The 57,671-nt window shown below is 37.7% G+C and carries 45 protein-coding genes and 2 pseudogenes (2 of these 47 only partly in view); 26 read left to right on the forward strand and 21 right to left on the reverse strand.

Annotation, left to right across the window (positions count from 1 at the left end):
- Together PHU20_RS16685 and PHU20_RS16690 are read left to right on the forward strand one after the other, a co-directional pair.
- Positions 1-366: the 3' end of a glycosyltransferase family protein gene (locus tag PHU20_RS16685; RefSeq protein ID WP_274826543.1), read on the forward strand. 789 nt of this gene lie to the left of the window's left edge; 366 of the gene's 1,155 nt are visible here — the last part of the coding sequence; its start codon lies beyond the left edge, outside the window; the stop codon is at positions 364-366.
- Between the two features lie 185 nt (positions 367-551).
- A pseudogene (locus PHU20_RS16690) lies at positions 552-1,520 on the forward strand (IS3 family transposase); the annotation flags it as partial.
- Positions 1,521-1,530: 10 nt separating this feature from the next.
- Here PHU20_RS16690 and PHU20_RS20185 read toward each other — a convergent pair.
- From PHU20_RS20185 to PHU20_RS16715, 6 genes and pseudogenes are all read right to left on the reverse strand, one after another.
- Positions 1,531-1,681 (reverse strand): annotated as a pseudogene (locus PHU20_RS20185) (IS256 family transposase); the annotation flags it as partial.
- 148 nt (positions 1,682-1,829) lie between these two features.
- The gene (locus tag PHU20_RS16695; RefSeq protein WP_274826544.1) at positions 1,830-3,512 is read right to left on the reverse strand and encodes an Ig-like domain-containing protein; all 1,683 of its coding nucleotides are present in this window, start codon (positions 3,510-3,512) and stop codon (positions 1,830-1,832) included.
- A 1,100-nt stretch (positions 3,513-4,612) separates the two neighbouring features.
- Positions 4,613-6,043 carry a hypothetical protein gene (locus tag PHU20_RS16700; RefSeq protein ID WP_274826545.1) on the reverse strand — a complete coding sequence of 477 codons (1,431 nt, stop codon included), beginning with the start codon at positions 6,041-6,043 and terminating at the stop codon, positions 4,613-4,615.
- Positions 6,044-6,115: 72 nt separating this feature from the next.
- Complete coding sequence (locus PHU20_RS16705; RefSeq protein WP_274826546.1) at positions 6,116-8,506, reverse strand: GumC family protein; 2,391 nt, start codon at positions 8,504-8,506, stop codon at positions 6,116-6,118.
- A gap of 26 nt (positions 8,507-8,532) precedes the next feature.
- Positions 8,533-9,309 (reverse strand): polysaccharide biosynthesis/export family protein, encoded by a 777-nt coding sequence (locus PHU20_RS16710; protein ID WP_274826547.1) that lies wholly within the window; start codon positions 9,307-9,309, stop codon positions 8,533-8,535.
- 35 nt (positions 9,310-9,344) lie between these two features.
- Positions 9,345-11,279, reverse strand: a complete 1,935-nt coding sequence (locus PHU20_RS16715; RefSeq protein ID WP_274826548.1) for a polysaccharide biosynthesis protein — start codon at positions 11,277-11,279, stop codon at positions 9,345-9,347.
- An 866-nt stretch (positions 11,280-12,145) separates the two neighbouring features.
- Between PHU20_RS16715 and PHU20_RS16720 the strand changes: the two genes are divergently transcribed.
- From PHU20_RS16720 to PHU20_RS16825, 22 genes are all read left to right on the forward strand, one after another.
- Positions 12,146-13,543, forward strand: coding sequence for a nucleotide sugar dehydrogenase (locus tag PHU20_RS16720; RefSeq protein ID WP_274826549.1), 1,398 nt, complete (start codon positions 12,146-12,148; stop codon positions 13,541-13,543).
- The gene (locus tag PHU20_RS16725) at positions 13,540-14,568 is read left to right on the forward strand and encodes an NAD-dependent epimerase (RefSeq protein WP_274826550.1); all 1,029 of its coding nucleotides are present in this window, start codon (positions 13,540-13,542) and stop codon (positions 14,566-14,568) included. The genes PHU20_RS16720 and PHU20_RS16725 overlap by 4 nt, the downstream gene beginning before the upstream one ends.
- Positions 14,569-14,689: 121 nt before the next feature.
- Positions 14,690-15,688 (forward strand): SDR family oxidoreductase, encoded by a 999-nt coding sequence (locus PHU20_RS16730; RefSeq protein ID WP_274826551.1) that lies wholly within the window; start codon positions 14,690-14,692, stop codon positions 15,686-15,688.
- Between the two features lie 41 nt (positions 15,689-15,729).
- Positions 15,730-17,010, forward strand: coding sequence for a nucleotide sugar dehydrogenase (locus tag PHU20_RS16735; RefSeq protein WP_274826552.1), 1,281 nt, complete (start codon positions 15,730-15,732; stop codon positions 17,008-17,010).
- Between the two features lie 336 nt (positions 17,011-17,346).
- Positions 17,347-18,468: a non-hydrolyzing UDP-N-acetylglucosamine 2-epimerase gene (gene wecB, locus PHU20_RS16740; protein WP_274826553.1), complete on the forward strand. Its 1,122-nt coding sequence runs from the start codon at positions 17,347-17,349 to the stop codon at positions 18,466-18,468.
- Complete coding sequence (gene wecC, locus PHU20_RS16745; protein ID WP_274826554.1) at positions 18,468-19,679, forward strand: UDP-N-acetyl-D-mannosamine dehydrogenase; 1,212 nt, start codon at positions 18,468-18,470, stop codon at positions 19,677-19,679. Before wecB (PHU20_RS16740) ends, wecC (PHU20_RS16745) begins: the two co-directional genes overlap by 1 nt.
- 17 nt (positions 19,680-19,696) lie before the next feature.
- Entirely contained in the window at positions 19,697-20,767 is a 1,071-nt protein-coding gene (locus tag PHU20_RS16750; RefSeq protein WP_274826555.1) for a glycosyltransferase family protein, read from the forward strand.
- Positions 20,768-20,829: 62 nt separating this feature from the next.
- Positions 20,830-21,945, forward strand: a complete 1,116-nt coding sequence (gene gmd / locus PHU20_RS16755) for a GDP-mannose 4,6-dehydratase (RefSeq protein WP_274826556.1) — start codon at positions 20,830-20,832, stop codon at positions 21,943-21,945.
- Between the two features lie 215 nt (positions 21,946-22,160).
- Entirely contained in the window at positions 22,161-22,913 is a 753-nt protein-coding gene (locus PHU20_RS16760; RefSeq protein WP_274826557.1) for a glycosyltransferase family 2 protein, read from the forward strand.
- Positions 22,914-23,144: 231 nt separating this feature from the next.
- Positions 23,145-24,053 carry an NAD-dependent epimerase/dehydratase family protein gene (locus PHU20_RS16765; protein WP_274826558.1) on the forward strand — a complete coding sequence of 303 codons (909 nt, stop codon included), beginning with the start codon at positions 23,145-23,147 and terminating at the stop codon, positions 24,051-24,053.
- A gap of 47 nt (positions 24,054-24,100) precedes the next feature.
- Positions 24,101-25,057: an MraY family glycosyltransferase gene (locus PHU20_RS16770; protein WP_274826559.1), complete on the forward strand. Its 957-nt coding sequence runs from the start codon at positions 24,101-24,103 to the stop codon at positions 25,055-25,057.
- Between the two features lie 320 nt (positions 25,058-25,377).
- Positions 25,378-26,499, forward strand: coding sequence for a non-hydrolyzing UDP-N-acetylglucosamine 2-epimerase (gene wecB / locus PHU20_RS16775; protein ID WP_274826553.1), 1,122 nt, complete (start codon positions 25,378-25,380; stop codon positions 26,497-26,499).
- Positions 26,499-27,710: a UDP-N-acetyl-D-mannosamine dehydrogenase gene (gene wecC / locus PHU20_RS16780; RefSeq protein ID WP_274826560.1), complete on the forward strand. Its 1,212-nt coding sequence runs from the start codon at positions 26,499-26,501 to the stop codon at positions 27,708-27,710. The genes wecB (PHU20_RS16775) and wecC (PHU20_RS16780) overlap by 1 nt, the downstream gene beginning before the upstream one ends.
- 208 nt (positions 27,711-27,918) lie before the next feature.
- Complete coding sequence (locus tag PHU20_RS16785; protein ID WP_274826561.1) at positions 27,919-28,398, forward strand: hypothetical protein; 480 nt, start codon at positions 27,919-27,921, stop codon at positions 28,396-28,398.
- A 171-nt stretch (positions 28,399-28,569) separates the two neighbouring features.
- Complete coding sequence (locus tag PHU20_RS16790; protein WP_274826562.1) at positions 28,570-29,055, forward strand: hypothetical protein; 486 nt, start codon at positions 28,570-28,572, stop codon at positions 29,053-29,055.
- Positions 29,056-29,484: 429 nt separating this feature from the next.
- Complete coding sequence (locus tag PHU20_RS16795; RefSeq protein WP_274826563.1) at positions 29,485-31,005, forward strand: amino acid adenylation domain-containing protein; 1,521 nt, start codon at positions 29,485-29,487, stop codon at positions 31,003-31,005.
- Positions 31,006-31,044: 39 nt separating this feature from the next.
- Positions 31,045-31,278 (forward strand): acyl carrier protein, encoded by a 234-nt coding sequence (locus PHU20_RS16800; RefSeq protein ID WP_274826564.1) that lies wholly within the window; start codon positions 31,045-31,047, stop codon positions 31,276-31,278.
- Positions 31,275-32,345 carry a 3-oxoacyl-ACP synthase III family protein gene (locus PHU20_RS16805; RefSeq protein ID WP_274826565.1) on the forward strand — a complete coding sequence of 357 codons (1,071 nt, stop codon included), beginning with the start codon at positions 31,275-31,277 and terminating at the stop codon, positions 32,343-32,345. Before PHU20_RS16800 ends, PHU20_RS16805 begins: the two co-directional genes overlap by 4 nt.
- A gap of 3 nt (positions 32,346-32,348) precedes the next feature.
- A complete protein-coding gene (locus tag PHU20_RS16810) occupies positions 32,349-32,564 on the forward strand; it encodes an acyl carrier protein (protein WP_274826566.1) in 216 nt (71 codons plus the stop codon).
- Positions 32,565-32,932: 368 nt separating this feature from the next.
- Positions 32,933-33,598 (forward strand): LbetaH domain-containing protein, encoded by a 666-nt coding sequence (locus tag PHU20_RS16815; RefSeq protein ID WP_274826567.1) that lies wholly within the window; start codon positions 32,933-32,935, stop codon positions 33,596-33,598.
- 477 nt (positions 33,599-34,075) lie between these two features.
- Positions 34,076-34,765 (forward strand): acetyltransferase, encoded by a 690-nt coding sequence (locus PHU20_RS16820; RefSeq protein ID WP_274826568.1) that lies wholly within the window; start codon positions 34,076-34,078, stop codon positions 34,763-34,765.
- Positions 34,766-34,782: 17 nt separating this feature from the next.
- Positions 34,783-35,922 carry a GNAT family N-acetyltransferase gene (locus PHU20_RS16825; protein ID WP_274826569.1) on the forward strand — a complete coding sequence of 380 codons (1,140 nt, stop codon included), beginning with the start codon at positions 34,783-34,785 and terminating at the stop codon, positions 35,920-35,922.
- A gap of 66 nt (positions 35,923-35,988) precedes the next feature.
- Here PHU20_RS16825 and PHU20_RS16830 read toward each other — a convergent pair whose 3' ends face one another.
- The 11 genes from PHU20_RS16830 to PHU20_RS16880 form a co-directional block, all read right to left on the reverse strand.
- Positions 35,989-36,666: a metallophosphoesterase family protein gene (locus PHU20_RS16830; protein ID WP_274826570.1), complete on the reverse strand. Its 678-nt coding sequence runs from the start codon at positions 36,664-36,666 to the stop codon at positions 35,989-35,991.
- Positions 36,663-37,625 carry an ATP-grasp domain-containing protein gene (locus tag PHU20_RS16835; protein ID WP_274826571.1) on the reverse strand — a complete coding sequence of 321 codons (963 nt, stop codon included), beginning with the start codon at positions 37,623-37,625 and terminating at the stop codon, positions 36,663-36,665. Before PHU20_RS16835 ends, PHU20_RS16830 begins: the two co-directional genes overlap by 4 nt.
- A gap of 164 nt (positions 37,626-37,789) precedes the next feature.
- Positions 37,790-38,959 (reverse strand): OmpA family protein, encoded by a 1,170-nt coding sequence (locus tag PHU20_RS16840; protein ID WP_274826572.1) that lies wholly within the window; start codon positions 38,957-38,959, stop codon positions 37,790-37,792.
- A gap of 108 nt (positions 38,960-39,067) precedes the next feature.
- Positions 39,068-39,541, reverse strand: coding sequence for a hypothetical protein (locus PHU20_RS16845; RefSeq protein ID WP_274826573.1), 474 nt, complete (start codon positions 39,539-39,541; stop codon positions 39,068-39,070).
- A 1-nt stretch (position 39,542) separates the two neighbouring features.
- The gene (gene bshA / locus PHU20_RS16850; RefSeq protein ID WP_274826574.1) at positions 39,543-40,691 is read right to left on the reverse strand and encodes an N-acetyl-alpha-D-glucosaminyl L-malate synthase BshA; all 1,149 of its coding nucleotides are present in this window, start codon (positions 40,689-40,691) and stop codon (positions 39,543-39,545) included.
- 150 nt (positions 40,692-40,841) lie between these two features.
- Positions 40,842-43,754, reverse strand: coding sequence for a serine hydrolase domain-containing protein (locus tag PHU20_RS16855; protein ID WP_274826575.1), 2,913 nt, complete (start codon positions 43,752-43,754; stop codon positions 40,842-40,844).
- Positions 43,755-43,855: 101 nt separating this feature from the next.
- A complete protein-coding gene (locus PHU20_RS16860; protein ID WP_274826576.1) occupies positions 43,856-44,338 on the reverse strand; it encodes an ABC transporter ATPase in 483 nt (160 codons plus the stop codon).
- 34 nt (positions 44,339-44,372) lie between these two features.
- On the reverse strand, positions 44,373-45,164 hold the full coding sequence (locus tag PHU20_RS16865) for a (Fe-S)-binding protein (RefSeq protein ID WP_274826577.1): 792 nt from the start codon (positions 45,162-45,164) through the stop codon (positions 44,373-44,375).
- An 18-nt stretch (positions 45,165-45,182) separates the two neighbouring features.
- Positions 45,183-46,508, reverse strand: coding sequence for a 4Fe-4S dicluster domain-containing protein (locus PHU20_RS16870; RefSeq protein WP_274826578.1), 1,326 nt, complete (start codon positions 46,506-46,508; stop codon positions 45,183-45,185).
- The gene (locus PHU20_RS16875; protein ID WP_274826579.1) at positions 46,509-47,477 is read right to left on the reverse strand and encodes an MlaD family protein; all 969 of its coding nucleotides are present in this window, start codon (positions 47,475-47,477) and stop codon (positions 46,509-46,511) included.
- Between the two features lie 55 nt (positions 47,478-47,532).
- Complete coding sequence (locus tag PHU20_RS16880) at positions 47,533-48,840, reverse strand: N-acetylmuramoyl-L-alanine amidase (RefSeq protein ID WP_274826580.1); 1,308 nt, start codon at positions 48,838-48,840, stop codon at positions 47,533-47,535.
- Positions 48,841-48,897: 57 nt separating this feature from the next.
- Here PHU20_RS16880 and PHU20_RS16885 point away from each other — a divergent pair, with 57 nt between their 5' ends.
- Both PHU20_RS16885 and PHU20_RS16890 read left to right on the forward strand, forming a co-directional pair.
- Complete coding sequence (locus PHU20_RS16885; RefSeq protein ID WP_274826581.1) at positions 48,898-51,666, forward strand: putative LPS assembly protein LptD; 2,769 nt, start codon at positions 48,898-48,900, stop codon at positions 51,664-51,666.
- Positions 51,667-51,753: 87 nt separating this feature from the next.
- Positions 51,754-52,134 carry a RidA family protein gene (locus tag PHU20_RS16890; protein ID WP_274826582.1) on the forward strand — a complete coding sequence of 127 codons (381 nt, stop codon included), beginning with the start codon at positions 51,754-51,756 and terminating at the stop codon, positions 52,132-52,134.
- Positions 52,135-52,144: 10 nt separating this feature from the next.
- Here the strand turns inward: PHU20_RS16890 and PHU20_RS16895 are convergent, their stop codons facing one another.
- From PHU20_RS16895 to PHU20_RS16910, 4 genes are all read right to left on the reverse strand, one after another.
- The gene (locus tag PHU20_RS16895; RefSeq protein ID WP_274826583.1) at positions 52,145-52,996 is read right to left on the reverse strand and encodes an N-acetylglucosamine kinase; all 852 of its coding nucleotides are present in this window, start codon (positions 52,994-52,996) and stop codon (positions 52,145-52,147) included.
- Between the two features lie 83 nt (positions 52,997-53,079).
- Positions 53,080-54,081, reverse strand: coding sequence for a type I glyceraldehyde-3-phosphate dehydrogenase (gene gap, locus PHU20_RS16900; RefSeq protein WP_274826584.1), 1,002 nt, complete (start codon positions 54,079-54,081; stop codon positions 53,080-53,082).
- Positions 54,082-54,103: 22 nt separating this feature from the next.
- Positions 54,104-55,087, reverse strand: coding sequence for a 6-phosphofructokinase (gene pfkA / locus PHU20_RS16905; RefSeq protein ID WP_274826585.1), 984 nt, complete (start codon positions 55,085-55,087; stop codon positions 54,104-54,106).
- 160 nt (positions 55,088-55,247) lie between these two features.
- Positions 55,248-57,671: the 3' portion of a translocation/assembly module TamB domain-containing protein gene (locus PHU20_RS16910; RefSeq protein WP_476703474.1), read on the reverse strand. It continues 2,031 nt past the right edge of the window; 2,424 of the gene's 4,455 nt are visible here — the last part of the coding sequence; the start codon falls outside the window, past its right edge; it ends in the stop codon at positions 55,248-55,250.

Genomic DNA, 57,671 nt, shown 5'->3' on the forward strand with positions numbered 1-57,671 from the left:
GGGAAAGTAAATTATGAAGTGTTGCCTTTATTTTGGAAAAAGGGATGTGCTAGTATCGTGATGTATTTGCCTACGTATACCAATAATAGGCTTTGTGCACCAAATAGAATGTATCTATCCTATTTTATGGGGCTACCCATTATTGTAAATAAGAACAACCCGGTCTTACACGCTTTTGTAGAAAGTAATAAGTCAGGAGGGTTTATAGAAGACTTTTTGGAGCATCCGAAAGTTGAATTTTTTAACCATTTGAATGATCTTAAAATTGACGTTTCAGCAAAAAAAAGCCTTTTGGCCAAGGAAAAAAACAAATTAAAAGATTTATATTCCAGTATAATTGATAAAGCACCTATAGCCGGGCAATAAAATTTGTAAACTACGCACAGCTAACAGCTGTTTTACAGCAATGGCCAAAATAAAGGATTAAACTAAAACTAACGAAATTATTCCTCGAATACATTTAAATGTATTTATAAAAGAAAACCTTTAAGCTCCCCTAAAAACCAAACTGTTTAAAAGTAGAATAATACTCTTTAAGTTTAAACAGTATTATGATAATAAGTAAATTTTCACCCGTGCAGATTGCAAAGATCTTAAAGGAGTTCAACGACAGTAAAAGTGTCGAACAAATCAGTCATTAGCATGGCGTTAGTTCCGCGTCGTTTTACAAATGGCGTTCCAATTATGCCAGGATGAACTCCAGGGAATTGAAGCGTATAAAGGAACTCCAGGAGGAGAACCCTAAGCTCAAACAGATGTACGCGAATTTTGCGCTAGGCCATCAAATGGCCAAGGAGATTATTGTAAAAAAGCTCTGAAGCCTTGCCGTAATCGCAGTAGTGCCAAAGAACTTTTCCATTACAGTATTAGCAGGGAGTGCCGTATCCTAAATATGAGCAAGAGCGTCTATTATTACAAACCTCTGCCGAAGGACGAATCCGAGAAAGAAGATGCTTTGCAACAAAAGGCCAAAGAACACCTTGAGGAAGGTTTTTGGAAGGCTTACGAACGTTTGAGCAATGAAGGGAGGCCATAGAACCATTAACAGGCACAACGTGTTTACAAAGCCCTTGGGTTGCCTTTGAGAAGAAAAGTCAAGAAACGTTTGCCGGTAGGGGTGAAAAAACTTTTGAAGGTTCCGAATGAATTCAACAATACATAGATTATGGATTTCGCAACCGATGTGCAGGAGAACAAAAGAAGTTTTAGGTAGTTTAACGTCATCGATAATTTCAATCGGGAAGCACTTCAAATCGAAGCCGACTTCTCCTTGACCAGTAACCGCATTGTCTAGGTATTTAACCATCTTATCAATAAAAAAGGAAAAACAAGGAAGAACAGGATGGACAACGGCTCAGAGTTCATTGCCTTATAACGAACGATTGGAGCGAGATGCATGGGATAGATTAAAGTACATCCAACCTGGCAAACCAACTCAAAATGCTTTTATAGAACGTTTTAACGGAAGCTATCGAAGAGGGTTTCTTAACAAATGCTTATTCGTGGATATCAACCAATTAAGTGTTACCTCCTCCCATAATCCAGATAGCCCTTGAGCTCCCCTTCGAGCATCTTCCCGATACCCCGTTTTGTGAGTTCCTTTAAAAAAACCGTCGAGCTCATCTCCGGTCTTGAACTGTTTTAGAAATTCATCGTTGAATATTTCCTCATTCTTTAGAATATGTTAATATTGAAAATTAAACAAAAAATAGCGGGGACATGCCCCGCTATATTCTATTTACACACTTTATGAGATAGTGCTTTATAGTACCATACCCTCTGTATTCTTCGTTCTACAGTTGCCACCCATATAAGACCTGTAATTTCATTTAATCATCAATGCTTGGACAAACTGGACAATCACCAGATAAGTCAACAACTTCATATTTTGAAGCATTAAGACCCGCTAATGCCGCAGTTTGCCCTATGTCATAGGTGTTGTTTTTTGAATCTATCTGAAGTGGACCACCTACCAAGGTAAATCCACCATAATCAGTAAACTTATTACCCCTTTCTGCCGATGCTCCAAGGGTGAAATCACAATCACATATTTTGAAATCCCCAATTTCCTTATAAAACGTTATTCCATTAAATCCAATATCATATCTATTATTAGGACTGTCACCGTTAAAAGTGCTATGCCTTATCTCAACACTTGTAGTACCACTCGTACCACCAAACCAAACACCCCTGCCAACACCATCTAAATTTTTTGTATAGCCCCCGTAAAAGTTACAGCCACAAATCAGATTGTTTTCAGAACCCTTAGCGGAACTACCCGCCCCCATATCAAAAATCGGTGCAGATATAATATTATCTAAATAATCGGGATTATCATTATCAGCAGCATAGAAATCACAATTTATCCAAGTCGTATTCCCAATATAATTCTTTACCAACCTTCTTTGGGCATTAAAAAATGTCAAATTCTCAAACCACAAAGTATTATTGGTGAAACTTATATCATGTGAGCGACTATTCAAAATCATTAAATTCCCATACCGACCAAAACTATTCGATAAAGTACTGTTCTTATATACTAATTGTACCCCGTCTGAAACGGTAACAGGCCAAACTACATAAAAAGCCTGTGCTTCCCCCGCACTAGTATTTGAATTGGAAATATTATCAATATCAACATTATCGAACACCCATTGACCTACAACACCAGGCTCATCCTTCATTTCTATCCATATACCTCTGACAGAACCGCCATTTGTCAATGCATCATAAACAGATACATTTGTGAATTTTACTCTTGATTCAATATAAACCAATGATCCACTAAGTTCATTACCATCCACTTCAAGATTACTTATTGAAGTATTAGTACCGGAATAGGAACTTTTATCTATTTTTAGGATATAGTCAATACCACTATTCCTGGTTATTTTTGACCCATTGAAATCAATGGTCTGCGTCATATTTTGGTCTAACCTAATCTGACCACTAATCAAATACGTTTTGTTTGGGTCTGACGTTATATTGGTCTCATTATCGAATGCAGCTTGCAGCGCAGCAGTATCATCCGTAACTCCATCACCTACCGCCCCGTAAGTGCTAAGATTTACTCCTTCCTGTTTGGCAGCATTTTCCGTAGTAGTAATAACGACACTAGCCTCTTCCGCAGTAGTTGTACCCTCCCCATTATTTACCTCTACGGTATAGGTAAATGTGTCTTCAACTTCCTCGGTAATATCCGTATTGGGAGTATAGGTTAAGGTTTCATCTGCATTGACCACTACGGTTCCATTGGAAGGTTCCGAAGTTTCGGAAATAACGACTTCTTCTTGGTTTTCTAAATTGTCATTGGATAACACATCGAGCACTAAGCTGCTCTGTCCTGCAATAGTGAAAGAGTCATCTACTAATGACGCTATATTTAAGGTTTCCTCCGTCTCCGAAACCACATAATCCGTAAGTAAATCTGAATCCTTGGAACAAGAAGTGTGTAAAAACAAGACAAAACAAAGCATTAGTAGGGTTTGTGGGGATAAAAAATTTAATTTCATGGGGATGTTAAGATTAAGTGTTTAGATTAAAATCATTTGGGTTCGTAAAAATATTTAAAATTTCAATATTAACGATGAAATACATTATATTTTCGATAAACTGTATTTTTTTATATTAGTACTTTTACGATTGAATGCTTAATTATGGATGTTTAATTCTTCTAGAATCGATGAACGGTATGTTTTTTTAACATTATCTTAGTAAATCATATTTTTAGTACAGGATTTCCTTTATAAATACTTTACTAGCCTATTTATAGGAGTCCTTTTTTGATTTAATCCCAAAAAAGCCGAAATAAACGAATTTGTTCAGACGTGTTAAAGGATATTTTGAAGGAACATTACTCTGTAATCGTTTAAATTGGATTATTGCCAAATTTTTAAAGGAATATACCTAATAAACTATCCAGAAATAAAATACCTAGATTATAGGCAGTTATTTTGTATGCAAACAATGCGAAAAACGGAAGGATAACATAAGAAACGGCGAGTATTTCTGGACAAATCCAAAGTATCAAAACTATTCCCTGCAAGTCGGTATTATTGGGCGTAGCATGCAAAATCGAACTGGAATTTACCATATAATGGTGGGATATCTACGTTTGATGGTACAAAAAGGGAAATAAATGGTTGTCAACAAAAATGAGGAGTAATGGGTCACTTTTTGAAGGGACTATTTCAAAACCATCATTAAATCTATTTTTAAGGATTTATTATCCTCAGGATAGAGGAAATTTTACTTTTCCAAGGCAAAAGTATTTAAAAATGTAACTTTTTTTTCATGTATCGTTTGTAGAAAGGGCTTTTAAGTGACCTTTAGATTCAAAATGTTTTAAAAGTATCTTGAATGCTTACCAACATGACCGTCAGTATGATTGTAGGCTACCGATAAATTGTAGGTGGTGATGAGGAATGTGTGAACATTCATTTTAGACTGTCTATGCTTTGGAGAGTTATACACGTCAAAAAAGACACTATCCCGTAAAATGTGTAAGTTAAAAATAACAAGGGCTTGACTTTTATTTACGGTCGGACCCTTTTTTCATATATAGTTATGAACCCGCACTAACATTTACAAAGTGTTAGTGGGCGTTAGACTTTCATTTTCTTAATTTAACTTTAATAAATCTGTACAGATTGTAAATCTTAAAATATTTCATTAGTCCAAAAATTGTCCTTTTCCTGCTAGGATTTATTGGTATTTTAATTATTTCGTTATCATTTCCCGATAACTCATAAATCATCAAATCGTATAAGCGATTAAAATGAGAATCCCTGTCTTTTCGTTTAGTACTAAGTAATAAATTTAGTAATTTTCTAGAATTAAATGGAGAAAGAACATTTCTATCCAAAGCGTGAGCTTCTGTTTTTGATTTAGCCTGCCAATTCCCCATTTTTTCCTCCCAATAAAACATATCTAAATAATGATACCCATATTTCTTAAATACTGATTTGTTTTTTAACCAGATGGAATATTGCTTAGTAGCAAAACTCAACGTTGAATTACCTGATAAAAAACACAAATCTTTTGCCGTTGCATTTTTGTAGTATCCAAAATAGTTCCTTGCAATTTCACTTACATTGCCGTTAATGTACATTAAATCATTGTTGCTTTTATTTCTGGATAACCAAAATCGGGGAAAATCAATATCATTGATATAATCAGTGTCCTCAATATTTTCCATCATTAAATTATCGTCACCAATCATGAAGTCTTTATCATAGTAACTTGTTAAACGTTTTGGTATAAAAATATCATGATGTGAATCATTCATATTAGGATGTCTTGTTACAAAGTATTCACATTCAACGTTTAGACTTGCCAAAAATAAAACACGACTATCATAACCTCCTGTCACAGCCATCTTTAATTTATTTCGTTTTGAAATAGCATTAATGTACCCTTTTAACATTTGTGAGGATTTTTTGGATACATAGTCCAAAGTGTTTTTTTTAAGAATTTCTGCTGGGAAAAACCTATTAGTACTCTTTTTTTTGACATTCAAGATATGATTAGGCATAAGATGGAAGATATTGCTCTTGTGCGTTGTATTCCAGACAAATAAACATTTTTTTTTAAAATTCTGTGAGCTATAATATTCTTTTGCATCCTCACTATTATGTTCCAATAAATCTACTGATAATCCCAGTAATTTTGGTTGAGTACCAAAACAGGTAAAATTATTGTCATAATAAATCTCTTTTTGACTAGCAGCATCATTAAAAATAAATATCTCATTGTAAAGTTTCACAATTAAAACAAATTGTCCGCAATAATTATCAGTAGCCCTTAATATATCCTCAAGTCTTTGTTCTTGAGAGATGTTTTCAAGAATTTGTTCGTTTAAGAATTGGGGATTTTCCCAATCATATATAGATCCAAGTAAGTGAAACTCTCTTATTTCGTTTTTAACGAAGCAATATTCTGAATCTTTGCCAATATATAAAGTATATTCCTCTATAGTTTGTATTTCCTCTAAGTTTGGAAAGTCCCCTTTTTTCTTAGTAAACAAAAATTGCTTTCTATACATTTTTTTAAATTTTTTAATGTCCACTAACGGTTGGGGATTATGAGGGCAACAATACCATCCTAATTATCGCCTTTAGAACTTCCACCATTTCTTTATGGATTTATTATAGCCGTAACCATATTTACCGCCATAACCTAGATTAGAATCTTGGACCCCATTTACAACAAAAGACAATCCATTGAGTTTACCCTCTTTATGAAGCTTAAGCGGATATTCCAATATTTTTGATTCGGTCACTCCTGCTCGGGTTACATATAAGATTTGATGGGCGAATTCACTTATCAGAAGTGTGTCGGCAACTACCATCAGCGGGGCTGTATCGACAATAACATAGTCATATTGATTGGCCATACTTTCCAAGAGCTCCTTCATTCGCCCGTTCATCAAAAGTTCTGCGGGGTTTGGTGGTATTTTTCCAGAATAGATTACATCAACGGTTTGCTCATGGGCCAACATGGTTGAAATGATATCTTTACTCTCCAAATTTTGATCAACTAAGAATTCAGTTAGTCCATTCCCTCCTTTATTCCTGGTAGCTTTGCCTAATTTGTCGACATTTTTCCCGGAATAAAACTGATATATCCTGGGATTTCTAATATCACCCCCAATCAACAATACTTTTTTATCGGTATTTGCGATGATCATCGCTAAATTTGAGGCTATCAAAGTTTTGCCTTCGCCCGAAACACTCGAAGTCACATAAATGATACTACCCCTATGCTCTTTCTTCTTTTTGGATTTTATTACGTAGTCGAGATTAGTACGAAGAATACGCAGGGATTCTGCTAATACAGTTCGTTCACCCAATTTAACAAGCTTATTTTCTTTTTTGGAAATTTTCGGGAGTTCGGCCAAAACTGGAATATCACTTGTCAATTTTTCCAAACCAATTTTATTATGAATCTTATTATCCAATAAAGAATTTACATAAACAATGGAAAATGGCACTAATAACCCGACAAGTAATGAGGCCAAGAGCACAACCTTTTTTTTGGGGGAAATGGGAAAATCACTAACAGCATAGGCACCGTCTAGTACTTTGGACTTTGCCGTCGAAGAAGCAAATGCTATTTGAGCTTCCTCTCGTTTTTGTAATAAATATAAATACAGAGACTCTGTAGTTTCTTGCTGTCGTGATATATCCCTTAATGCGCGTTCATTTTTAGGTGCCGAGTAGATTCTAGAATTAATTTGTGACAATCGACTACTTAGATCGTTAACTTGAAGCCCCAAATTATTTGTCATCCCATTTAAACTTGTACGCATACTACGTTTAAGTCCGGCAAGTTGTTGGTCCAAGTTTACGATAATCGGATTTTTTTCATTGGAACTTTCCAACAATCGCTTACGTTCCAAAGCCAATTCATTATATCTTTGGGTTGTAGTCGCTATTGATTGGTCTGCTAATCCAATATTCGAAGGAAGTAACTCGTATCCATCATCATTGTCAATAATATCCTTCATCGAAGAGGCAATATCCAATTGTATGGCTGCATCCTGTAATTGTTGTTGATTTTGAGCACCAAGATTTAAATTGAGATTTGTTTGGGTGCCAATGTCCGCCAAACCCCTGCCCGATTTAAATGCTACGGCTGATTCATCCACAGTATCCAAGTTGGATGAAATTTGTGTTATTCTATCATTAATAAACTCTGATGTTCTATCAGCCAGCGCCTTTTTATCATCAATGGCATTTTGATTATAGATTGCTATTAACGTATTTATAACGTCTTTTCCCCTTTGAACAATAGCATCATTTAACGAGATTGTAAGAATCTTAGATCGATTGTTATCGACCGAGATGTCCAAGACGTTCTGATAGTACGCTGCGACAGAAGCTATAGGATTGACAGAAACAACATATCTATTTGTTCCAGAGCCAGATGGGTTCAAATTATTTGGGGTTATGATTATATCGCCAACAGGTGAAGAAATTGTTTTACCATAGGAATACATTTTAGTAGGCCCCTTATCATTTTCAGCGAACTCAAAAGATGTTTCCGATGACAACGTAATAAAAAAACTTGCTCTAGAAGTATGTATTAGGGAATCTGGGGCAAGAAAATTGATTTTGAATGGAGGGCTTGGGTTACTATAAAGAGCAGAATTTTTAATATTACCTAAGGCAATTATATTTGTATTAAGTCCTAATTGCTTAACCAAGGCAATAAGGCTAGATCTTGATTTCAGTATCTCAATTTCATCCTCTATTTGGATTCCTCCTGCACCTAAAATGCCCAAGTCTTCAAAAACATTGATTTGAGAGGATCCTTTTGCTTCGTCCAATATTTGAATTTTAGCTTCAACGGCATATTTCGGAACAGAATAACGAATATACAAGAACCCAAATACTAAAGCAACTATTCCCGATACGACAAACCATTTCCAACTTTTTATATAGGGTTTAAGAAGTTCTCTGTAATCAGGAATTTCCAGTGAATGATTTGTAGTTTCCGAATTCATATTATATTAAAATAAAAATTAGATTTTTATCGGTTAACAAAGATAAGAATGGAGGAAGTAATTAATAAGGAGGCAATTGATATTGCAACACTAGTGTTTTGGTTTAAAGATGATGATCTTATAGCTGAATTGTTAGGTTCCACATACACAACATCATTCTGGGTGAGGTAAAACACTGGAGATTTTACCATATTTTTTGAGGTAAGGTCAATTCTTGTATATACTTTTGTACCATTAAAGTCCCGAATCACCAGCACATTTTCACGAACCCCTCGAACCGTCAAATCACCTGCGAGACCTAAAGCTTCCAAAATGTTAATCTGCTCCCCATTGACGGGATAAGTTCCAGGGGATCTTACTTCGCCCAAAATGGTAACCGTAAAGTTTTGCAATCGAATATTGATAATAGGATCCTTCAGATAGTCCGAAAGCCGTTCTCGCAACAAAGTTCGCAATTCCTCTGGCGAAAGTCCTTCTATTTTTAATTTCCCGATAACCGGAAAATCGATTTCCCCAGCTTGATCCACCAAATAATCGACTTGTTGGGCCTGAATTCCACCTTGCGATGCCCCTCTGAACAAATTAAATGGGGCACTAGCCTCAGGGTTTAACGATGAGACATGTATGGAAACCAAATCATCAACCTTGAATTTCGATACAAATTCACTATTATTCACCAAGGTTTCAAAATTACCGGTATCCTGAAAGTATACCACTTCTTTTCGTGAAGCACAGGAAGTGACGTGTACTAAAACCGTTAAAACAACAATAAATTGAATGGAATTCTTGAAATTTTTAAACATAGTTATGGCTTTTAAAGTACAAGTATACTAAAAATTTAGTAGTGTAAAACCTTGAGGTTGCTTTTGGCATTTTTCTCCAACTTTGAGTGCTTATCAAATTCACACAATTTGGAGTTATTGGAGATATATTCTGGAACAATTTCCTTCATAATTTTTACGGTATCCCCATTAAAGAACATATTGTTGACACAAAGTTCATCAATCTTTGTTCGGACAAAATTATAGTCCAATTCCCTCACTTTACCGATCATTATTTTTTTATGATAGGTAGGCATTGTATTTTCACCATTCGCCAATAACTCTTCATACAATTTTTCCCCTGGTCTTAAACCAGTAATTTTAATATCTATATCTTCGGGATAACGTAAACCCGATAATTTGATCATATTTTTGGCCAAATCGAATATTTTGACCGATTCACCCATATCGAAAATAAATATCTCTCCCCCTTGCCCCATTGCTCCGGCTTCCAACACCAATTGTGACGCCTCTGGAATAGTCATAAAATACCGGGTAATTTCTTTATGCGTTACCGTCAAAGGACCTCCTTTTTCAATTTGATTCTTAAACAATGGGATTACAGAACCGTTAGACCCAAGAACATTTCCGAAACGAGTGGTAATGAATTTGGTTTTATCTTCCTGTTGCATACAACTGATATACATTTCGGCGATTCTTTTGGTGGCCCCCATTACATTGGTAGGGTTTACCGCTTTATCTGTAGAAACAAAAACGAATTTATCAACTTTATGCACTATAGAAAGGTCAACGATGACTTTTGTACCCGCAACGTTTATCTTAATGGCCTCATAGGAATTATATTCCATTAAAGGAACATGTTTATACGCCGCTGCATGAAAAACCAGATTTGGCTTATATTCCTGGAACAGCTTGTTCATTCTATTTTTATCCCTAATATCGGCAACGATAGGAATAAAATTCAAATGCCCATTCTGCTTTAATTCCTGCTGTATATCATAAAGTGGGGATTCTGCTTGGTCTACAATAATCAACGACTTGTAGGTGTACTTACAGAGCTGGCGCACTATTTCACTGCCAATAGAACCTGCCCCGCCGGTAACTAGTATAACCTTGTTTTCAACTTCATCCCTTATTTTCGAGTTGACGATATCTATAGGTGGCCTATTCAATAAATCCTCAATTTGAATCGTCTTTATCTGGGCGGCACTCAACTGCCCATTGATCCAATCTTCCACTGGGGGCACAATTTTGACTACAACGGGGAAATCAACCAACCCTTCGACCAATTCCTTTAGTCTAGAAGGGTCTATTTTTTGTATACAAAAAATAACCTCGGCAACATTCTTTTTTAGGATAAAGTCCTCTGTTAATTCTTCTGGTGCGTAAACTGTTACCCCGTTAATATGTTTTCCAATTTTTTTGGGGTCTTTATCTACATAACCCACAATCTTTATGTTACTTTTAGAGTGATTCGTAATCGCTTCATATGTTAAAATACCCGACTCCCCAGCCCCATATATCAATACTTTTTTACTTAACTTGAATTCATTAAACATACTGGCATGAAGCGATTTGTAAACATAGCGGGATGCCGTAAGCGCAACAAAGCTGATCAAACTGTGAATAATGATTATAGATAATGGAATTGTAAAACCATCAACAAACCCAAACTGTCTATTGATAATGACCAAAAAGATAGCCGCAATACTGGAAAGACAAATGGCATTGAAAATATTATAAACATCACGAACCCCTGTATGACGTACCACCCCCTTATAAGACCCAATAATCAAAAATGATATCATGGCAATACCTATAACTACCGGTAATTGCACAATAAGACTATGGACCTCAAAATTAAACGTCAAATTAAAACGAATAAAATAGGACAGTAAAAACGATATACCTACAACCACTAAATCTATAGCCAGCACCAACCACTTTGATGAATATCGTTTAGCATTATTGGTCAAATAATTCTGTATCATAATATTGGTTTGTTGATTTCATTATTGCAATAAATCCATTCCAAAATTCCAAAGGCAATCGTAAGCTCTAATAATCATCTTTAAATTTCGATGTTCCTTGAAATCAGTTTTGTACATTTATCTTCCATTAAAATATGTTGTATTAAAAAATATCCTATTCTGGATTTATATCTAATTTCATGAAGGATACCTCCTACCAAAACACTGGTCAAAAAAGCCCTTTTAATATTTCACAGGCAAATAATTAAGATGAAATCCATTTAATAAGGAGCAAAATATACATAAAACCTATTTTTCAAAATGATTCAGGTCATACATCAATCTGGAAAAATAACACTTAAACAAACACAAAATCCTCTAGGATATTAAGATAAAGTTAACTGATAAATCATTGTATTTGGAATATAATTCCGATTAATCGGTGAACGTGTAGATAAACTCGGTTTAATGCTTTTAATCAATTATATCCTGATTACACCAACGTAATTCCGAATATAAAACAAAAGCAACCTTCAACTCCCGATGGTTACCTAATTCCATTATAAAAACCATAATAGTTTAAAAATTCACAAAAAAGGTTAAGGGAATATATAGCCAAAGACTTAGTACCAATATCGATATTCCTCAATATCCTAAAAATGTACTTATATAAAACAAGTTTAAAACATTTAACTTCCAACAACACCAACTCAATGTATCTTCAACATTAAACACTTCTCCAAAAGAATGGGTTAAACCTTCAATCTGACATCATATAATTGACCTTCATTTGTCCGTTCACCTTAATATATTTTACTTTTTAACGACATTCTATATTATATTCCTTAGATATTTTTAATATTTGTAACTCATAAAAATAAATGTCAATGCAGAAAATCACAAAAATATGTTGTATAGGTGCTGGGTATGTTGGTGGTCCGACCATGTCAGTAATAGCCAAACAAAGTCCTGGAATTGAAGTTACTGTTGTAGACATCAATCAAAATAGAATTGACCAATGGAACGATGAGAATTTGGACAATTTACCGATTTACGAGCCAGGACTAAAGGAAATAGTAGCCGAAACTCGAGGTAAAAACCTATTCTTTTCGACTGAAGTGGACAAGGCTATTGATGAGGCGCAGATGATTTTCATTTCAGTGAACACGCCCACCAAGACCTATGGAAAAGGAAAGGGTCAGGCCGCAGATTTAAAATACATTGAATTATGTGCCCGCAATATTGCCCGTGTAGCCAAGGACGATAAAATCGTTGTTGAAAAATCAACCTTACCGGTACGAACTGCAAGCGCCATCAGAAGTATTTTACAAAACACAGGAAACGGGGTTAATTTCGAAATCCTTTCTAACCCGGAATTTTTAGCAGAAGGAACGGCTATAAATGATTTATTGAATGCTGACCGCGTACTTATTGGTGGCGATGATACGCCCTCAGGCCAAGAAGCTAAGGATGCACTCAGCGCTATTTACTTGCAATGGTTACCAAAAGACAATGTCTTACAGACCAATGTCTGGTCTTCTGAATTATCAAAATTGGTCGCTAATGCTTTTCTTGCACAAAGGGTATCCTCAATCAACTCCATATCCGCACTTTGCGAAAAAACAGATGCCAATATTGCTGAAGTTTCCAGAGCCATTGGTTTTGACAGCAGAATTGGGTCAAAATTTTTAAATTCCTCCGTTGGTTTTGGGGGTTCTTGCTTTCAAAAGGACATATTGAATTTGGTCTATATTGCACGTAGTTTTGGTTTACCTGAAGTTGCTGATTATTGGGAGCAGGTAATACTAATGAATGATTATCAAAAGAAAAGATTCGCAGATAACATAGTAACTACCTTGTATAATACGGTATCCGGTAAAAAAATAGTTTTTTACGGCTGGGCCTTTAAAAAGGACACTAATGACACTAGGGAATCTGCCGCAATATATGTTGCCGATGCCTTATTGGACGAACAAGCCGAAATCGTAGTCTATGACCCTAAAGTCCCTGAAGAGAGAATATATGCCGATCTCGATTATTTAAACACTAGGAATCCAGAAGAAAACAGAAGGTTGTTAAAAGTTGTCAGCGACCCCATGGAAGCCGTTGAAGACGCCCATGCCATTGCCATACTAACCGAATGGGATGAATTCAAAACCTATGATTGGAAAAGTATTTACACCAAAATGTTGAAACCGGCCTTTGTTTTTGACGGGAGACGCTTATTGGATAAAGAAGAAATGGAAGAATTTGGATTTGATTTTTACAAAATAGGAGAATCTTGAAAATTCTGATAACAGGCGCAGCAGGTTTTATAGGGTATCATTTATGCGAACTTCTGTTGAAATACAACTATGAGGTCGTCGGCTTGGACAATATCAATGACTACTATAGTGAAAACCTTAAATACAGCAGACTTCATGCCCTAGGTATTGAGAAAAAGGATGCCGAAAAGTTCAATGTGATATGTAAAGGTTCACTTTATGGAGAAAACTTCTCCTTTATTCGTATGAACTTGGAGGATCGTGAAGCCCTACCCGCCTTATTCGGGAATGAACAATTCGATGTAGTCTGTAATTTGGCCGCCCAGGCGGGAGTACGATACAGCATTGAGAATCCCAATGTGTATGTAGACAGTAATATTGTGGGGTTTCTTAATTTACTAGAATGTTGCAGACATCACACCATTGAACACCTTATTTACGCTAGTAGTTCAAGTGTATATGGATTGAATGATAAAATACCGTTTTCTGTTACCGACAGAACGGATACTCCGATAAGCCTTTATGCAGCTACCAAAAAAAGTAACGAATTAATGGCCCACACCTACAGTCATCTGTATGGTATCCCTACAACGGGATTACGTTTTTTTACCGTATATGGGCCATGGGGCAGACCCGATATGGCCATTTTCCTCTTTACCGAAGCCATCATTAACAACAAACCCATAAAGGTGTTCAATGAAGGAAATATGGAAAGGGATTTCACTTATGTTGGGGACATCGCGCAAGGGGTTAAGGCCGTTTTAGAAGAAAACCTTGAGCTGCGAAAGAAAAATGATGAATTGTACAAGGTATACAACATCGGCAATAACCAGTCTGTTAAACTATTGGATTTCATTAATGAAATTGAATCGAACCTTGGAAAAAAAGCATTAAAGGAAATGATGCCCATGCAACCAGGTGACGTCGAAAAAACATGGGCCAATGTCGATAACCTTATCAAAGACTATGATTATTATCCCGATACGACTATTAAAGAGGGTGTAAAAGCATTTTTAAAATGGTATAGATCATATTATAAAGTTTAGTATTATTTATATTAAAAAATAAACCCTTGAGAAATTCCAAGGGTTTATTTTTTTAAACGTTAACAACTGAAATTCGGATGATTCCTACTATATTTGTCATTTGCCTTTTATTAGAACACTTATGAATATTGAACCTTTACGATTAAATTCAAAATTGAATGTTTTAGTCACCGGAGGTTCCGGCTTTATTGGCTCCAACCTATGTAAGGCCCTACTTAAAAACGGGAACAAGGTTCGTTGTTTGGACAATTTGTCCACGGGAAAAATCGAAAATCTAAAGTCACCTTTGGAAAACCCTAATTTTGAATTCCTTAAAGGCGATATAAGAAATTTGGCCACTTGCAAAAAAGCCTGTGAAGGAATCGATTACGTGTTGCATGAGGCTGCATTGGGTTCTGTTCCAAGATCTATAAATGATCCTATAACGACCAATGAAGTTAATGTATCCGGTTTTCTGAACATGTTGGTCGCGGCAAGGGATACCAAAGTAAAACGGTTCATTTATGCCGCAAGCTCTTCGACTTATGGAGATTCTACAGCACTCCCAAAAATGGAAGAGATTATTGGAAAGCCATTATCCCCATACGCCATCACAAAATATGTAAACGAACTTTATGCGGACATCTTCAATAAAACCTACGATTTAGAAACCATTGGTCTGCGTTATTTCAATGTTTTTGGACAACACCAAGACCCCGATGGGGCCTACGCAGCAGTTATCCCAAAGTTCGTAAAGCTATTTATGGCTTATGAATCTCCAATTATTAACGGAGATGGATCCTATTCAAGGGATTTTACCTATATTGACAATGTGGTACAAGCTAATATAAGGGCGATTAACACAAAAAACAAGAATGCTGTCAACACTATTTACAATGTGGCCTTTGGGGAACGGACTACCCTTGAAGAACTTACATTCCTCTTAAGAGACTTTTTAGGCAATTTTGACCCTAAAATCAAGGATATCGAAGTTCTATACGGACCGAAAAGGACCGGTGACATCCCCCATTCATTGGCATCTATTGAAAAGGCGAAGAATCTGTTAGATTACGATCCCCAGTACGATATTAAATTAGGTTTAAAAGCGGCCGTGGATTGGTATTGGAAAAATTTAAAGTAGTAAGTTTGTCAATACTTAATTTGTTGTAGAATAACTCTGGAATGGACTCACCCAAAATTGCCGTTATTGGTTTAGGCTATGTAGGTTTACCCTTGGCGCGCTTATTTGCCACCAAATATGCCGTTGTCGGTTTCGATATTAATGCCCAGAGAATAGCTGAACTTCGTTCAGGAACCGATTGTACCTTAGAAGTAGATGAAACTAATCTAAAAAAAGTACTGAGACAAAACCCTTTTATGGACAACGGTTTATTCTGTAGCAATAACTTTGAGGACATTAAGGACTGTAATTATTATATTGTAACGGTGCCCACCCCGGTTGACACTGCTAATAAGCCTGTGCTCAAATATCTGTATAAGGCTAGTGAGACAGTAGCCAAGGTTTTAAAAAAAAAGGATATTGTGGTGTATGAATCCACGGTCTATCCTGGGGTCACGGAGGAAGAATGTGTTCCAATACTGGAAAAAATAAGTAGGTTACGATTTAATACCGATTTTTATGTGGGCTATTCCCCGGAACGAATCAACCCTGGGGATAAGAAGCATACTGTTGAAAAGATATTAAAGGTTACTTCAGGTTCAACCCCGGAAATAGGAAAGAAAGTAGACGAACTCTATGCATCGGTCATCACAGCAGGAACGCATTTGGCGCCTTCAATCAAGGTTGCTGAAGCGGCCAAGGTAATTGAAAACTCCCAACGAGATATTAATATTGCCTTTGTTAACGAACTGGCCAAAATATTCAATTTAATGGGAGTCGACACCCATGATGTTTTGGAAGCTGCAGGCACAAAATGGAATTTCCTTCCCTTTAAACCTGGATTGGTCGGGGGACACTGTATTGGAGTCGACCCTTATTATTTGGCCCAAAAAGCCCAGGAATATGGCTACCATCCTGAAATCATCCTTGCCGGCCGACGAATGAACGATGGTATGGGCAAATATGTGGCTTCCGAAGTGGTTAAGCTCATGGTACAAAACGACATTAAGGTTAAGGGTGCCAAAATATTGGTTTTAGGTGTTACTTTTAAAGAAAATTGTCCAGATGTCCGAAACACCAAGGCTGTTGACGTGATAAGCAATCTGAAAAGTTATGGTGCCGAGGTAACCGTGTTTGACCCCTGGGCTTCCCCAATAGAAGTTATGGCTGAGTATAATTTAGTCACAACAAAGGAAATGCCCAACGAAAAATATGAGGCCGTTGTCCTGACCGTGGCACACAAGGAGTTCTCCAAAATTAACTGTAGGGAATTACTCAAAACAAATGGTATATTATATGATGTTAAAGGGTTCTTGAATGAGACCGTTGATGGGAGACTTTGAATTTCACGGCCAATTACAATTATTTTAATGTGTGGGAAAAATTATACTTATATAAATGATTTTTGGTCTTTTCAACTTTAATCCCATCTTAAAACATAGTACTGAATAGTAATTAATCATAGAGTATAAAATTGTTTTTAATGCCATTTTTAAGTTGAATTCATAATATAATTTATTACAGTATATTTCTGTTTGTCTTTGTTTTTTGGTATCACGGCTATTTAATTAGAGATAAATTACGACTATAAACTATATTGAACTCAATTTCAAGTTATTCCAATGGATTAATTTGAATTTTGATTAATTAAGAACCTTCAACAGTTACCCACTTTACGAATGAAAAAGAAAAACCTAATAATATTCGGAACAAGACCTGAAGCCATTAAAATGGCCCCTTTGGTTAAGGCTTTATTAAGAAATGATGTTTTTGAAACCAAAGTCTGTGTTACCGCACAACATCGTGAAATGCTCGATCAGGTACTGGATTTCTTCGAAATCACTCCGGATTACGATTTAGATTTAATGAAACCAGGTCAGAACCTCTACGGTCTAACTGCGGCCATAATTACTGGATTACAGCCCGTTCTCGAAGAATTCAATCCCGATTATGTTTATGTTCATGGGGATACCACCACCACCATGGGATCCAGTATTGCAGGGTTCTATTCTGGCGCCAAGGTATGTCATGTGGAAGCAGGTCTACGGACTTTTAACAAGAATTCCCCTTTTCCAGAGGAAATCAATAGAACCATAACGGGGCATATTGCGGATTATCATTTTGCCCCAACACAAACTTCGTTCGACAATTTACGGAATGAGGGCATTTCCAAAGAAAATATCTTAATCACAGGCAATACGGTTATTGATGCACTTTTCGAAAGCGTCAGCAAAGTTGACAACCTCGAGGATCTTGAAATACTAAATCTAAAGAGCGAGCTGGATTTTACTAAAAGGATCATTTTGGTCACGGGACATCGAAGGGAAAACCACGGGCAAGGATTTATCAATATTTGTAATGCCTTAAAAGAAATCGGGGAAAGGGTAGATAATGTACAGATCATCTATCCAGTGCATTTAAATCCAAAAGTACAGAAACCTGTTTATGATATTTTAGGTAAGCAAGAAAATATAAAATTAATCGCCCCACTTGCCTATCCGGCTTTTGTGTGGCTCATGAACAAATGCGAACTCGTTATAACGGATAGTGGTGGCGTACAGGAAGAAGCGCCAAGTTTGGGCAAACCCGTTCTCGTCATGCGTGACACTACCGAAAGGCCCGAAGCTGTTGATGCGGGTACAGTAATCCTGGTCGGTACGGATACAAAGAAAATCGTGAGTGAGACAATGGATCTTATGGGCAATACAGAGCGTTATAAAACTATGAGCAAACTTCATAACCCTTATGGAGATGGAAAGGCAAGTAAAAGAATTGTGGAATTTATAAAAAACTTAAATTAATGAACAATCCAGAAGCAGTAATAATAGGACTTGGCTATATTGGCCTGCCTACAGCAGCTTTAATAGCTGAAGGGGGAACCTATGTACATGGTGTTGACATCAACCAAAATGTGGTAGATACCATCAACAGGGGTGAAATTCATATCGTGGAGCCTTCATTGGATACATCTGTGTCGAACGCGGTAAGCAAGGGGTTTTTAAAGGCTGCCACAACACCAGTGGAGACCAAAACCTACCTAATTGTTGTACCGACCCCTTTTAAAGACAAACATGAACCTGATATATCTTTTGTTCAATCCGCAACTACTGCAATTCTACCATTACTGAAAGAAGGTGATTTGTACATCATTGAATCTACTTCACCGATTGGAACTACGGAAAAGATGATGACCTATATCTATGAAGAACGCCCAGAATTAAATGGAAAATTGCATATTGCATATTGTCCAGAACGGGTGTTACCAGGAAATGTCATGTATGAACTGGTGCATAATGACCGTGTCATAGGCGGCGTTAATGAGGCTTCAACAGAAAAAGCTGTAGCTTTTTACTCCAAATACGTTAAAGGTGAATTGCATAAAACCAATGCCCGGACCGCTGAAATGTGTAAATTGGTCGAAAACTCATCAAGAGACGTTCAAATAGCCTTTGCCAACGAATTGTCATTAATTTGTGATAGGGCCGATATTAATGTTTGGGAACTAATTAATTTAGCCAATCGGCACCCTAGGGTAAATATCTTACAACCAGGATGTGGTGTTGGAGGGCACTGCATAGCAGTTGATCCTTACTTCATTGTGGCTGATTACCCTATGGAATCGAAAATTATTGGGACTGCACGAGAAGTAAACAATTATAAATCTTTCTGGTGTGCTGAAAAAGTGCAAAATGCAAGATTAAAGTTTGAACTTCAACATGGAAGAAAACCCAAGATTGCACTAATGGGCCTTGCTTTTAAACCTGACATCGATGATTTAAGGGAGTCCCCTGCCAAATATATTGTACAACGTGTTTTACAAAATGCGAACAATGAGGAATATTATATCGTAGAACCCAATATTGAAGAACACAACGTTTTTAAATTAACCGACTATAAAACGGCTTATGAAAAGGCCGATATTGTTGTTTTCCTCGTTGCTCATAAAGAGTTTAAAAACCTACCAAAAGATTCAGAAAAGATGATGCTCGATTTTTGCGGGAACTTTAAATAACACACCTTTTATCTATCATGAATAGTATAAAAAAACAAAAACTTATAGTTTTGGCTCAATCCTTAGAACAACCGCGTGTTGTTAAAAGGATTCTTAAAATGTCACATAAATATGATTCTGTACATGTATATGGATTTTTAAGGGATATAAAAAATGTCGGTAATCATCTTTTATTAAAGAATCACCCAAAGATATATTTAGTTATAGTTCAGGAGATAGAAGATAAAAAATACTTTCGAAGATTTGTAGGTTTGTGTAAATTACTTTTTCTGGTTTACAAAGAATACGGCTTTGGAAAGAAAGAAGTTTATGTATTTGGATTGGATTTAAGATTATTAAGTTTTTTTATTGTTAAATCAAATATTACTTATGAAATAAGTGATATTATGTGGTTATATATTGAGAAACCTAAAAGGACAATCCTCGAGTACATTGATAAAAATTTAGCAAAGCTGTCATCAAAGGTAGTATTTACCTCATATGAGTTTTACAACAAATATTATAAAGGTTATGTTGCGAAGGAAAAAGTAACCATCGAAGAAAACAAGTTGGAAACATATGGCAAGGTAAAGCCGTCAGAAAAGTTCTTAACCGATCAAATCAGGATTGCCTATATTGGAGCTTTTCGATATAATGATATTATTAAAAAATTAATAGACATTGTCACATCAAATAAACACATTACCCTGAATTTCTATGGAGATGGATACGCTGAAACTCTTCATTTGATAAAAATAGCTAGCAATGAAAATTCAAATATATTTTATCACGGTGCCTTTAAAAATCCTAATGATTTACAACGTATTTATTCTGAGAATAATCTGAACTTCGTAGTCTATCAAAACACTTTAGAAAATGAGCAAGTTGCGATGCCCAATAAATATTATGAATCTGGATTCTTTAACATTCCAATTGTATGTGCATCTAAAACCTATGTGGGGAGAAGGACAGTACAAAATGGGATGGGCTGGATGGTAGACATTGACCAAAATTCTTTATCTAAATTTTTAACAGAACTAAAGATAGAAGATTTGTTACTGAAACACAATAAAATAAAAAAGCTTCCCAAAGATATGTTTGCAATTTGAGATTAATTCCATTACAATTATCCTCAAAAACAAACATCTTAAAATAATAAAATTGCAACGTCATGAAAAAAATCGCATTGATTACAGGGGTAACCGGTCAAGACGGTGCCTATCTAAGTGAATTTCTTCTAAAAAAAGGATATGAAGTACATGGACTCAAAAGACGGTCTTCACTTTTTAATACAGATCGCATAGATCATTTATACGAAGATCCGCATGTGGCACATCGAAAATTTTTTCTCCACTATGGGGATATGACCGATAGTACCAATTTAATTCGGTTAATCCAGGAAATCCAACCCAATGAAATTTATAATTTAGCTGCTATGAGCCATGTAGCAGTATCTTTTGAAACCCCAGAATATACAGGTAACGCAGACGGTTTAGGCACTTTGAGAATTCTAGATGCCGTGCGATTACTCGGTTTAGAGAAAAAAACCAGGATATACCAGGCATCTACATCTGAATTGTATGGAAAAGTGCAAGAGGTTCCGCAGACCGAAACAACTCCCTTTTACCCTAGAAGCCCCTATGCGGTGGCAAAAATGTACGCCTATTGGATTACTGTGAATTATAGGGAAGCTTATGATATTTTTGCTTGCAATGGCATCCTCTTTAACCATGAATCCCCTATTCGAGGGGAAACTTTCGTGACCCGTAAAATCACCAGGGCAACGGCCAAGATAGCATTGGGATTGCAAGATAAGCTTTACTTAGGTAACCTTGATGCGCAAAGGGATTGGGGCCATGCAAAGGACTATATTAGAATGATGTGGATGATTTTACAGGCCGATATAGCTGAGGATTGGGTCATTGCAACGGGGACAACTACTCCGGTTAGGGAATTCGTTAGGATGAGTTTTGCAGAAGTGGGTATTGAATTGGAATTTAAGGGAAAAGGCGCTGAAGAAAAAGGCTATGTGTCGGCTTGCCATAACCCTAATTACGCCCTACCTATTGGTAAAGAAGTTTTGAGTGTTGACCCCAAATACTTTAGACCCACCGAAGTAGACCTTTTAATTGGAGATGCCTCAAAAGCAAAAAGAAAATTAGGTTGGGTCCCTGAGTATGATTTACAGGCACTGGTAAAAGATATGATGCATAGCGATATCCGATTAATGAAAAAAGAAAACTTCTTAAAAAAAGGAGGGTATAAAATCATGAATTATTTTGAATAGAATTGGCAGCAAGTCTTTAATTGTTTTACCTAAATCAATACAGATGCGAAAACCCACGTACATATCCGATATAATATCCTTATGGATGGAAAGAGGTAGTGTCCTTCAAGACATATCCAAACTATATTTATAACATCTAGGTTATTTGAATAATTGCTGAATCAAACCTTTCCGACAAAACACAAATCTGGAACAGAATACATAAAAGCCAAAACATGAAGGTTAGTATTATAACGGGAACTTACAACAGCGAAAAATATATCGGCGACTGTCTTAGTAGCATCTTTATGCAAGACTACCCGGATATTGAACATATTATTATCGATGGGTCTTCAAAAGACCGTACTCTTAAGGTAATCAAAAACACAAAAAATCGTGTTAGCAAAGTGATTTCCGAACCGGATGAAGGAATCTATGATGCGATGAACAAGGGAATTCGATTGGCACAAGGTGAAATTATAGGAATTTTAAATTCAGACGATTTTTATAATTCAAACAGCGTTATTTCTACTGTGGTGAAAGCGTTTAAAGAAAGTCAAGCCGATTGTATTTACGGTAACCTTTACTATGTAAAACCCGATGATCCCTCGGTAGTCGTTCGTAAATGGGTTACTGGTCCTTACAATGAAAAATATGGATTTCGTTGGGGATGGCATCCCGCCCACCCCAGTTTCTTTGTTAGGAAAGATGTTTATGAAAAATACGGTTGTTTTCAGACCGATCATAAAATCTCAGCAGATTTCGAACTGATGTTGCGATTTATAGAACGTTTTAAGGTAAAAACCAGCTACTTGGAATATCCTATGGTGCGTATGCGGCTAGGTGGTGAAAGCAGTAGTGGATTAAAAAGTCATTTTATTGGTAATAAAGAGTGTTATAGGGCATTTAAACGGAATAATATCCCTATCCCTTGGTTTTATCCAATAGTGCGAGTCGGTTCTAAATTGAATCAATATTTCAATCATTAATTTTATTTATATTAAAGATTAAAATTCTGACGTTCATAATTTGCAGTCGTGAAAACATTGGGTGGTTTGCCAAAATGGAAAACCCAATAAGCAAATATAATTATTAATCAAACTAAAGGAAAAACAAGAAGGTAATACAAGAAAGAAAAGAAAACCTTATTATTTATAAGTTTCTTTGTTCTAAAGACCATATTTAGAGAGATATGATCAAATAGCTAATAATCAATAATAATGAAAGTATTACTGACCGGTGCATCGGGATTTTTGGGAGTTTCAATACTAAAGGAATTCACTAAGCTAGGATACAAAGTAGATACGCTTGGGAGATCCACTAAAGATACCTTTAATGTAGATTTGACTCATCTTGAAAAACCATTAAAAACCGCATATGATTTGGTGGTACACGCTGCAGGCAAGGCCCATTTCGTGCCTAAAAATATTGAAGAAGAAAATCTTTTTTACACTGTTAATGTCAAGGGAACCGAAAACTTATTAAGGTGTTTAACCCCTCCACCGAAGTATTTTGTTTTTATAAGTTCCGTTTCAGTATATGGCGTGGACCATGGGAACAATATAAATGAGAATCATCCTTTACAAGCAAATACTGCATATGGAAAGAGTAAAATCATTGCGGAACGTACCATCCAAGATTGGGCGGCATTGAACAATGTTAAAGTCACGCTCTTAAGATTACCTCTATTAATAGGTGAAAATCCAAAAGGTAACCTAAAAACCATGATAAATGCCATACAAAAAGGATACTATTTTAATATCGGTAAAGGAAATATCAAAAAGTCAATGGTATTAAATGATGACGTTGTGCATTTTATTCCAAAAATAATGACCCTAGGAGGTATTTACAATTTAACTGATGGTTATTCGCCTTCATTTAAAGAACTTTCCGATACGATTTCAAATCATTATTCAACCAAAAAAGCGTTTTCAATAAATCATCGAATTATAAAACCAGTTGCCGTGGTTGGGGATTTGATCGAAAAAGTAACTAAAATCAAAATGCCGATCAACAGTTTAAAACTTAAAAAAATAACTAAACCATTGACCTATAACGACGAGAAGGCAAGAGCAGTAGGTTGGAATCCTAGGGAAGTCCTTAAAAACAAAAATCTCTGGTTAAAGTAAACAACAATACAAAAGAAGGATACGAAATAGCTTGATATTAAATAGATATGAGCCCATTACTTATTTACATTATTACAACCATAGCCCTGTTTATTTTTGCTTACGCTTATATCAGTGTTGCTAAAAAATGGGGTATTATTGATGTCCCCAACGAGAGAAGTTCACATAGTCTAAAAACTATTCGGGGTGGTGGAGTAATTTTTGTTTTAGCACTTATCATATATTTTATAACTCATTCTTTTAGTTATCCGTTTTTGGCTATAGCCATAGCTATTTTGGCAATTATTAGTTTTATCGATGATATTAAGTCCCTTGGTACGGGTATACGCCTCATTTTTCAGTTTCTAGGCATAAACCTTATTTTTTACCAACTAAATCTCTTTCAATTACCGTTCTGGTATCTGATTCCTATTTTTATTTTTTGTTTAGGAATGCTGAATATTTTCAATTTTATGGATGGTATCAATGGTATTACCGGGTTTTACACATTGGTCACCATTGGCACACTTATCTATATCAATCATCTTAGTCTCTTTATAGATAATGACCTATTGATTTATGCCTTTATTGGAGTAGCAGTGTTCGGATTTTTTAATTTCCGGAAAAAGGCAATCTTTTTTGCGGGTGATATAGGTAGTATAACAATTGGGGTTTTCTTGCTTTTTTTATTGTTATATTTTTCCTTTCAATTAAATACCTTTGTTCCATTACTTTTTATTTCTGTATATTTCGTAGATGGGGGGGTAACAATTCTAGAAAGACTCTTAAGAAAAGAGAATATATTCAAACCCCACAAAAGTCATTTATATCAAAAACTTACTCAGAAAACAAAATTAACTCACTTGCAGGTTGCCGCTGTATATGCTTCTATTCAATTTTGCGTTAATTTTATTACCATTTTTCTGATTTTCGAAGAAGTAATAAACCCATACCTTCTCTCTTTACTTCTGCTTTTATCCCTTACTCTTGTGAATATCATCGTTAAACGTAAGTTAAAAAATTAAATTTACATTTTTTTAAATTCCTTATTGGAAATAACATAATTTTAAAACTGCTATTTTAGTCTTTTAAAAATCGATATTAACGGAAAATTGTAGAATTTAGAGTTGTCCTTAAAAGGGTAAAGTTACACCATTGTTAAGTTGAATTCATAATATAATTTATTACAGTATATTTCTGTTTGTCTTTGTTTTTTGGTATCACGGCTATTTAATTAGAGATAAATTACGACTATAAACTATATTGAACTCAATTTCAAGTTATTCCAATGGATTAATTTGAATTTTGATTAATTAAGAACCTTCAACAGTTACCCACTTTACGAATGAAAAAGAAAAACCTAATAATATTCGGAACAAGACCTGAAGCCATTAAAATGGCCCCTTTGGTTAAGGCTTTATTAAGAAATGATGTTTTTGAAACCAAAGTCTGTGTTACCGCACAACATCGTGAAATGCTCGATCAGGTACTGGATTTCTTCGAAATCACTCCGGATTACGATTTAGATTTAATGAAACCAGGTCAGAACCTCTACGGTCTAACTGCGGCCATAATTACTGGATTACAGCCCGTTCTCGAAGAATTCAATCCCGATTATGTTTATGTTCATGGGGATACCACCACCACCATGGGATCCAGTATTGCAGGGTTCTATTCTGGCGCCAAGGTATGTCATGTGGAAGCAGGTCTACGGACTTTTAACAAGAATTCCCCTTTTCCAGAGGAAATCAATAGAACCATAACGGGGCATATTGCGGATTATCATTTTGCCCCAACACAAACTTCGTTCGACAATTTACGGAATGAGGGCATTTCCAAAGAAAATATCTTAATCACAGGCAATACGGTTATTGATGCACTTTTCGAAAGCGTCAGCAAAGTTGACAACCTCGAGGATCTTGAAATACTAAATCTAAAGAGCGAGCTGGATTTTACTAAAAGGATCATTTTGGTCACGGGACATCGAAGGGAAAACCACGGGCAAGGATTTATCAATATTTGTAATGCCTTAAAAGAAATCGGGGAAAGGGTAGATAATGTACAGATCATCTATCCAGTGCATTTAAATCCAAAAGTACAGAAACCTGTTTATGATATTTTAGGTAAGCAAGAAAATATAAAATTAATCGCCCCACTTGCCTATCCGGCTTTTGTGTGGCTCATGAACAAATGCGAACTCGTTATAACGGATAGTGGTGGCGTACAGGAAGAAGCGCCAAGTTTGGGCAAACCCGTTCTCGTCATGCGTGACACTACCGAAAGGCCCGAAGCTGTTGATGCGGGTACAGTAATCCTGGTCGGTACGGATACAAAGAAAATCGTGAGTGAGACAATGGATCTTATGGGCAATACAGAGCGTTATAAAACTATGAGCAAACTTCATAACCCTTATGGAGATGGAAAGGCAAGTAAAAGAATTGTGGAATTTATAAAAAACTTAAATTAATGAACAATCCAGAAGCAGTAATAATAGGACTTGGCTATATTGGCCTGCCTACAGCAGCTTTAATAGCTGAAGGGGGAACCTATGTACATGGTGTTGACATCAACCAAAATGTGGTAGATACCATCAACAGGGGTGAAATTCATATCGTGGAGCCTTCATTGGATACATCTGTGTCGAACGCGGTAAGCAAGGGGTTTTTAAAGGCTGCCACAACACCAGTGGAGACCAAAACCTACCTAATTGTTGTACCGACCCCTTTTAAAGACAAACATGAACCTGATATATCTTTTGTTCAATCCGCAACTACTGCAATTCTACCATTACTGAAAGAAGGTGATTTGTACATCATTGAATCTACTTCACCGATTGGAACTACGGAAAAGATGATGACCTATATCTATGAAGAACGCCCAGAATTAAATGGAAAATTGCATATTGCATATTGTCCAGAACGGGTGTTACCAGGAAATGTCATGTATGAACTGGTGCATAATGACCGTGTCATAGGCGGCGTTAATGAGGCTTCAACAGAAAAAGCTGTAGCTTTTTACTCCAAATACGTTAAAGGTGAATTGCATAAAACCAATGCCCGGACCGCTGAAATGTGTAAATTGGTCGAAAACTCATCAAGAGACGTTCAAATAGCCTTTGCCAACGAATTGTCATTAATTTGTGATAGGGCCGATATTAATGTTTGGGAACTAATTAATTTAGCCAATCGGCACCCTAGGGTAAATATCTTACAACCAGGATGTGGTGTTGGAGGGCACTGCATAGCAGTTGATCCTTACTTCATTGTGGCTGATTACCCTATGGAATCGAAAATTATTGGGACTGCACGAGAAGTAAACAATTATAAATCTTTCTGGTGTGCTGAAAAAGTGCAAAATGCAAGATTAAAGTTTGAACTTCAACATGGAAGAAAACCCAAGATTGCACTAATGGGCCTTGCTTTTAAACCTGACATCGATGATTTAAGGGAGTCCCCTGCCAAATATATTGTACAACGTGTTTTACAAAATGCGAACAATGAGGAATATTATATCGTAGAACCCAATATTGAAGAACACAACGTTTTTAAATTAACCGACTATAAAACGGCTTATGAAAAGGCCGATATTGTTGTTTTCCTCGTTGCTCATAAAGAGTTTAAAAACCTACCAAAAGATTCAGAAAAGATGATGCTCGATTTTTGCGGAGTATACAAGTAGATTTTCATTTTATTGATTTGTATATTTCAATTTAGAATTGCTAATAAAATTTTGGTCCATTATCGAATATTTACGGTTTTTAACTCAAAAATTATCCATAAAAAATTAAAATTGTATACTTTTTAATAATATTTGGACTATAATATCATTATAAGAATAGACTAGCAGCACTTCAAAATCATGAATTAAGTTATTTAAATTAATCGAAATGAAAAAAGATTATTTAGAAAAGGTACGAACCATCGATAGCATTATAAAAGCAACTTATGATTCTATGGGAGGTGAACCAGGAGACCAAAGGGATTGGGATTTATACAAATTCCTATATCATCCTAATGGTCAGATGATTCGCTATGAAAACGATTTTATAGACGGAGAAGTAAGGCCACAATACATGTCTCCAGATGACTTTGTAAACTCAATTGGAAAGTGGATTCAAACCGTGCGGAAAACAGGTTTTTATGAACGAGAAATTCATCGAATCACCAAAGTCTACGGTAATACTGCACACGTTTGGAGTACTTGCGAATCTTTTCATAGTAAAAAAGACATGAAAGAAAACAAACCCTATGTAAAAAATGTGCATAGTGTACAATTAGCTTTTTACAAAGAAAGATGGTGGGTTCTTAGTATGTATTGGTCACGAGAAACAGAGGAATTTCCAATTCCAAAAGAATTTCTGGAATAACACTTTCACATTTTAAAACTAAATTCTTCTAAAATGTAGTTTTAGATAATGGATAATCAAGTCTATCTTTTTTAAAAAACTATAACTAGTAAAAAACTAACAGGATGCCTGTTCTATTTTCGAATTACATTTATTCCTGAATAAATTTATAACATAAATAATAAAACAATTATGAAAGAAGAGTATTTAAAGAGTGTTCAAACTATGGATGATATCATAAAAACTTCTTATGCCTGTATAGGGGGAAAAGCATATGAACCTAGAGATTGGGATTTCTATAGATTTTTATTTCATCCAGAAGGAAAATTAATCCGATATGAAAATGATATGGAAGGCGTATTAAGACCTCAGTTTTTATCTCCAGACGACTATATTAATGGTATTGGAAAATGGATGGAAACTAAGCGGACAACAGGCTTTTATGAAAGGGAAATAGGCAGGGTCGAAGAAATTTATGGTAACATAGCGCATGTCATAAGTACTTGTGAATCTTTTCATAGTTTAGAGGAGATGGAAGCCAATACGCCTTATGTGAGAAATGTTCACAGTATTCAATTAGCTTATCATGAAGAAAGATGGTGGATTCTTAATATGTATTGGCAACGTGTTACCCCAGAATTTCCCCTCCCTGAAAAATATTTGAAGTATAGCAAATAAGACTGGCCTTGAAATTATCAATTATACAAAAACGTTACCTTGTAGCGCGCTTGTATAATTGATAATTCATAATCATTTAGTATAGGATTACACATACAAGGGTTGTCTGGGATGACCTGAAATGGAAAAAGTTTATATGATGTTCTACCAGTGGCTTCATTAACATGATTTCCAACTCTTGCAACAATTTTTTGTAGTATGACTAGTATAACAGAATTTTTTCAACAATAATTCAAAAAGCGATTCAATTCAGGTCGAAATAAGTTATTTTTATACTATGGATAGCTTGATTCCTAAACACATTTAAGATATTGATTAATTGACGGAAATGTAGCCCAAGGTAACACGATATGATATAAATATTCCGTTTAGTTATTTAAAAAACCAAACCAAATAACAATTGAACTTTTTGTATAAAATACTCCAATTATGTTAAAGATCAATTTAATTGAATATTTTGAAAATACCGCCGATTCATTTCCCGATAAATTAGCCCTTGTCGACAGTACCTCCCAATTATCTTTCCACGCGTTAAAGCAAAAGGCAAAACGTATCGCAACCCAAATAACCAAAGAGAGCCATACGATCAAAAGACCTGTTGCCATTTATTTACCCAAGACCAATGATGCCATTGCTTCATTTTTAGGCACTATGTATAGTGGTAATTGCTATACTCCATTGGATACGAAGAATCCTGTCCCAAGAATTGAAGCGATCTTAAAAGCATTGAACCCATCTTGCATAGTAACAAATGACAGGTTTATTGCCAACATTGAAAAATGTAATTTAGATATTAAGGTCATCAACCTAGATCAATTGGATGAAGGACAAAAAATTGACGAAAATTTTAATTATCGAAAATGTATAGATACCGATCCTGCATATATTTTGCACACCTCGGGTTCTACGGGGGTACCAAAAGGGGTAGTTATTTCACATCTATCCATTATCGATTATATAAATTGGGTTGTTGACACCTTCGATATCACCGAAAAAGAAAAAATCGGCAATCAGACCCCATTCATTTTTGATATGTCCACCTTAGACATCTATCTAATGATCTTTAAAGGTGCAACACTCTATATAATTCCCGAACAGAAGTTCATGTTTCCTGCTACGTTGTTGGACTATATAAACGAAAATGAAATAAACTTTATTTTTTGGGTTCCATCGGTGTTGGTCAATATCGCAAATCTTAAACTTCTAGGTCCGATTAAAATTCCGACCATCAAAAAAGTATTATTTGGTGGAGAAGTCATGCCTCCCAAGCATTTGGGCTATTGGATAAATAATTTAGATAAAAATGTTGTTTATGGCAATATGTATGGGCCTACAGAAATTACAGGAACCTGTGTTTGCCATATTGTCGATGACACGTTCAATGAAAACGAATCCCTTCCTATTGGTAAGCCGTGTAGAAATACCGACATATTGGTTCTAAATGAAAAGGATGAACTTTGCAAAGTAGGTGAGAAAGGTGAATTATGCGTTAGAGGATCCTCACTTGCCTTGGGATATTGGAATAATCTTGAAAAAACCAATGCCGTTTTTGTTCAAAACCCCTTGAACAAATCGATACCGGAAAGAATCTATAGAACCGGTGATATCGCTTTTTTAAATGAAAAAGGGGAATATATTTATATAGGCAGAAAAGATTTTCAAATAAAATTATCGGGGTATAGAATTGATTTAGGGGAAATAGAACACTATATTTTAAGTGTTTTTGACACTATAAATGCAGGGGTATTCTTTGATAAGGCGAAAAGTGAGATTGTTTTGATTTACGAGTCAGGGAACGAAATATCCGTAAAGGAATTCAGATCAAAATTAGCACAGGTCCTATCTAAACATATGATACCCACAAGGTATATTAAAATGGATATTTTACCTAAATCAACAACCGGAAAAATAGACAGGGCATTATTGAACAAAAAAATCAATAACGCATAAAACGATAATAGAAAGAAGTATTAATCAATTATAGTTAGTTTGAAAAAAAAAATATTAGACTTTTTAACCGAAATTAGACCGGAGTTCGACTTTGCAGCATCCAGTAATTTCATTGAAGAGGGAATGTTGGACTCATTTGACATTGTTAGTTTGGTTGCCTCACTGGATGAAGAATATGGAATTTCGATTGACGGAACGGAAATTTTACCGGAAAATTTTTCCAATGTCGATAGTATTTATCAATTGCTAATTAAAAACGGTGTTACGGAATGAACCTAAAATTTCACAATAAAAAAATTACAGGCATCCTAACTGTATTGCCTGAAAACGAAGTCAATTTTGACGACGAGATCGATAACTACGACTTCTCTAGGGGTCAATCCATGAAACTTAAATTGATCATGGGGTATGGTAAGCGCAGGGTGGTAAAAGAAGGGACGACGGCTTCGGATCTATGCATTTTTGGCCTAAATTATCTTTTTGATAATGATCTTTTGAAAAAGGATGACATCGATGCGATGGTCTTGGTGACCCAGTCCCCCGACCATTTTGTGCCGGCAACAAGTCATATCATTCAAGGAAAGCTCGATTTAAAACGGGATATGATCTGTCTCGATATCAATCAAGCCTGTTCTGGCTACCCTATTGGACTCAACCAAGCTTTTATGTTGTTGGAACAGGAGGAGGTGAACAAAGTAGTGGTATTGAACGCCGATACAATGAGCCAAAAGGTTTCTGTTAAGGATAGGGGCAGTAGACCATTGACCGGTGATGCCGCTGCCATTACAATTGTCGAAAATAGTACATCCGAAAACACCATATATGGCACTACAAAAGTAGATGGAAAAGGTGCTGAAGCCTTGATCATCCCTGCAGGTGGTTTCAGGATGCCATCCACTCCGGAAACCGCGGAATTAGAAACCGATAAAAGCGGAAATTCAAGATCTTTGGATCATTTGGTAATGAAAGGGGATGACATTTTCACATTTGTTCAACAAGAAGTCCCCCCCATGATCGATCATTTATTGGCGATGGCCAATTGTGATAAAGAAGAAATAGATTATTACATGTTTCATCAACCCAATAAATTCATGCTAAAAAAACTTGCTGATAAAATGGGGGTGCCCTATAGTAAAATGCCGAATAATGTTGTTGAGAATTTTGGTAACGCTAGCGGTGTTTCCATTCCTACCGCCATTACCTTTAATTTAAGTGGGCAACTGGTCAAAGATTCCTATTTAATGTGTTTAGCCGGATTTGGGGCTGGTCTGAGTTGGACCTCATTACTTATGAATATTGGTAATTTGGATTTTTGTGAAACTATTGATTACAAGATTTAATTTATGGAAAATTTTATAGAAATAATTGCTGAAATCCTTGAAGAGGAAACCGTTGCGCTTAGCGATGAGCTTGAATCATTCGAGGCTTGGGATTCATTGACCGTTTTGTCGATCATCGCATTATGCGACTCAGAATATAATGCCCCCTTATCGGCAGAGGAAATTGAAAATTCAGGTACCATATTGGGGCTAAAAAAGTTGATTGAAAGCAAAATGTAGTGCCCATCTTGCTTTATCTTTAAAATCCCGATAATAGAAAAAAGCCCTTTAATAAAGTAGAATATCAATCAAAAAGACGGGTCTGTGAGTCATCAATCTCGATAGTATCGGGGCCATCCATTCCCAGATATTTCGGGACCAATTTATATAAGAATTATCGTGCTAATTCAAGTCAGGAAATCACCAAGAGATGCAGCGAAGAAAATCAAATTGAAGGTCATGGAAAAGACTAGGAATTAAAACTACGAGATAAAATTTCTTGACCATAAAATAAATAATTCACACCTAATTAATAATAATTGAATTGCCATTTCCAGTAATAAAAATAAGATTTAGGTAAAGTACAACAGCTAAAACATATTAAAATCATGAGAAACGTAATAATTTTGGGTACCGGAGGGTGCGCCTCAGAGGTGACATTTTATATTAATGATCATAATTCCAAAGTGCCAGAAGGGAAAAGGATTAACATTTTAGGGCATATCGATTATGCCTATAATGTTGAGAACCATTATGAAAAATATAATTTCAAGGCTCCGATTTTATGTGATATTGATGAATATGAGCCAAAACCAGATGAAGAGGTTTTAATTGCTGTCATGAATATTGAGTTTAAACAAAAAATGATTAAAGCGCTAATAGCCAAAAATGCCAAAATTGGCGGTTTTATACACCATAGTGTTATAATGCCAGAAAACCTTCACATTGGTGAGGGTAATATAGTTTTCCCATTCTGTATCCTCGAAGAATATGCCTCTATTGGCAATTACAACCTCCTAACTTCGTATTGCTTTATTAGTCATGATTGCGTAGTGGGGGACAATAACTTTTTTTCCGTTGCAGGTGTTGCCGGATCCGTAAAAGTTGGAAACAACAACTATTTCGGACTTAGGTCATTGGTAATTCCGCATGTTGAAGTGGGCAACAATAATGTTATTCAAGCTGGTATGATTGTTGACAAAAATGTGAAAAATGACACCACGGTTTTCTATAGGTTTAAAGAAAAGGTTTTGGCAATTCCAAAGGCAAATTAATATTTATTAATAATAACCTAGACATTATCATTTAGATGAAAAGTACATTCATGCCTGTAAATTGTTAAAGTAAGAATAGCTAAAATGACTTTTAAAAGTCTGTTATGTCCCATTAATGTACGTATTAGTTCAATGAAAAATCATGACAAACTTAAAGCAAGTTACTATAAGCGACTACATAACTATATTCACATAGAAAAAAGAATGTAGCGTATAATTGTAAATGAATTATAATTTACAACAAGGACTATTTATTAAGGTTATTAATTACGACATAGTTTGAACAAATGCATTAATAGTAATTCGTTCTGAACTTCAATAGATTATAGGCAGTGTAATGTTTCTTTATAACTATGGAAATGTTAAATATCACGTTTCTGGGACAGAAAAATCCCCTCTTCAAGAATATCAATATTATTAACTTGACTGTAATAAAAGTTTGAAAATAATACTATACATTTCTAAAAGAGTTGAACTATGATATCAAATGATAATATCGATATTAATAAACCTTTGCATATATTAGGATTTGTTCCTGAAATACTTAATGTTCTTCTTGAGTTAGCAGACGATACTTTCGGTTTTCAGTCGTTTAGGGTCCTTGAAAACATCAATAGGATTTCCAACAAATATTTTGTTTCGTTGGATAGATATAACGTAAAATTCAAAAACTTCTATAAACAGGAATATACTATAAATCCAAACGATTCTTTTGCCTTCGGTGTTGTGGGTGTAAAATCCAAAGAAATTGTCTATAGGTTTTTTAAGGAAAAAATAGGTATGTGTGATGAAAGCTTTTTAAATTTAATTCATCCAACAGCGGTCCTTTCGAACTCTGTAAGGTTGAATAATGGAATTCAAGTGGGTATTCATACATCAATAAATGTATTAACAGAAATCGGGTTTGGTGTCAACATTAAAAACCAGTGCTATATAGGGCATCATGGAAAAATTGGTGATTTTGTCACCATAAACCCTGGGGTTACCGTAAATGGATTCGTTGAAATTGGCAATAATACCCAAATAGGAGCTGGAGCAATAATTAGAGATAAAATAAAAATTGGTGCCAATTGTATAATTGGAATGGGCAGCAATGTAATAAAAGATATTCCTGACAATTCCATTGCCTTCGGAAATCCTTGTAAAGTACATCAGAAAAACAATTAAGATTGTTTTATTACGTTATGACCAATGTAGAAAAAGCACAAAGTTTTATGAAAGAGTTTTCTATATACCACTTGGATAATGATAGGAAGGAAAAGTTTCTGTTGGAAGTTCATAGTATTAAATCTGATGCAGATTTAGAAAAATATGACGTCTTTTTAAAACAACTTCCAGAAAATCCTTTTATAACGAAAGAGCTTTTACCCAGAAAAACAGACCAAAAGAGTGGTTATTTCACGTTACACAATGATAAAAATAACTTATTAATTTTGTTGCCATTTATTAGCCGGAAGATTTATTGGGAAGATAAAGAAACTGGGTACTATGACATTATATCTCCTTACGGATTCGTGGGACCTATAATAAATAGAGAAATCGATGAAAAAACCATGAAACTGTTTTGGAATCTAGTAGATGAATGGCACCTAAATAATAACGTGGTTTCAGAATTTATACGGTTCAATTTTAATTGCAATTACTTAGGATATACTGGTTCCGTAGTTCCAACATTGCAAATGGTATGTGGTAATATACTTACGGAATTTGAACAATGGATTAATTTTAAGCCTAAAGTAAGAAACAATGTTAGAAAAGCACTAAGTTATGGCTTAAAAGGTATTGTCTTTCATAAGAATATCAGTAAAAAGAATATAATAGAATTTTATGATATCTATTCGAAAACCATGAATCGCCTTAACGCTAAATCAAGTTATCGTTACAGTTTAGATTTTTTTAAAAATTATATTTTGAACAATCCCAATAGTTGTTCATTAGCCCTAGTTTACAAAGAAAATTTGGCAATCTCTGCGGAATTACTATTATTGTCTGGTAAGGTTGTCTACTCTTTTTTAGGTGGGACAGATGAAACATATTTTTATGCTCGACCCAATGATCTCTTAAAATTAGAAGTAATTAATTGGTCACGGAAAAGCGGATATGAATACTATTTTCTTGGCGGCGGTAAAGAAGAAAGAGATAATCTATATAATTATAAAAAAAGATTTTTTCCAAAAGATAGAGATCTTACATTTTACACCGGTAGAAAAATCCTGAATAAGGAAATATACAACAACCTAGCCCAAACCCAAAATACTCCCAATACACAAAATCCTTGTGCTAAAGAGTTTTTTCCTTTATATAGATATTTAGAGAGTGAATAGAATATACTCACTATTGAGTAATGAAATTTTGACACTTTTCCAATAACTAGAAATATTTTCTCTTTTTTATTCTAGTCTGCATAAATTCTTGGCACCAGACTTTAGACTTCCGTAATAATAATCATTAAAACCTGCTTTATTCATAAGCTGAAATACTTTCTCCATATCATATTCAACACGATGTAATTTAATCTTATTATTTTCAACAACAGCAAAGGCCGCTTTTGGATTATTATCCCTCGGTTGTCCTACCGATCCAGGATTACAATATATTTTATCTCCAAATTGCTTTAATATTTGGATATGTGTATGTCCGGACATAAATATCTTACCTTCTATTCTAGAAAAATAATCCATTGATGGTTCGTTTATATATTCATCAATTGGATCGGACCAACCACCATGCACCATGTGAATGTTTCCGAGAAACCTTTGAACCTCACTTTTTCTCAACCATTCTACGTTCTCCTCCTTAATTATTTTTCTCTGGTATTTTAAACAATCATTTACACTTTTACTTCTAAGACAAAATCCCCCACTAGATAAATACCAATCATGATTCCCCATTAGATTTGGGATATTCCGTTCAATAAGTTCTTCGCAACATTCATTTACCTGGGAATAATACCCAACAACATCCCCTAAACTATAAACTTCAGACACATCCAATCCGTCCAGTTCTTTAAGTACTGACTTAAGTGCTTCATAATTCCCATGTATGTCCGATATGACTCCTATTTTCATGAATAAAATACGTAATCTTCAATATATCTAATCGCCTTTCCTTGCTTGATCTTAGGTTGTTTTGGAATTTTACCTTTTAAATAATACTCAATTGCCATTAAAGTATCATTAAAGCCAAATGCAGTTCTCAATGATGTGGATGAAGAAAAGCGTGGATTAATCTCTAACAGTTTAGGTTCCCCATTATGAAATCTGAATTGAAAGTTCGTAGGCCCAACCGGCCTTAAAATCTCACATATATCCAAGACCGCTTTTTCAATCTTTTCGCTTTTAAACACCTCTACCTCATTCGTATAACCTTTTTCGGCCAATTTTCTCTTGAAAGTTATGATGCCATAATAACCTCCATTTCCATCGCAAAACGCACCAGAGGTAAATTCTTCCTCATCCTTTCCTATTAAGGGTTGAGCCATTAACTTCTTACCAATGCCTTCTTTGTACAATTCAAAAGTTTCTTGTTTGTAAATCTTTACAATCCCCTTCGAAGCACTTCCCTGTCTTGGTTTCAATAGTAATGGCAAACCAAAATCGCTTCTCAATTCATTAAAATCAGATGAAAGTGAACTAGGTATAACATAAGGACAATTATTGCTTTCCAATACCCTGTAAAATGCCCATTTGTCATTACATAACTGGACCAACTCAAAATTATTTAAAACAACTTTAACACCTGTTGATTCTATTTTTTTTCTATTATTGGATAAAAAAATAACATCTTCTTCGAAACTTGGAATTACTAAATCTACATGGTGGTCTTTAATAACCTTTAGAAACCAATCGATATAACCTTCCGAACCACAAATAGGAGCTTCAATACAAACATCAGTCAAGGAAGATGCAATGGATAATTTATGAATTGTTGATCCAATTATATTATACGGCTTTTTTAGACTTCGTATTGAATTTAATATTCCATATCCTATTAGCGAACTGGCTCCTGTTACGAGAATGTTGGTCATATATCATTAAAAAGTTGACGATGGTCTTCTTATTTGACGCAAGATTATCATAAAATTATTAAACACCAACTATACTTAAGATTCTTCACAACAATATTACTATGCAATTACTATAAGAAGTAAATCAATATCCGTATTTCCCAATAAAACAAATTAGGATTATCTCAATAACTAAGCACCTCAAACTCCGACCTTCTATTCAATCGGTGCTTGGCTTCAGAACAACGGATGGTACCGTCACACTCATTCACCAATTGGGTCTCACCAAAAGCCTCGATCTGCAACCTATCCGCGGTAATTCCCTGAGCTACCAAATATTTCTTGGTTTGTTCGGCCCTTTGTTCCGATAACCATAAATTAAATGATGCAGGTCCCCTGGAGTCGGTGTGTGCCCCGATCAGGATAGTTACGGTAGGGTTTTCTTTAAGGATTACGACCAATCGATCCAATTTCTCCCTATAGGACGCATTCAAAGAAGAAGATTCAAAATCAAAATAGACATTACCCAAGGCAGTGATAGCGTCTTTTATCCCTTGTTTACGTTGATTCTCGGCATCGATTTCCGCTGCCAATCTAGCTTTTTCCTTTTCTTGGGCCAATCGTTCGGCAAGGGCGGCCTCATCCTTGATCCGTTGTGCATTGGCCAAGGAGTCGGCAATACGTTGCTTTTCCTGTTCCATGGCTTGGATCATGGCCAATTTCTTTTCCCCTTTTTTTGAAAGCCCTTTTTCTATACCAAATTGGTACACGACTCCAGCAGCATGCTGAATGTGATTTGTAGCTTCCGTCTTGTCCATTGCCCATTTTCCGGAAGAACTTAAATCTATTCCCCATCTATCGGAAAACCATGCCCTAAAACCAACTACAGCATTATAAGTTCCTCTTTCTTGATCATTGGCATCGGTATATCCTACCCCTACTCCAACATAAGGATCGAACCAGCCGGTCTCCCCTATTATTTTGTTCAAATCGTAAGACAGTCTAGCATCCAGTCCCAGATAGGTGGTTTCAACGGCATTTACATTATCATCGATTATCTTACCTACTTTATACTTATTATAGGTACCTATGGCCTCGAGGCCCAATCCGCTCTTAAAATAACGGCCAATACTCAGTCTTGAGGGAAAAGCAACCGCATTCCATTGGTCATCCACAGAAAAAAGCTTATCGAAGACATCCCCGGAATCATCGACAATATTATATCCGACGCCAAACATCCAAGAACTTTGAACAATACTGTCCTTTGCGGTAAGTTGTAGGTTTTCTTCTTGTGAATAAGTTTGGGTAAAGACGAACATCAAGCACGCCAGAGCGTAGTAAGTACTACTTTTCATAGGTTAATATTTAGGTTTTCAACTACAAAAAAAAGGGTAAAAAACGTTTCGAACAAATAAGTTGTTTGAATAGCAAATATTATCGATGGATAACACGAAAGAAGAATTTCACTTGTTTTGACGACCCTTATCGAATACAATGCGCTTGGTTGTCAAGGGCAATTTATAGACACTGAACGGACTAACCTTTACAGCGGAAGTATGCTGCTTTTCCCTTTTTACCACCATGGATTTCAATTGCAATTCAAGCTCATTTTCATTCGCCACGAATAACGAATCCTGTTCGCCAATTGGCCCGTATCCGCTACAATGGATCAAGACCATTTCTTTTGAAAAATCGACCTCAGGTACTTGCAATCCGGGTTTGCGGGTTCTATTTACTCTTGAAAAGAATTTTTGAAAGGCCTTTTTATCCTTGATGACAAGGGTAGCCACAGTGTCCAAGCCACTATAATTATCTCGCAGTAACAAGGTCAAGGTTTTAGGTACTTCGTCTGCCCCTTTACCGCCATCACCAGCAGCCTTTTTCTGTCCATTACAGGAAAAAAGAACCATGAAAACGACTATCGACAAATACCTCATTCTATTTAACGATCTCTTTCATTCGAGTATTATAGGCTTTGAGATATATGTTCTCATACATAGGAAGTACATTCAAGATGTCGAATTTCGCAGCTACTTTTGCAGCATTATCCTTGAACTTTTCCAAGGTCTTATCATCCTTAAGGATTTTCAAGGCGTTACTCGCCATTTCATCAACATTACCCACATCACTCAAATATCCCGTAACCCCATGTATATTTACTTCGGGAATTCCCCCTGCATTGGTAGAAACTACAGGCACCCTATTGATCATTGCTTCCAAGGCCGCCAAACCAAAACTTTCCGCTTTGGAAGGTAATAGGAACAAATCAGAAAAACAAAGGATCCTATCTATCTCATTACTATTGCCTAGAAAATGTACCTTTTCGGTAATGCCGAGTTGTTCGCACATGAACTCTGCATTTTCCTTTTCGGGACCCTCACCTACCATGACCAATTTCGCGGGTATTTCCTGTTGTATCCTATAGAAGATTTGAATGACATCGGGAATATGCTTTACGGCCCTGAAATTACTGATATGGGTTACGATACGCTCTTCATCCGTGGCCATCAATGATCGTTGACAATCGGTATAGGATGGATTCTCATACTTTGATTTGTCGATAAAATTGGGAACCACCTCGATTTCCTTATCTATTTCAAAGAATTCCAGAGTGCGTTGTTTTAAATTTTCGGAAACCGCTGTAACGACATCGGATTGATTGATACTGAAATTTACTGCCGTCTTGTAAAATGGATGTTTTCCAACCAACGTAATATCCGTACCATGCAAGGTGGTGATCATTGGCAAGAAAATACCTTCTTCCTCCAACATTTTTTTAGCCATGTAACCTGCGTACGCATGGGGTATGGCATAATGTACATGTAAAAGATCTATGTTGAACAACTTTACCGTATCTACCAATTTACTGGACAATGCCAATTCATAAGGCTGATAGTGGAACAAAGGATATTCGGGCACATGAACCTCGTGAAAGTGTATTCTTTGGCTTAATAAGTCCAATCGCACTGGTTGGCGATAGGTGACGAAATGGACTTCATGGCCCCTATTGGCCAATGCTATGCCCAATTCAGTAGCTACAACACCACTACCACCAAACGTTGGGTAACAAACTATTGCTATTTTCACTAGTCGAAAATTTTATTATCAATTGACAGGAAAGAAATAGATCACAAACACGGGACGACCATATATTTCGCATCTTTCCCCAAAAAAAACAATCCCATGGTCAAAAGACCGGATTCCTTGATTGTAATTCCAATATTACAAATCTACCGTTTAATTAATAATAGCATCGTAAATGGCCTGTTGAATTCTCGTTCTTAACGCAGATTTAACTAAAAGGGTATTTGATGCCGTCGGATATGTCCTGTTCGCCAGAAACACATAAACGATTTCCGCATCAGGGTCCGCCCAGGTATACGTTCCCGTAAAACCACTATGGCCAAAACTCTTTCGTGAAACACATCCACAGGTGGGTCCGTTTTCCTGTAACTGGGGTTTATCAAAGCCAACTCCCCTTCTTACATTATTTTCGCAAAAGTAACAGGTATTGAATTTTTTGATGGTCCGGGAATCCAAAAAACGTGTACCTCCATACTCCCCACCTTGTAGATACATCTGCATGATCTTGGCCACATCATTGGCATTACTGAACAATCCGGCATGGCCTCCAACCCCTCCCTGCATGGCCGCACCCATATCGTGAACGTAGCCCTGAACCGTTTGATAGCGGAAATATTTGTCTTCCTCGGTAGGTACGATCTTATTTTTAGGGAATTTTTCCAAAGGATTGTAACTGGTATTGGTCGCACCCAAAGGTTGGAACAAAAAATCATCGGCCAATTTATCCAAGCGGGTCTTATACGTGTCCTCAATATACTTTTTCATGACGTAGTAAGTTACATCGCTATACCGATACCGGTTCGATTTAAGGTCTTGTCGACCTATACGGTTATAGATAGAATCCTTATAGGCATCCGTTAAAAATAAATTATCGGTAACCTTGATACTGAACCCCGGGGTAGGTTTGTTTCTATAAAACTCCGAAGAGGGTTTTCTTTTTTCATCCAAAGTACTTAAATAAAAGGCTATCCATGCCGGGAGTCGTCCATAATGGGACAACGCTTTCAGTACGGTAACATTCTTTAGCGCCGATTGCGAATATTCAGGGATAAGGTCTTGGAAGGTGTCGTCCAAGGCAATTTTCCCTGTTTCATCCATCTTCATTATAACCGGTAACGTTGCCAAAATTTTTGTCAATGAGGCAAGGTCATATATATATTCCGTGGTTATGCTATCCGTTGAGGTGTACGTTGGTTTACCAAAAGCCTTGTTATATACCACCTTACCTTTACGGGCAATCAATACTTGGGCCCCAGGAAACATCAAGGAATCCAACCCGTTTTGGACCAGCCTATCGACTTCGGCCAATTTCTCCGTACTTAAACCCACACGTTCTGGAATACTATAACCAAGCCGTTTCAACGAACCAAGCTGGACTGTTGTATTCACGGGAAATTCTTCGTGGGCAGAAACGGGCAAAACCCCTTTGGCCCCTATGGCCCCAAAAATAAGTTGGGCCGTTTTTTGTTGGGCAAGTACACTGTTCTGGTAAGCGACCACGACACCATCTATACTTTTAAAGGAATCCACATCCATTAAAGCGTAGGGTTTGGCAAATACCGCCAGAACCAGATTCGAGGTCCTTTCATTCGCAATACCCTGCAACCACTCCAATTCTTTTTTTGAGAATTTATATGATTTCCACGGACTTTCATTGCTCTTGTGAAGACCTATGATCACAAAATTATAATCCTTTAGTTTTTCCTTTAAGACAGTAAGATCCTTTCCATTGACCTGGGTAACCTTGGCATATTTGTTCAATTCGGCAAGAAATGGTTCATTATCGGCTTCACCGAATTTCACATAGGCAATCTTCTTGTTCTCTAACTTCTTAACCCCCAAAAGGTAGAAATTATTCTTGACCAGGGTAATGGCATTCTCAATAGCTTCCTCATAAACCAAGTCATTTTCCAGACCATTTAGATCTTGGTAAAGGTTTTCCAGGGAAATGGGGCTATAATCATGGAGACCCACCTTGTATTTTGCCATGAGTATTTTTTTAACGGAATTGGCCAACCTTTCCTCTGTGATCCTTCCCCGCTCATAGTCATCTCTTAATTTTTCCTTGGCCTTGGCGACCTCGGCAGGCATCAGTAAAATATCATTCCCGGCTAAAAATGCGGCCAATTCCACCTCACCGTCCGTACCTCTGGTGCTTACCCCTTTCATATTCAGGGCGTCGGTAAAAACCAAACCGTTGAAGCCCATTTCCTCTTTTAGGATCCCTGAGATGATCTGTTCGGATAAGGAAGAGGGCAATTCTTCTTGGATTTCCAAAGCCGGGACATTTAGATGCGCCACCATGACACTACTAAGCCCTGCCCCTATTAATTTTCGGTAAGGATAAAGCTCCAAACTATCCAAACGCTCCCTATTAAAAGGTATTAAAGGCAATGCCTTATGTGAATCGGTCGCCGTATCGCCATGACCCGGAAAGTGTTTCCCACTAGAAAGGACCCCTGCCCCTTCCATACCTTTCATAAAAGCAATTCCCTTTGCAGTGACATTCTCCCGATCCTCACCAAAAGAGCGATTTCCGATAATGGGATTCGAAGGATTCGTGTTGATATCAATATCCGGGGCAAAATTGATGTGCACCCCTAACCGTTTCGCATGTAACCCAATTTGTCGTCCAACTTTTTCAATAACCGAATTATCCTTGATGGCACCCAACGTCATGTTCCACGGGAAGGCATAGGTAGAATCCAATCGCATGGCCAACCCCCATTCGGCATCCATCCCTACGAGTAAGGGGGTCTTCGACAGGGATTGAAAGGAATTGGTGATCTTTGCCTGTCGGATCGGACCTCCTGTAGAAAAGATGACCCCTCCTATATGTTCCTGTTTTATTAGGTTCTTTATCTTTTCTATACTGGCTTTGTCCTGGTCCGATGCCACACTTACCATGAACAATTGCCCTAATTTCTCATCCAACGTCATGGTATCGTATTGGGTATCAACCCATTGTAGCTGACCTAGACTATCGTTGGCCACCAATGGGTAATACTGTGCATTGGCACGGCAGATAAACAATAAAAAAAAGGAAACAATCCTATACAATCGCATATTGGAAACGTCTAAGAAAATAACTGGAAAAAATATATTGCATACTTCGCTTACTACCTTTTGTTGGTCTGAACGATTAAAAATACAATATGGGTACGATGTTACATAAAACGGCCATGCCAGCTTTCCGAAGCCGGCACCTCCCAATGCTCCGAATATTCCCCTTTATTGGTTACTAAATTATTAAAAACAATGGTGTTTTTTGAAACCGCTTTTTGCTTGGCCATTTTCTTGAATTCGTTCAAAGGCTTATAAGCCACGTATTCCCCTTGTTTATAGGAAACATTCATCTTATCCAAGAGCACCACATTATACTTCTTTTCCAATTCTTGGATAAAACTTACGGAAGCATCTATAGAACAACCGGAAGCCGAAATCTCCGATTGATCCAGTGCTAGGATTATAAACCTCTTGTACCTTATTTCATAACCGGCCTTAAGATTACTCCCATGGGTTGTCCATTCCTCAATGAATGCATCCAACTCCTGCCTAATTTCCCCGATCTCTTGATCGGTAAAACTACGATCGGCTTGGTATATCCAAATTCTGGACGAGTCTGGCAACACATTGAAATCTACTAACATAATAAAAGGTTTTGTATATACTGTTTATTCATCATTAAAGGTCCTCCGCATTGGCGATCAGCTCGGCAATATCCATGACCTTTATTTCATTCTCTTTCTCTTTGTTCTTTACCCCATCGGTCATCATGGTATTGCAAAAAGGACAAGCTGCAGCAATAATTTCCGGTTTAGTTTCCAAAGCTTGTTCGGTTCGTTCAATATTGATGTCCTTATCCCCTTGCTCAGGTTCCTTGAACATTTGGGCCCCACCGGCCCCACAACATAAGCCATGGGATTTACAGCTTTTCATTTCTACCAATTCGGCATCCAGCTTATTGATCAAATCCCTAGGGGCTTCATAAACACCGTTTGCCCTTCCCAAATAACAGGGATCGTGAAAAGTGATTTTTTTCCCCTTGAACATTCCTCCTTCCATGGTCATGCGACCCTCTTCCAATAATTGCTTTAAAAATTGGGTGTGGTGCACTACCTCATAATCACCTCCCAATCCCGGATATTCATTTTTTAAGGTATTAAAACAATGGGGACAGGCCGTGACTACTTTTTTGATTCCATAGGCATTCATCACCTCGATATTCGTGACCGCCTGCATCTGGAACAAAAACTCGTTTCCCGCTCTTTTGGCCGGATCACCGGAACAACTTTCCTCTGACCCCAACACCGCAAAAGATACATTGGCCTTATTGAGAATCTTGACAAATGCCTTGGTTATTTTCTTCGCCCGATCATCAAAACTTCCTGCACAGCCTACCCAAAACAATACTTCGGGTTGCTCTCCTGCGGCAAAAAGTTCGGCCATTGTCGGTACTTTCATTTCACTTCCCATATTAGGATCGATTATTATTTATGATTCGTCCTTCCAATTCAATCTATCCATTTGATTGAAAGGCCATGGTGCACCATTATTTTCTATATTCCCCATCATGGTATTCAACTCGGATGGGGCGGCGGATTGTTCCATGACCAAATACTGTCTCATATCCATAATGATGGATAAGGGATCTATGCTCACCGGACACGCTTCGACACATGCGTTGCATGAGGTACAGGCCCATATTTCCTCCCTACTGATATAGTCATCCAACAATTGCTTTCCGTCATCCACGAAATTCCCCTTATTGGCATCCAAATTCTTGCCGACCTCTTCCAATCGGTCCCGGGTGTCCATCATTATTTTGCGGGGAGAAAGTTTCTTTCCGGTTAGATTGGCAGGGCACTCGCTGGTACAACGGCCACATTCCGTACAGGTATAGGCATTGAGCAATTGCACCCTCGTCAGATCGCTTACATCCGATGCACCGAATTTTTCGGGCTCCCCTGCATCATCGGCCGTCGCCGAATAGGGGTCCGCCTCGGGGTCCATCATCAATTTCACTTCCCGGGTTACCGCTTCCGAATTTTTGAATTTCCCTTTGGGCCCAAGCTTCCCGAAATAGGTATTGGGAAATGCCAAGAGAATATGCAAATGCTTGGAATAATACAGGTAATTCAAAAAACACAGGATGCCGACAATGTGCAACCACCAGGCTGTTCTTTCGATAATGATCAGGGTCTGGGCCGACATTCCGTCAAGAACGGGCACCAAGAATTGACTTATTGGAAAAGAACCGGCCTTTACATAATGTGCCACCCCAAGTTCCTGTAATCGAAAATCCGCGGCATTCATGGTTAAAAAAAGAATCATTAAGACCAGCTCGATGTACAATATCAAATTCCCATCGTTTTTTGGCCATCCTTTCATCTCAGGGCTCATGAATCGTTTTAACCGTATCACGTTCCTGCGAATCCAGAAAACCACGACCGCAACTATGACCAAAAAGGCCAGAACCTCGAAGGAGGCAATCAGAACATCATACAATGCTCCAAGACCTGCAAAAATCCTATGGGTGCCCAAAAGACCATCAAGGATTATTTCAAGCACCTCTAAATTTATGATGACAAAACCTACATAAACCAAAATGTGCAAGAGGCCAGGAATAGGCCTAACGACCATTTTGGTTTGGCCCAAGGCTATTTTGGCCATATTCTTCCAACGCTGTGGTTTGTTATCGGTAACATCCACCTTTTTGCCCAATTGGATGTTCCTCAGTAGCTTTTTGACATTACGGGCAAAAAAAAAGACACCGCTACTAAGGATCAGGGCAAAGAGTATATTGGCAAGATATTCCATTTATGGTTCTTCTTTATTTTCTGCAGGATCGTTTTCAGGAAGGGTATAATCTTTCTGTTTCTTTCCAAAAACCGAAACATTGACATATCTTTTCGGATTCAGACGAAAATCCTGTAATAATAAATCCAATTGTTTTGAGGCATTGTTCAGGTTGGCGTACAAGGCTTCATCTTTCATGAGTTTGCCCATAGAGCCTTCCCCTTCCTGAATGTTGGCCAGGATCTTATCCAAACTGGACACGGTCGATTCCAAATTCGCCATTGTACGTCCCAACCCTGCATTGTTCAACGAATCGGACAGTTGTGCGAAATTGGCGGACAGCTCCGAAAAATTCGTTAGGGAACTATCCAACTTGCCTTGGTTTTTTTGCAACAATTCGTTTAACACCCCGGCACTCCCCTGCAAACTTCCCATTAGTTTGTTCAGGTTGGCAATGGATTCCCTTAATTCATTTTTGGTCTTATCGTCCAAAATCTGATTTACATTCATCAATAAGGTATCGGCATTTGTAAAAGCACCTTCTATCTTCTGTTGCAAGGGGGTCAGTTTTTGCTGAACAAGCTCTGTCAATCCCGGACGTGTATCCGTAAGCAAAGTATCTCCCGATTGGGCTTCTGGGGCACCGTCAAAGACCGGTCTAATCTGTATACCTTTACCTCCGATAATGCCGGTGTCGTACAATTCGGCCAAACTGTTCCTTGAAAAAGTGAAATTATCGCTCACCGAAAAGGTGACCAACAGCGAACCGGATTCATCCTTGAATTTAATATCGTTTACCTTACCCACGTTAAAACCGTTGATGGAAACCTGTGTGCCGGGCTGAAGCCCCCCTACATGTTCGTAAACGGCATAGAAAGTTTTGCTATTATCAAATATCGGTGCTGATTTTAGATAGCTGAACCCCATGATAAAAAGTAGGATACCCCCCACTACGATTATTCCTGTTTTAATTTCCCTGGATAGTTTCAAATGGATTGATTTATCGTTACTAACAAAATTAGAAATAAAATCGAGACTGCCGATATTATTCCGAGACGTATTTGAGCGCTTCGGTCACCGGAATGCGCTCCCCTTCCTTATAGGCTACGATATAGGCTCCCGTAAAGCCTTTGAGATCTGCATTCGACTTGAGCATTTTCGCTTCTTCAAAAGATTCGGTCTTCCCATACATATAACGATACAGGTTATTGAACGATTCCCGGGAAACGTTCCCCAAGCCTTTGAAATTTTGGGGTATTAATTTCAGATTCTTACTACTTGCCATGATCTGCACCTTAAAGGATATACCCGGGTTTGCGGCTTTCTTTACCGGTGATCCAGTTTCGGCAACCGAGACCTCCTTTTTACCGACACTTTCCTTCGCGACCGTTTTTGGAGTCGCTGCGATTTCCTTCTCCTTGGGTTCGTCTTTTGGCACGACAGGGTGTTGATCGGCGTTATTAGCCTCCTTAGGGGTCGGGGCCACAATATTCGGTTTATCTTTTTTAACGGGTAACGGTTCCTCCTCCTGTTGGACTATTTCCTGCGGAACATTCGGTTGAACGGGTGCTCCCGTATGCACGCTAATCTTATAGATCAATACCGCATCCGCAATGGCTTTTGCAATCTCAGCCTGGCCTTTTTTGGAATTCAAATAGGCCCCTTCCGATTTGTTGGTAAGGAATCCGGTTTCAACCAAAACACTGGGCATGAACGTTTGGTGCAAAACGATAAAACCCGCTTGCTTCACTTTCCGGTTGACGCGATTCAATTTACCTGAAAAATTATCCTGAATCATTTTGGCCAAGGCAATACTCTGGTCCAAAAACTCCTCTTGCATGATGGTCAATCCGATTATGGATTCCGGTGAGTTGATGTCGTAAGCAGCATAACGATCCTCATAATTATCCTCCAAATAAATGACCGAGTTCTCTTTCTTGGCGATCTCAAAATTCTGTTTATTGGCGTGCAATCCCAAAACAAAAGTACCTGCCCCATGGGCATCAGAAGAATGCGAGTCACAATGCACCGAAACGAATAAATCGGCATTGGCCTTATTGGCGATTTCCCCCCTCACGAACAAATCCACGAAGGTATCGTCCTTTCTTGTATAAATGACCTTAATATCCGGGTTGGATTCCAAAATCTTACCGACATTCAAAACGATCTTTAGCGCTATATCCTTTTCCAAATACCCATTACCCAAATTACCGGGATCATGCCCACCATGACCTGCATCCAGGACGACGACGAACTTATAATCATTATGCCGGGGAACATTATCGGTGGTAAATGCGGAAAGCAATATGGGGGACAATATTAGAGCAAAAAGAAAAAAACGTTTCAAATTCATTTTCACTAGATAATTTGAGAAACTTAAATAGGTTAAATTTATTGTAATACCCTATAAATGGAACAAAAAATATATGTAAGTTTGACCTCCAAAACGCCAAGCCAAATCTTTACAAAAATAGGACATATAGCCTTGCAATCAAATAAACAATATTTACTTTTCCTTTTCCTTACTATTCTTGGTAGTGTTTTGGGATATGCCCAAGAAGACAAAATCGTACCCCTAACCATGGAAATTGAGCAAGATACTATTTTTGCCCCAATTCTTACCCTTGAGGAACTCAGAAAAGATTCGAAAAAAGATTCCACGGAAGTCGACACCGTAAAGACCAAACCCCCATTATTACTCGATGTTATAAAATACAAGGCCACGGACTATGTACGGTTAAGCCAAAAGGAACAAAAAATCTACCTTTATAACGAAGCCGAAATCCAATATCAGGACACCGAACTTAAGGCCGGGGTCATCGTTATGGATTATGTAAAGAACGAAGTATATGCCGGACGCATCAAGGATTCCCTTGGCAACTATACCCAACTCCCCTATTTCAAACAAGGAACGAACGAGGTCATTCCAGACTCCATCCGGTTTAATTTCGACACCCAAAAAGCCATTATTTGGAACTCCAGGACCGAACAGGAAGCAGGACTTGGGGATTTTGGGAGCGATGCGATGAAAGTCTATGCCGATATCACCAAAAAAGAAAATGACTCCGTTTATTTTTTAAAGGAAGGGAAGCTCACCACCTCTACGGATACCATAAACCCCGATTATTACATTAGGGTACATAAGGCGAAATTCGTTCCCAAAAAGAAAGTAATAGCAGGCTTTAGCAACCTGTACATTATGGATATACCGACGCCCATAGCCCTGCCCTTTGCGTATTTCCCCCTCTCGGTAGGCCGATCTGCGGGAATAATAATGCCTACTTTCGGAAACGATGCCGATGCTGGATATTTTCTACAGGACATAGGGTACTATATCCCTTTTGGGGATTATGCGGATCTTTACGTCACAGGGGATTTTTACACCAATGGCAGTTGGGGTTTCAACACCCAATCGATTTACACCAAACGCTATAAATATAGCGGGAACATCAATTTTAGTTACGAAAATATAATTTCGAGCCAAAAAGGGTTCAGTGATTACAGCCTTACCAAGAACTGGAACCTTAAGGTTTCCCATTCCCAGGATGCGAAAGCAAGCACGAATTCCACCTTTTCGGCATCCGTGAATATGGGAAGTAGTAAGTATTACCAAAATTCCTTGGAGCAGATCAACATTGCCAGCACACAAAACAACACCTTGTCATCTTCCGTCTCCTATTCAAAGACGTTTCCGGAGTATCCTTCGGTTAATTTGAGTTTATCGGCCACGCACAGCCAAAACACCAATACGGAATCCATTGAATTGAACCTACCAACCCTTTCGGCGAGTATGGAACGTATTTATCCGTTTGCAAAAAGGGACGGGATAAAATCGGGCTTGATAGACAATATCAACTTTCAGTACACCTTAAATGCCGCAAACAATATATCGACCACCGATGACGAATTCCTGAAATCCGGAATGTTCGATAGCGCCAGGACCGGAGCCCAACATTCAATCCCACTTACCACAAACTTCAAGGTGGCCAAATATTTAAGTGTCAGTGTAGGCGGAACCTATCAAGACATATGGACCCTCCAAACCTACGAGCAAAGTTACGATGAAGAAGAGGATGATGTGGTCACCGATACGATCAGTGGTTTCGATCGATATAACAAATACAATTTCAGTGCGAGTGTAGGAACCACATTATATGGTACCTTCAACTTTGGGGAGGACAAAAAAATCCAAGCGATAAGGCACACCATGCGACCCTCGTTAAGCTATGGATACGCCCCATCCTTTGAACAGTTTTACGATGAATATATTGATGAATATGGCGATGTCGTCGAATATTCCCGGTTTGAAAACACCCTTTATGGTGCCCCTGGCCTTAGCCAATCGAGTAGCCTAAGCTTTTCGCTTGCCAATACCCTGGAGGCCAAGGTTCGGGATAAAGACTCAACGGTCACGGAACCCAAAAAAGTCTCCCTCCTTAGCAACTTCAATGTTTCAACAGGATATAACTTTGAATCGGATTCCCTCAACTTAAGCCCTTTGAGCATAAGTGGTAGTACAAGTATTCTGGACAGTAAAATGTCGATCAACTTCTCAGCCGGACTCGACCCCTATGCCATTGATAATAACGGTACACGGATCAACACCTTCAATATAAATAATGGAGGTAGTCTTTTTCGCTTAACTCGGGCAAGTGCCAATGTAGGGTACTCCATAAGCAATGAGACTTTCGGTAAAAAAGGCGAAGGTGATGATAAGCAGAAGGATGTGGACCGTTTTGATTACACCGCCCAAAGTGGTGGCCGAACGGATGATCTTTTTGGCAAAGCCGATAATTTCCGGGATATCCCTTCGGACGACTCCAAGAATGGGGATGAGGTAGAAAACCCGGCATATGGCACCAAACTCCCCTGGGACCTTAAATTGGCCTATTCGGCCTCATACTCCAATGCGGCCCGGCAAAACGAATTCAGCAGTAATTCCTTAATGTTCTCCGGAAATATCGAACTCTCCCCCCGATGGAAGGTCGGAGGTTCCTCAGGGTATGATTTCAAGGGCAAAGGATTTTCACTGACCCAATTGCGTTTTGAACGTGATTTAAAAAGTTTTGTATTGCGTTTCAACTGGACACCCTTTGGCACCTATAAACGCTGGTATTTCTTTATCGGGATCAAAAGTTCGATCCTTAGTGACCTCAAATGGGAAAGCCGAAGTAAGTAACCATGTTTCAACGCAACACAGAACACACCTCAAGTTCAAAGAAATAATCTACCCAACAAGCATTTACCAATTTAAAACAAACATAAAATGAAGAAAATCATAAACACCGAAAACGCACCCGCCCCAATCGGTCCTTACAACCAAGCGGTACTATCCGGGAACACTTTATACATTTCCGGTCAAATTCCAATTGATCCAAAAACAGGAAAGTTGGTAGAAGGAGACATCGCCAAGGAAACCATGCAATGCATGGAAAACCTTAAAGCAATCCTCACGGAAGCCGGGATGACTTTTGAAAATGTGGTCAAATCGTCTATTTTCATTAGCGACATGAACCGATTCTCAGAAATAAATACCGTTTACTCCGATTATTTTGATGCCGACACAGCCCCTGCAAGGGAAACTGTGGAAGTGGCGAACCTCCCTAAATTCGTAAATGTTGAAATCTCAATGATTGCAGTAGCCTAACCAAAGGCTACTAAATATTTTGCTGATGGAATTGCATTAAACCTTCAATCGGTTTTTGACGTATTTCACCAACGATCAAATCATTTCTTTCCAATACGGTGGTAAGCTCTTGCTTTAGATAATAAGCGATACTACCCACAAAATTGATAGGTACTTTTGTGGCCAACTCAAACTGCATAATGTAGTTGTTCACAAATTGCTGGAAACCTTTATCGATGACCCCTTTACAATATGGATGCTCTTTGTTCTCAATCAAAAACCTCGCAAAAGTAGCCAAATACGTATTGGGATTGGGCTGTTTGTAAAGGTTTTCCTTGATAACATCTGCTTCCAAATCATACTCCTTGGCAAATTTCATTCCCAAAGACTGTGGCATTTTGTGAAAATAAAAATCCCTTATCAATTTTCTTCCGAAGAAATTACCACTACCATCATCCATTGGAATATACCCCAAAGAGGTTACTTTTTGAATGGCTTGGTTCCCATCGTAGTAACAGCAATTGGAACCGGTACCTAAAATACATACAATGGCCTGATGACCTATTTTCGTTGTCGCATAGATGGCCGCATAGGTATCTTCCTTTATATTGGCTTTGGCATTTGGGAAAAAATCGGCAAATATTTCCCTTAGGAAAACCTTCATTCGTTCGGTACCACAACCGGCCCCGTAAAAATAAAGTCTGGTTACCTCTTCCCTATTCTTGGAAAGTTCAAAATTATTGGCCAAACGATCCTCGATTACCGGACGGGTAAGCACCTCCGGGCTCAAACCAAGGGTTTGGGTCATAAACAATTGATTTCCTTTTTCATCCAATGCAATCCAATCGGATTTCGTCGCTCCACTATCAACAATTAATATCATAGATCACTATTTAAAAACAATCCTGAAAACTATTGATAAACATCATAATTCCCAGGATTGCATATTCTAACTAAATTAAAGACTTATAAACTGTGTACGTATTGTGCCAAGTCAACCAATTTATTTGAGTAACCGGCTTCGTTATCGTACCAAGAAACAACTTTAAAGAATTTTGAATTCAATTCGATTCCTGCACCGGCATCGAAAATACTGGTTCTGGCATCCCCGATGAAATCTTGGGATACTACAGCCTCGTCAGTATATCCTAAAATACCTTTAAGTTCTCCTTCAGAAGCAGCTTTGAATGCCTTTTTGATTTCTTCGTAAGAAGTCTCTTTTTCCAAACGCACGGTTAAATCCACTACGGAAACATCGGCAGTTGGTACCCTAAAGGCCATACCTGTAAGTTTTCCTTCCAATGAAGGGATTACTTTCGTTACCGCTTTTGCAGCACCGGTTGAAGCAGGGATAATGTTCAACATGGCACTTCTACCACCTCTCCAGTCTTTTCTAGAAGGACCATCAACGGTCATTTGAGTAGCAGTGGTTGCGTGGACCGTAGTCATCAAAGCTTCTTCGATACCGAAGTTATCATTCAACACTTTGGCCAATGGAGCCAAACAGTTGGTCGTACAAGAAGCATTGGAAACGATTGTATCGCTTGCTTTAGCATCTTTATGGTTAACACCCATTACGAACATTGGGGCATCTTTGGAAGGCGCTGAAATAACAACTTTCTTGGCACCACCATCAATGTGGTACTGAGCAGTTTCCAACGTTGTAAAAATACCGGTACACTCAGCAACGATTTCCGCACCAACAGCATCCCATTTAATGGCTTTTGGATCTCTTTCCGCAGTAATCCTTACTGTTTTACCATTAACGATAAGATTACCGTCCTTTACCTCAACGGTACCGTCGAATTTACCATGTACTGAATCATACTCCAATAAATATGCTAAATGATCTACATCCAACAAATCATTGATGGCCACAACTTCTACATTGTCGTTTTTCGCGGCTACACGAAATACCAATCTTCCAATTCTACCGAATCCGTTAATACCTATTTTCAATTTTGACATCTTTCACTTTTTTAAATTAAAATTATATTGACATTATATCTGAAACTCTTATTAGCTCCTTATCTATTTTCGTATGGCCTTTTATGGCTTTGTTTATCGGGGTTAGGATAATTGCATTATCCTGGATCCCTACCATGAGGTTGGTTTTCCCCTCCAAAAGGGATTCTACGGCCTTAACCCCCATTCTACTGGCCAACACACGATCATAACACGAAGGTGAACCACCACGTTGCATATGCCCCAGTACGGATACCCTAACATCATAGTCAGGCAACTTTTCCTCCACAAAATCCTTGAGATCAAAAATATTCTTACCGGTCTTATCGCCTTCGGCAACGATGACGATACTCGAGGATTTTCCCGACTCCTTACTTCGTTTTAGGGACTCCAATAATCTTTCCCTTCCCAAGTTCTCTTCCGGAATTAAAATCTCCTCTGCCCCGGCACCCACACCTGCGTTCAATGCAATATGGCCAACATCACGGCCCATAACCTCCACAAAGAACAATCTATTGTGCGAACTGGCGGTATCCCTGATTTTATCAATAGCCTCGACCACCGTATTCAAAGCGGTATCGAAACCTAACGTATATGTTGTTCCGAAGATATCATTGTCAATGGTCCCGGGAATCCCTATCACGGGAAAGTCAAACTCTTGGTTGAATATCATGGCCCCGGTAAAACTACCATCACCACCAATAACCACAAAAGCATCGATGCCTTCCCTCACTAAATTATCATAAGCCTTTTGACGACCTTCCTTGGTCCTGAATTCCTGACATCTGGCAGATTTCAGGATCGTCCCCCCTTTTTGTATGATATTGTTGACACTTCGCGCATCCATAGGCTTAAAATCGCCTTCGATCATACCTTGATAACCTCTATAAATACCTATACAATCGACCTTTAAATAAGCACAGGTCCTAACGACAGAACGTATTGCCGCGTTCATGCCCGGAGAATCACCTCCTGAAGTAAAAACACCTATTTTTCTAATATTTTTCATATAGAAAATTAAGCCAACAAAAATAGCAAACTTTTACCACAAAACGAACTCTTTATCGCTTATTATTATGTGTCAAATTGCACAAAAACGATTTCGTAAAGAAAAAATTCAGGAATGACCCAAAAAACACGTTAAAAAGACACAATGTTGCAAATTATCACTATCCTTTGGACTTTTCCTGGAAGAGCAATAAACTGTCTCGCCCCATCACCTGATTCGGCACCGGATCGTTTTTCTTCTGCTTCTTTTCCTTGTTGGCCCCCTTGAACATTTTTTGCATCAATTCCTTAAAACTATTGAAATCGACCTCATAGGACAAACCGACTCCCTGGGTATACCCTTGGGTATCCCCGAAAAATGCCTGTATCTCATTTTCCCTATTGAAGAACTTTGCGCTTAACGTACCTTCCTCGTTCAAGAGCAATTGCAGTTCAAAGTCACCCGCGACGACGGTTTCAGTAGTACCACCGACCGGAACCCCTACTTTCCCGTTCAATAGAACCCTATCACTGATTTGGGTAGATACGGTCACCCCTATCCTATTCTCGGTTTCAATATCGGTACTGGAATCAAGTATACCTTGTTCATAGGAAAGCCCTAAATTGAACTTATCATTACCACCACTAAGGACTTGATTCAGCAATCCTGATGCCGATTGGATCAGGTTACCGGTGACCGCTTGTGAATTGATACCACTTTGGTCATTCACGAAAGTACCTTGGGCCAATAGGAATATGGCATTTTTCTCCTCTACCTGTGGATCCTGTAGACTGTATTCCAATTCTGATTTGATCATGGAACTTGTTCCCGGGAATTCGATGTTAAAGTCGATTTCGGGACTCTCGAGCTCCTCTGTCAATTTAATGACTACATCCGTGGCTATCCGTTTCGTATACCCGGAGTCCTCGAGTAAAGGCGCAGGATTCGCATTCAAGGAATATACGGCTTCCATGTTCAATTGTGCGGAAAGCGGGTCACGGTCCCATACGATGGTCCCCCCTGGTTTTACCTTGAATGTTTTATTTATTATACCTCCGAACTTATAATTGAACTCCCCTGTCACCACAACAAAGTCCCCGAACATCTCAAACCTATCCTTTGTGTTTATCCGGATCAACAAAAGACCTTCACCGGTACCTTTCAATGAACTACCGGTTTTCTGATCGGTGACGATCTCAACCTCGGCATCCGGTGTTACGTCCAGGTTGAACTCCATTTCAAGTCCTTGGATTTCTTCCAAGACCCGTTGTACACTTTCCGCATCGGTCTCATCTTTCTCAATGAACTTTATATACGAATAATCCCCAACCGAAGTCACATCACTTAACGGTATCTTTAACGAGGTACCCTTTGCTGTTTTTCCATCCACATTGATCGTCAAGGCTTTGGTAGAGCCGAATATATGTCCCGTTCCATTTAAAAAGCCCGTTCCATAATACAAGACCTCTTCTTCAAAAGGGGTATCCAGGATCAATAACCGATCATTATTCGTATCTACCCTCAAGTCGAGCACCCAATCCTTAAAAAAGCTATGGGTAATGGAGCCATCCAAGGTTGCCTTGGTATTTCTGGCCACATCGGTAATTCCGATTTTTTCAAAATTGAAGGATTGTTCGGACAGCCGCACTCTTGAGCCACGTGCAAAGCCATAATCCACATTTAAATACGGAATCGCAAGACCGGCATTATCAAGGGTCAACAAGCCACTGAAATCAGGATTGTCTATGTCCCCCGTAAACCTGGCACTACCTTGCAGCTCCCCACGGATATTGGTAATAACCCCTTCCCCCAACGGACTAAAAGGTTCCAAAGCAAAACCATTGAAGTTTACCATAAGGTTGGCCTGCGGCAATTCGGTCTTATTCTCTATGTTCCCGATGACACTCAACTTCTCTTCCCCTTTATCCGTAATCTGGGCATTGACCACAAAATCGGTAAGATCGCGGTTACCGACGATCCCAATGAGCAAATCGCCCAATCGCATATCATTCACCGAAAAATCGGAAATCTCCAAATTTGAGGACGGTAGGTACACCTCATCCTTTTGCAACACATTCAGCGTACCATTGACTTCCCCTCCCAATTTCAAACTATCTATTGAGGGCGTGATCTTATCCAAGGACACGATCTTGAACTGAAGTTGCAGGTCTTTAAAGGTAGAATCCGCCAATTGTCCACGTAAACGAATTTGCTCCCTTTCGTTATTATCCATTACGATTTCCTCGATCCGAATACTGTCCAGGGTATTGTTGAGAATGACCTTGTTCTTGGTATTCCCTTCCTTATTAAGGATCCAGGTGTTGTTCTTAAAACTGATGTCGGACTTTTTAAGACCGATTACCGAACTGTTCTGCTTGTTGAACGTATGGTAGAAATTAAGGTTATAGCTATCATTATATTCGCTGCCCCCTTTAAATTCAACCCTAAAGAACAGCGTATCCTTTAATGTGGTATTGATCAGGTTAAAATCCTTGACATCATAATAACTGGTAGACAGGTCACCCACGGCTATATAGGTATTGAACAGTGGGTTCTTATTGTCTATCTTGATATCTATATTATCGGCCTCATTGCCAAAAGCCAT

Origin of the sequence: Maribacter polysaccharolyticus (assembly GCF_028882255.1) — a bacterium.
GTDB lineage: Bacteria > Bacteroidota > Bacteroidia > Flavobacteriales > Flavobacteriaceae > Maribacter_A > Maribacter_A polysaccharolyticus.

Coding starts and splice junctions, on each gene's coding strand:
- PHU20_RS16695 (WP_274826544.1), bottom strand. CDS start 3,512: ATGAAATTAAATTTTTTATCCCCACAAACCCTACTAATGCTTTGTTTT.
- PHU20_RS16700 (WP_274826545.1), bottom strand. CDS start 6,043: ATGTATAGAAAGCAATTTTTGTTTACTAAGAAAAAAGGGGACTTTCCA.
- PHU20_RS16705 (WP_274826546.1), bottom strand. CDS start 8,506: ATGAATTCGGAAACTACAAATCATTCACTGGAAATTCCTGATTACAGA.
- PHU20_RS16710 (WP_274826547.1), bottom strand. CDS start 9,309: ATGTTTAAAAATTTCAAGAATTCCATTCAATTTATTGTTGTTTTAACG.
- PHU20_RS16715 (WP_274826548.1), bottom strand. CDS start 11,279: ATGATACAGAATTATTTGACCAATAATGCTAAACGATATTCATCAAAG.
- PHU20_RS16720 (WP_274826549.1), top strand. CDS start 12,146: ATGCAGAAAATCACAAAAATATGTTGTATAGGTGCTGGGTATGTTGGT.
- PHU20_RS16730 (WP_274826551.1), top strand. CDS start 14,690: ATGAATATTGAACCTTTACGATTAAATTCAAAATTGAATGTTTTAGTC.
- PHU20_RS16735 (WP_274826552.1), top strand. CDS start 15,730: ATGGACTCACCCAAAATTGCCGTTATTGGTTTAGGCTATGTAGGTTTA.
- wecB (WP_274826553.1), top strand. CDS start 17,347: ATGAAAAAGAAAAACCTAATAATATTCGGAACAAGACCTGAAGCCATT.
- wecC (WP_274826554.1), top strand. CDS start 18,468: ATGAACAATCCAGAAGCAGTAATAATAGGACTTGGCTATATTGGCCTG.
- PHU20_RS16750 (WP_274826555.1), top strand. CDS start 19,697: ATGAATAGTATAAAAAAACAAAAACTTATAGTTTTGGCTCAATCCTTA.
- gmd (WP_274826556.1), top strand. CDS start 20,830: ATGAAAAAAATCGCATTGATTACAGGGGTAACCGGTCAAGACGGTGCC.
- PHU20_RS16760 (WP_274826557.1), top strand. CDS start 22,161: ATGAAGGTTAGTATTATAACGGGAACTTACAACAGCGAAAAATATATC.
- PHU20_RS16765 (WP_274826558.1), top strand. CDS start 23,145: ATGAAAGTATTACTGACCGGTGCATCGGGATTTTTGGGAGTTTCAATA.
- PHU20_RS16770 (WP_274826559.1), top strand. CDS start 24,101: ATGAGCCCATTACTTATTTACATTATTACAACCATAGCCCTGTTTATT.
- wecB (WP_274826553.1), top strand. CDS start 25,378: ATGAAAAAGAAAAACCTAATAATATTCGGAACAAGACCTGAAGCCATT.
- wecC (WP_274826560.1), top strand. CDS start 26,499: ATGAACAATCCAGAAGCAGTAATAATAGGACTTGGCTATATTGGCCTG.
- PHU20_RS16785 (WP_274826561.1), top strand. CDS start 27,919: ATGAAAAAAGATTATTTAGAAAAGGTACGAACCATCGATAGCATTATA.
- PHU20_RS16790 (WP_274826562.1), top strand. CDS start 28,570: ATGAAAGAAGAGTATTTAAAGAGTGTTCAAACTATGGATGATATCATA.
- PHU20_RS16795 (WP_274826563.1), top strand. CDS start 29,485: ATGTTAAAGATCAATTTAATTGAATATTTTGAAAATACCGCCGATTCA.
- PHU20_RS16805 (WP_274826565.1), top strand. CDS start 31,275: ATGAACCTAAAATTTCACAATAAAAAAATTACAGGCATCCTAACTGTA.
- PHU20_RS16810 (WP_274826566.1), top strand. CDS start 32,349: ATGGAAAATTTTATAGAAATAATTGCTGAAATCCTTGAAGAGGAAACC.
- PHU20_RS16815 (WP_274826567.1), top strand. CDS start 32,933: ATGAGAAACGTAATAATTTTGGGTACCGGAGGGTGCGCCTCAGAGGTG.
- PHU20_RS16820 (WP_274826568.1), top strand. CDS start 34,076: ATGATATCAAATGATAATATCGATATTAATAAACCTTTGCATATATTA.
- PHU20_RS16825 (WP_274826569.1), top strand. CDS start 34,783: ATGACCAATGTAGAAAAAGCACAAAGTTTTATGAAAGAGTTTTCTATA.
- PHU20_RS16830 (WP_274826570.1), bottom strand. CDS start 36,666: ATGAAAATAGGAGTCATATCGGACATACATGGGAATTATGAAGCACTT.
- PHU20_RS16835 (WP_274826571.1), bottom strand. CDS start 37,625: ATGACCAACATTCTCGTAACAGGAGCCAGTTCGCTAATAGGATATGGA.
- PHU20_RS16840 (WP_274826572.1), bottom strand. CDS start 38,959: ATGAAAAGTAGTACTTACTACGCTCTGGCGTGCTTGATGTTCGTCTTT.
- PHU20_RS16845 (WP_274826573.1), bottom strand. CDS start 39,541: ATGAGGTATTTGTCGATAGTCGTTTTCATGGTTCTTTTTTCCTGTAAT.
- PHU20_RS16855 (WP_274826575.1), bottom strand. CDS start 43,754: ATGCGATTGTATAGGATTGTTTCCTTTTTTTTATTGTTTATCTGCCGT.
- PHU20_RS16860 (WP_274826576.1), bottom strand. CDS start 44,338: ATGTTAGTAGATTTCAATGTGTTGCCAGACTCGTCCAGAATTTGGATA.
- PHU20_RS16865 (WP_274826577.1), bottom strand. CDS start 45,164: ATGGGAAGTGAAATGAAAGTACCGACAATGGCCGAACTTTTTGCCGCA.
- PHU20_RS16870 (WP_274826578.1), bottom strand. CDS start 46,508: ATGGAATATCTTGCCAATATACTCTTTGCCCTGATCCTTAGTAGCGGT.
- PHU20_RS16880 (WP_274826580.1), bottom strand. CDS start 48,840: ATGAATTTGAAACGTTTTTTTCTTTTTGCTCTAATATTGTCCCCCATA.
- PHU20_RS16885 (WP_274826581.1), top strand. CDS start 48,898: ATGGAACAAAAAATATATGTAAGTTTGACCTCCAAAACGCCAAGCCAA.
- PHU20_RS16890 (WP_274826582.1), top strand. CDS start 51,754: ATGAAGAAAATCATAAACACCGAAAACGCACCCGCCCCAATCGGTCCT.
- PHU20_RS16895 (WP_274826583.1), bottom strand. CDS start 52,996: ATGATATTAATTGTTGATAGTGGAGCGACGAAATCCGATTGGATTGCA.
- gap (WP_274826584.1), bottom strand. CDS start 54,081: ATGTCAAAATTGAAAATAGGTATTAACGGATTCGGTAGAATTGGAAGA.
- pfkA (WP_274826585.1), bottom strand. CDS start 55,087: ATGAAAAATATTAGAAAAATAGGTGTTTTTACTTCAGGAGGTGATTCT.